Source organism: Comamonas fluminis (assembly GCF_019186805.1).
Taxonomy (GTDB): Bacteria; Pseudomonadota; Gammaproteobacteria; order Burkholderiales; family Burkholderiaceae_C; genus Comamonas; species Comamonas fluminis.
Window position 1 is genome coordinate 3,842,571 of record NZ_CP066783.1, and the last position, 55,888, is coordinate 3,898,458.

General features: G+C 58.7%; 59 protein-coding genes and 1 pseudogene (2 of these 60 only partly in view). 31 read left to right on the top strand and 29 right to left on the bottom strand.

Annotated features, from left to right (window positions below):
• The 3 genes from secB to JDW18_RS17755 form a co-directional block, all read right to left on the bottom strand.
• Positions 1-181, bottom strand: partial view of a protein-export chaperone SecB gene (gene secB / locus JDW18_RS17745; protein WP_003066740.1) — the start only. It extends 281 nt beyond the left edge of the window; 181 of the gene's 462 nt are visible here — the first part of the coding sequence; its start codon is at positions 179-181; its stop codon lies beyond the left edge, outside the window.
• A 195-nt stretch (positions 182-376) separates the two neighbouring features.
• On the bottom strand, positions 377-634 hold the full coding sequence (gene grxC, locus JDW18_RS17750; RefSeq protein ID WP_218240825.1) for a glutaredoxin 3: 258 nt from the start codon (positions 632-634) through the stop codon (positions 377-379).
• 74 nt (positions 635-708) lie between these two features.
• Complete coding sequence (locus tag JDW18_RS17755) at positions 709-1,116, bottom strand: rhodanese-like domain-containing protein (protein WP_218240827.1); 408 nt, start codon at positions 1,114-1,116, stop codon at positions 709-711.
• A 306-nt stretch (positions 1,117-1,422) separates the two neighbouring features.
• On the opposite strand from JDW18_RS17755, the gene gpmA reads away from it, so the two are divergent.
• The 4 genes from gpmA to JDW18_RS17775 all read left to right on the top strand — a co-directional run bounded on the left by gpmA (position 1,423) and on the right by JDW18_RS17775 (position 5,169).
• Positions 1,423-2,166, top strand: coding sequence for a 2,3-diphosphoglycerate-dependent phosphoglycerate mutase (gene gpmA, locus JDW18_RS17760; RefSeq protein ID WP_218240829.1), 744 nt, complete (start codon positions 1,423-1,425; stop codon positions 2,164-2,166).
• A gap of 165 nt (positions 2,167-2,331) precedes the next feature.
• The gene (locus JDW18_RS17765; protein ID WP_218240831.1) at positions 2,332-3,843 is read left to right on the top strand and encodes a S41 family peptidase; all 1,512 of its coding nucleotides are present in this window, start codon (positions 2,332-2,334) and stop codon (positions 3,841-3,843) included.
• Positions 3,844-3,910: 67 nt separating this feature from the next.
• Entirely contained in the window at positions 3,911-4,678 is a 768-nt protein-coding gene (locus JDW18_RS17770; RefSeq protein WP_218240833.1) for a HesA/MoeB/ThiF family protein, read from the top strand.
• A gap of 110 nt (positions 4,679-4,788) precedes the next feature.
• Complete coding sequence (locus JDW18_RS17775; protein ID WP_218240835.1) at positions 4,789-5,169, top strand: response regulator; 381 nt, start codon at positions 4,789-4,791, stop codon at positions 5,167-5,169.
• 54 nt (positions 5,170-5,223) lie between these two features.
• On the opposite strand, the gene JDW18_RS17780 is transcribed toward JDW18_RS17775, so the two are convergent.
• Positions 5,224-5,856 carry a response regulator gene (locus tag JDW18_RS17780; RefSeq protein ID WP_218240837.1) on the bottom strand — a complete coding sequence of 211 codons (633 nt, stop codon included), beginning with the start codon at positions 5,854-5,856 and terminating at the stop codon, positions 5,224-5,226.
• A 133-nt stretch (positions 5,857-5,989) separates the two neighbouring features.
• On the opposite strand from JDW18_RS17780, the gene JDW18_RS17785 reads away from it, so the two are divergent.
• The 5 genes from JDW18_RS17785 to JDW18_RS17805 all read left to right on the top strand — a co-directional run bounded on the left by JDW18_RS17785 (position 5,990) and on the right by JDW18_RS17805 (position 10,101).
• Positions 5,990-7,342, top strand: a complete 1,353-nt coding sequence (locus JDW18_RS17785) for a sensor histidine kinase (RefSeq protein WP_218240839.1) — start codon at positions 5,990-5,992, stop codon at positions 7,340-7,342.
• Positions 7,343-7,520: 178 nt separating this feature from the next.
• Positions 7,521-7,682, top strand: a complete 162-nt coding sequence (locus JDW18_RS17790; protein WP_218240842.1) for a DUF1328 domain-containing protein — start codon at positions 7,521-7,523, stop codon at positions 7,680-7,682.
• Between the two features lie 173 nt (positions 7,683-7,855).
• Entirely contained in the window at positions 7,856-8,380 is a 525-nt protein-coding gene (locus JDW18_RS17795) for a hypothetical protein (protein ID WP_218240844.1), read from the top strand.
• A gap of 73 nt (positions 8,381-8,453) precedes the next feature.
• Positions 8,454-8,774: a BON domain-containing protein gene (locus JDW18_RS17800; protein WP_218240846.1), complete on the top strand. Its 321-nt coding sequence runs from the start codon at positions 8,454-8,456 to the stop codon at positions 8,772-8,774.
• A 265-nt stretch (positions 8,775-9,039) separates the two neighbouring features.
• Positions 9,040-10,101 (top strand): zinc-binding metallopeptidase family protein, encoded by a 1,062-nt coding sequence (locus tag JDW18_RS17805; RefSeq protein WP_218240847.1) that lies wholly within the window; start codon positions 9,040-9,042, stop codon positions 10,099-10,101.
• Positions 10,102-10,108: 7 nt separating this feature from the next.
• Here the strand turns inward: JDW18_RS17805 and coaD are convergent, their stop codons facing one another.
• From coaD to JDW18_RS17825, 4 genes are all read right to left on the bottom strand, one after another.
• A complete protein-coding gene (gene coaD, locus JDW18_RS17810; protein ID WP_218240849.1) occupies positions 10,109-10,603 on the bottom strand; it encodes a pantetheine-phosphate adenylyltransferase in 495 nt (164 codons plus the stop codon).
• A gap of 163 nt (positions 10,604-10,766) precedes the next feature.
• On the bottom strand, positions 10,767-11,471 hold the full coding sequence (gene rsmD / locus JDW18_RS17815; RefSeq protein WP_218240852.1) for a 16S rRNA (guanine(966)-N(2))-methyltransferase RsmD: 705 nt from the start codon (positions 11,469-11,471) through the stop codon (positions 10,767-10,769).
• Entirely contained in the window at positions 11,468-12,820 is a 1,353-nt protein-coding gene (locus JDW18_RS17820) for a M16 family metallopeptidase (protein ID WP_218240854.1), read from the bottom strand. The genes rsmD and JDW18_RS17820 overlap by 4 nt, the downstream gene beginning before the upstream one ends.
• A gap of 17 nt (positions 12,821-12,837) precedes the next feature.
• Entirely contained in the window at positions 12,838-14,268 is a 1,431-nt protein-coding gene (locus JDW18_RS17825) for a M16 family metallopeptidase (protein WP_218243972.1), read from the bottom strand.
• A gap of 64 nt (positions 14,269-14,332) precedes the next feature.
• On the opposite strand from JDW18_RS17825, the gene ftsY reads away from it, so the two are divergent.
• Positions 14,333-15,496: a signal recognition particle-docking protein FtsY gene (gene ftsY / locus JDW18_RS17830; protein WP_218240856.1), complete on the top strand. Its 1,164-nt coding sequence runs from the start codon at positions 14,333-14,335 to the stop codon at positions 15,494-15,496.
• Positions 15,497-15,612: 116 nt separating this feature from the next.
• Here the strand turns inward: ftsY and cutA are convergent, their stop codons facing one another.
• From cutA to JDW18_RS17850, 4 genes are all read right to left on the bottom strand, one after another.
• Complete coding sequence (cutA, locus tag JDW18_RS17835) at positions 15,613-15,960, bottom strand: divalent-cation tolerance protein CutA (RefSeq protein WP_218240857.1); 348 nt, start codon at positions 15,958-15,960, stop codon at positions 15,613-15,615.
• Positions 15,961-16,292: 332 nt separating this feature from the next.
• Positions 16,293-17,297: a 2-dehydropantoate 2-reductase gene (locus tag JDW18_RS17840; protein ID WP_218240858.1), complete on the bottom strand. Its 1,005-nt coding sequence runs from the start codon at positions 17,295-17,297 to the stop codon at positions 16,293-16,295.
• A 1-nt stretch (position 17,298) separates the two neighbouring features.
• Positions 17,299-18,045, bottom strand: a complete 747-nt coding sequence (locus JDW18_RS17845; protein WP_218240859.1) for a class II aldolase/adducin family protein — start codon at positions 18,043-18,045, stop codon at positions 17,299-17,301.
• Positions 18,046-18,111: 66 nt separating this feature from the next.
• Positions 18,112-18,642: a MarR family winged helix-turn-helix transcriptional regulator gene (locus JDW18_RS17850; protein ID WP_218240860.1), complete on the bottom strand. Its 531-nt coding sequence runs from the start codon at positions 18,640-18,642 to the stop codon at positions 18,112-18,114.
• Between the two features lie 512 nt (positions 18,643-19,154).
• On the opposite strand from JDW18_RS17850, the gene JDW18_RS17855 reads away from it, so the two are divergent.
• Positions 19,155-19,367, top strand: a complete 213-nt coding sequence (locus tag JDW18_RS17855) for a hypothetical protein (RefSeq protein ID WP_218240861.1) — start codon at positions 19,155-19,157, stop codon at positions 19,365-19,367.
• Positions 19,368-19,436: 69 nt separating this feature from the next.
• Here JDW18_RS17855 and JDW18_RS17860 read toward each other — a convergent pair whose 3' ends face one another.
• The 3 genes from JDW18_RS17860 to JDW18_RS17870 form a co-directional block, all read right to left on the bottom strand.
• Positions 19,437-21,755, bottom strand: coding sequence for a xanthine dehydrogenase family protein molybdopterin-binding subunit (locus JDW18_RS17860; RefSeq protein ID WP_218240862.1), 2,319 nt, complete (start codon positions 21,753-21,755; stop codon positions 19,437-19,439).
• The gene (locus JDW18_RS17865; RefSeq protein WP_218240863.1) at positions 21,755-22,225 is read right to left on the bottom strand and encodes a (2Fe-2S)-binding protein; all 471 of its coding nucleotides are present in this window, start codon (positions 22,223-22,225) and stop codon (positions 21,755-21,757) included. The genes JDW18_RS17860 and JDW18_RS17865 overlap by 1 nt, the downstream gene beginning before the upstream one ends.
• Positions 22,226-22,386: 161 nt before the next feature.
• Positions 22,387-22,533, bottom strand: a complete 147-nt coding sequence (locus tag JDW18_RS17870; RefSeq protein ID WP_218240865.1) for a hypothetical protein — start codon at positions 22,531-22,533, stop codon at positions 22,387-22,389.
• A 286-nt stretch (positions 22,534-22,819) separates the two neighbouring features.
• Between JDW18_RS17870 and JDW18_RS17875 the strand changes: the two genes are divergently transcribed.
• Positions 22,820-24,058, top strand: a complete 1,239-nt coding sequence (locus JDW18_RS17875) for a DUF711 family protein (RefSeq protein ID WP_218240866.1) — start codon at positions 22,820-22,822, stop codon at positions 24,056-24,058.
• On the opposite strand, the gene JDW18_RS17880 is transcribed toward JDW18_RS17875, so the two are convergent.
• On the bottom strand, positions 24,059-24,700 hold the full coding sequence (locus JDW18_RS17880; RefSeq protein WP_218240867.1) for a DUF2625 domain-containing protein: 642 nt from the start codon (positions 24,698-24,700) through the stop codon (positions 24,059-24,061).
• Positions 24,701-25,347: 647 nt separating this feature from the next.
• Between JDW18_RS17880 and JDW18_RS17885 the strand changes: the two genes are divergently transcribed.
• The 8 genes and pseudogenes from JDW18_RS17885 to JDW18_RS17920 all read left to right on the top strand — a co-directional run bounded on the left by JDW18_RS17885 (position 25,348) and on the right by JDW18_RS17920 (position 33,525).
• The gene (locus JDW18_RS17885; protein WP_218240869.1) at positions 25,348-26,385 is read left to right on the top strand and encodes an aliphatic amidase; all 1,038 of its coding nucleotides are present in this window, start codon (positions 25,348-25,350) and stop codon (positions 26,383-26,385) included.
• 79 nt (positions 26,386-26,464) lie between these two features.
• Positions 26,465-26,947 (top strand): AmiS/UreI family transporter, encoded by a 483-nt coding sequence (locus tag JDW18_RS17890; protein WP_218240871.1) that lies wholly within the window; start codon positions 26,465-26,467, stop codon positions 26,945-26,947.
• A 5-nt stretch (positions 26,948-26,952) separates the two neighbouring features.
• Positions 26,953-27,795 carry a CbbQ/NirQ/NorQ/GpvN family protein gene (locus tag JDW18_RS17895; RefSeq protein ID WP_218240874.1) on the top strand — a complete coding sequence of 281 codons (843 nt, stop codon included), beginning with the start codon at positions 26,953-26,955 and terminating at the stop codon, positions 27,793-27,795.
• Between the two features lie 410 nt (positions 27,796-28,205).
• Positions 28,206-29,618 carry a nitric oxide reductase activation protein NorD gene (locus tag JDW18_RS17900; protein ID WP_246610051.1) on the top strand — a complete coding sequence of 471 codons (1,413 nt, stop codon included), beginning with the start codon at positions 28,206-28,208 and terminating at the stop codon, positions 29,616-29,618.
• 149 nt (positions 29,619-29,767) lie between these two features.
• Positions 29,768-30,913: a transporter substrate-binding domain-containing protein gene (locus JDW18_RS17905; RefSeq protein WP_218240875.1), complete on the top strand. Its 1,146-nt coding sequence runs from the start codon at positions 29,768-29,770 to the stop codon at positions 30,911-30,913.
• Between the two features lie 2 nt (positions 30,914-30,915).
• Positions 30,916-31,539, top strand: coding sequence for an ANTAR domain-containing response regulator (locus JDW18_RS17910; protein ID WP_246610053.1), 624 nt, complete (start codon positions 30,916-30,918; stop codon positions 31,537-31,539).
• A gap of 70 nt (positions 31,540-31,609) precedes the next feature.
• Positions 31,610-32,322 (top strand): annotated as a pseudogene (locus JDW18_RS17915) (transposase); the annotation flags it as partial.
• Between the two features lie 162 nt (positions 32,323-32,484).
• Positions 32,485-33,525 (top strand): IS481 family transposase, encoded by a 1,041-nt coding sequence (locus JDW18_RS17920; RefSeq protein ID WP_218240877.1) that lies wholly within the window; start codon positions 32,485-32,487, stop codon positions 33,523-33,525.
• A 40-nt stretch (positions 33,526-33,565) separates the two neighbouring features.
• Here the strand turns inward: JDW18_RS17920 and JDW18_RS17925 are convergent.
• Positions 33,566-34,293, bottom strand: a protein-coding gene (locus JDW18_RS17925) for an IS5 family transposase (protein ID WP_246610055.1) whose coding sequence is annotated in 2 segments (ribosomal slippage) — positions 33,566-33,960 and positions 33,960-34,293 — 729 coding nt in all. Because the reading frame shifts where the segments join, the coding sequence is not laid out codon by codon here.
• Positions 34,294-34,395: 102 nt separating this feature from the next.
• Between JDW18_RS17925 and JDW18_RS17930 the strand changes: the two genes are divergently transcribed.
• Positions 34,396-35,153 (top strand): IS5 family transposase gene (locus JDW18_RS17930; protein WP_218240878.1). Its coding sequence is split into 2 segments (ribosomal slippage): positions 34,396-34,711 and positions 34,711-35,153, totalling 759 coding nucleotides; the frame shifts between segments, so codons are not numbered across the junction.
• Positions 35,154-35,195: 42 nt separating this feature from the next.
• Here the strand turns inward: JDW18_RS17930 and JDW18_RS17935 are convergent.
• Both JDW18_RS17935 and JDW18_RS17940 read right to left on the bottom strand, forming a co-directional pair.
• Positions 35,196-35,891 carry a type 1 glutamine amidotransferase domain-containing protein gene (locus JDW18_RS17935; protein WP_218240879.1) on the bottom strand — a complete coding sequence of 232 codons (696 nt, stop codon included), beginning with the start codon at positions 35,889-35,891 and terminating at the stop codon, positions 35,196-35,198.
• The gene (locus JDW18_RS17940) at positions 35,888-36,814 is read right to left on the bottom strand and encodes an NAD-dependent epimerase/dehydratase family protein (protein ID WP_218240880.1); all 927 of its coding nucleotides are present in this window, start codon (positions 36,812-36,814) and stop codon (positions 35,888-35,890) included. The genes JDW18_RS17935 and JDW18_RS17940 overlap by 4 nt, the downstream gene beginning before the upstream one ends.
• A 970-nt stretch (positions 36,815-37,784) precedes the next feature.
• Here JDW18_RS17940 and rpoH point away from each other — a divergent pair.
• From rpoH to JDW18_RS17985, 9 genes are all read left to right on the top strand, one after another.
• Positions 37,785-38,729, top strand: a complete 945-nt coding sequence (rpoH, locus tag JDW18_RS17945; protein WP_218240881.1) for an RNA polymerase sigma factor RpoH — start codon at positions 37,785-37,787, stop codon at positions 38,727-38,729.
• 223 nt (positions 38,730-38,952) lie between these two features.
• Positions 38,953-39,879 carry a Bug family tripartite tricarboxylate transporter substrate binding protein gene (locus JDW18_RS17950; protein WP_425514813.1) on the top strand — a complete coding sequence of 309 codons (927 nt, stop codon included), beginning with the start codon at positions 38,953-38,955 and terminating at the stop codon, positions 39,877-39,879.
• 270 nt (positions 39,880-40,149) lie between these two features.
• On the top strand, positions 40,150-40,893 hold the full coding sequence (locus JDW18_RS17955) for a sterol desaturase family protein (protein WP_218240884.1): 744 nt from the start codon (positions 40,150-40,152) through the stop codon (positions 40,891-40,893).
• Complete coding sequence (locus JDW18_RS17960; protein WP_218240885.1) at positions 40,894-41,826, top strand: fatty acid desaturase; 933 nt, start codon at positions 40,894-40,896, stop codon at positions 41,824-41,826. It begins immediately after the preceding gene.
• Between the two features lie 19 nt (positions 41,827-41,845).
• The gene (locus JDW18_RS17965; protein WP_218240886.1) at positions 41,846-43,777 is read left to right on the top strand and encodes a beta-ketoacyl-ACP synthase III; all 1,932 of its coding nucleotides are present in this window, start codon (positions 41,846-41,848) and stop codon (positions 43,775-43,777) included.
• Positions 43,778-43,798: 21 nt separating this feature from the next.
• Positions 43,799-44,728 (top strand): DUF6999 family protein, encoded by a 930-nt coding sequence (locus JDW18_RS17970; RefSeq protein ID WP_218240887.1) that lies wholly within the window; start codon positions 43,799-43,801, stop codon positions 44,726-44,728.
• Positions 44,729-44,743: 15 nt separating this feature from the next.
• Positions 44,744-45,385, top strand: coding sequence for a DMP19 family protein (locus JDW18_RS17975; protein WP_218240888.1), 642 nt, complete (start codon positions 44,744-44,746; stop codon positions 45,383-45,385).
• Complete coding sequence (locus JDW18_RS17980; protein ID WP_218240889.1) at positions 45,382-45,960, top strand: immunity 22 family protein; 579 nt, start codon at positions 45,382-45,384, stop codon at positions 45,958-45,960. Before JDW18_RS17975 ends, JDW18_RS17980 begins: the two co-directional genes overlap by 4 nt.
• Positions 45,961-45,971: 11 nt before the next feature.
• Entirely contained in the window at positions 45,972-47,117 is a 1,146-nt protein-coding gene (locus JDW18_RS17985) for a hypothetical protein (protein WP_218240891.1), read from the top strand.
• A 21-nt stretch (positions 47,118-47,138) separates the two neighbouring features.
• Here the strand turns inward: JDW18_RS17985 and JDW18_RS17990 are convergent, their stop codons facing one another.
• The 5 genes from JDW18_RS17990 to JDW18_RS18010 form a co-directional block, all read right to left on the bottom strand.
• Positions 47,139-48,920: a putative bifunctional diguanylate cyclase/phosphodiesterase gene (locus JDW18_RS17990; protein ID WP_218240893.1), complete on the bottom strand. Its 1,782-nt coding sequence runs from the start codon at positions 48,918-48,920 to the stop codon at positions 47,139-47,141.
• Positions 48,921-49,140: 220 nt separating this feature from the next.
• On the bottom strand, positions 49,141-49,746 hold the full coding sequence (locus JDW18_RS17995) for an SCO family protein (RefSeq protein ID WP_218240895.1): 606 nt from the start codon (positions 49,744-49,746) through the stop codon (positions 49,141-49,143).
• Positions 49,747-49,752: 6 nt separating this feature from the next.
• Entirely contained in the window at positions 49,753-50,661 is a 909-nt protein-coding gene (cyoE, locus tag JDW18_RS18000) for a heme o synthase (RefSeq protein ID WP_218240896.1), read from the bottom strand.
• 92 nt (positions 50,662-50,753) lie between these two features.
• Entirely contained in the window at positions 50,754-51,506 is a 753-nt protein-coding gene (locus JDW18_RS18005; RefSeq protein WP_218240898.1) for a hypothetical protein, read from the bottom strand.
• On the bottom strand, positions 51,436-52,263 hold the full coding sequence (locus JDW18_RS18010) for an SURF1 family protein (RefSeq protein ID WP_218240900.1): 828 nt from the start codon (positions 52,261-52,263) through the stop codon (positions 51,436-51,438). The genes JDW18_RS18005 and JDW18_RS18010 overlap by 71 nt, the downstream gene beginning before the upstream one ends.
• Before the next feature lie 14 nt (positions 52,264-52,277).
• Between JDW18_RS18010 and JDW18_RS18015 the strand changes: the two genes are divergently transcribed.
• Positions 52,278-52,508, top strand: a complete 231-nt coding sequence (locus JDW18_RS18015) for a twin transmembrane helix small protein (protein ID WP_218240901.1) — start codon at positions 52,278-52,280, stop codon at positions 52,506-52,508.
• A gap of 121 nt (positions 52,509-52,629) precedes the next feature.
• Here JDW18_RS18015 and JDW18_RS18020 read toward each other — a convergent pair whose 3' ends face one another.
• The 5 genes from JDW18_RS18020 to ctaD all read right to left on the bottom strand — a co-directional run.
• Positions 52,630-53,511: a cytochrome c oxidase subunit 3 gene (locus JDW18_RS18020; protein ID WP_218240903.1), complete on the bottom strand. Its 882-nt coding sequence runs from the start codon at positions 53,509-53,511 to the stop codon at positions 52,630-52,632.
• Positions 53,512-53,600: 89 nt separating this feature from the next.
• Positions 53,601-53,798 (bottom strand): DUF2970 domain-containing protein, encoded by a 198-nt coding sequence (locus tag JDW18_RS18025; RefSeq protein ID WP_218240905.1) that lies wholly within the window; start codon positions 53,796-53,798, stop codon positions 53,601-53,603.
• On the bottom strand, positions 53,795-54,409 hold the full coding sequence (locus JDW18_RS18030; protein WP_218240907.1) for a cytochrome c oxidase assembly protein: 615 nt from the start codon (positions 54,407-54,409) through the stop codon (positions 53,795-53,797). The genes JDW18_RS18025 and JDW18_RS18030 overlap by 4 nt, the downstream gene beginning before the upstream one ends.
• A 36-nt stretch (positions 54,410-54,445) precedes the next feature.
• Entirely contained in the window at positions 54,446-54,556 is a 111-nt protein-coding gene (locus JDW18_RS18035) for a cytochrome oxidase small assembly protein (RefSeq protein WP_218240909.1), read from the bottom strand.
• Between the two features lie 12 nt (positions 54,557-54,568).
• Positions 54,569-55,888, bottom strand: the 3' portion of a protein-coding gene (ctaD, locus tag JDW18_RS18040; protein ID WP_218240911.1) for a cytochrome c oxidase subunit I. The gene runs 327 nt beyond the window's last position; only the last 1,320 of its 1,647 coding nucleotides appear in the window; the start codon falls outside the window, past its right edge — the gene reads right to left on this strand; it ends in the stop codon at positions 54,569-54,571.

The window sequence follows — 55,888 nt, forward strand, 5'->3', positions numbered from 1 at the left end:
CAGTCACGGCCACTTCGTACACGCCTTCAGCCACGGGAGTGGCTTCCACGCCCAACTGAATGTCCACGCTGGGCTGCTCTTGCTCCAGCAGGATGGCGGGAGAGTTGGGCTGCTCCAGGGACAGGTCCTTCAGGTAAACACGCTGAATCTGGAACACGGGGCTGTTGTCTTGTTCGGCCATGATGAACGAGGTCTTTCAGAAAAAATCTTGCGGAATACAAAAATGCCTGCGGCAAAGGAAGCTCTGGCTATCCTCACAGCAGGCATTTCCATGAAATAGCGCTTTGCATTATGCAGTGCCTGTCGGCCCGCATCGTCCTGCCACTCACATCCGGCGGGATTTGCCACTATTTCCTGTGCGGGGCACAGCCAGATGTCAGCCTTGCAGCATCGGCACCAGACCACCCTTGGCGTCCAGCGCCATCAGGTCATCGCAGCCGCCCACATGGGTTTCACCAATGAAAATCTGGGGCACCGTGCGGCGACCGGTGATCTGCATCATGTGATCGCGTGCAGCGAGGTCGGCATCAATACGCACTTCCTCGATCTGCTCCACGCCCTTGGATTTGAGAATCTGCTTGGCACGAGTGCAGTAGGGGCAGACGGCGGTGGTGTACATCTTTACGGCTTGCATGGGGCAACTTCCTTTGATCTCTGCGTCGGTGCAGGCATTTGCTGCACCGCTCAATACAAATAGCTGGGGTTCAATCAGGCTTTTTCAACAGGAAGGCCCGCATCACGCCAGGCCTTCATGCCGCCCGCCATGGCCTGAGCCTTTTCGTAGCCCAGCTTCTTGGCAGTGGCTTCAGCGCGAACAGCGCGTGCGCCCGATGCGCAGACCAGCACCACGGGCAGTTGCTTGTTCTTCACGGTCGTGGGCAGCTTTTCTTCCAGCTGGCTCAGTGGCACGTTCTTGGCGCCGTTGACATGGCCAGCAGCGAACTCTTCGGGTTCGCAGACATCGATCACCACAGCTTTTTCGCGGTTGATCAGATTCACGGCTGCCGCAGCCGACAGAGAGCCACCCGAGGCACCACGCAGGGCCGGCAGCATCAGCATCACACCCGACGCGACTGCAATCAGGATCAAATACCAGTTATCGATGATGAATTTCACGTCATTCCTTGGGATGGCAAACCTGTTGATTTTAGAGGCCTTGCCATATCCCGAATGCTGAGGCGGCAGACAACCCCGAACCAGCGCAGGCGCGGCCTCAGCATTGGCTTGCGTTTTGTCAGAAGTACGCGCTCTCCGAGGGCTTACGCACAATTCCTGCACGGGTCAGCAGAAATAGCGCCGAGCATGCTCAATTTCATAGCAAGCTTTCCTTGCCATTCGCCCGGACAAAGGCCAGCCCCTAGAATACGCACACTTTTGACTTCGCGTCATGACTGCTTTGCTACTTTGAGAAGATAAGAATCCATGTACAAGCTCGTTCTGATTCGCCACGGTGAATCCACCTGGAACCTTGAAAACCGCTTCACCGGCTGGACCGATGTGGATCTGACTGCCACTGGCGTCGAACAGGCCAAGAAGGCCGGTCAACTGCTCAAGGCAGAAGGCTATGACTTCGATGTGGCCTACACCAGCGTGCTCAAGCGCGCCATCCGCACCCTGTGGCATGTGCAGGACGAGATGGACCGCACCTGGCTGCCCGTGGTGCACAGCTGGCGCCTCAACGAACGCCATTACGGCGGTCTGCAAGGCCTGAACAAGGCCGATATGGCCAAGCAGTACGGTGAAGACCAGGTTCTGGTCTGGCGCCGCAGCTACGATGTGCCACCTCCCGTTCTGGAAGCGACCGACCCCCGCAGCGAGCGCGGCGATGTGCGCTATGCCAAGCTGCAGCCCGAGCAGATCCCTCTGACCGAGTGCCTCAAGGACACCGTCGCCCGCGTCGTGCCTTTCTGGGATGAATCCATCGCCCCTGCCATCAAGGCTGGCAAGCGCGTGGTGATCGCCGCCCACGGCAACTCCATCCGCGCCCTGATCAAGTATCTGGACAATATCGCTGACGATGCCATCGTGGGGGTGAACGTCCCCAACGGTATTCCTCTGGTCTATGAGCTGGACGCCAATCTGAAGCCCATCCGTCACTACTACCTGGGTGACGCAGAAGCCGCCGCCAAGGCTGCTGCTGCCGTGGCTTCTCAAGGCAAGGCCTGAAACCAGCTCTGCAGCCCCTGAACCGGGGCTGACACCAGCAGGGCTTGCTGGCGATCTTTTCTGCTCTGCACCGCAGAGATGCGCCGGCAAGCTCTTCAGGCCTATGAGGAACCTCGTAGGCCTTCTTTCGTCCAAGGTGTATATTGCGAAGGCTTAAGGGGTGCTATGGGTCAAAAAATCAAAATCGCAGGTTGGGTTTCTGTAGGCGTGCTCGCTGGCGCGCTGACCACCGTGTCGCTGCAGACACTGGCCCGCGGCGGCGTAACGCCTTTGCCGCTGGAAGAGATCCAGCAGCTGTCTGCTGTTTTCGGACTGATCAAAACCGACTATGTGGAGCCCGTCAGCGACAAAAAGCTGATCACGGACGCCATCTCGGGCATGGTTTCCAGCCTGGACCCGCATTCCCAGTACTTCGACAAGAAGAGTTACAAAGAATTCAAGGAAGGCACTTCCGGCAAATTCGTGGGTGTGGGCATTGAGATCACCATGGAAGATGGCCTGATCAAGATCGTCTCCCCCATCGAAGGCTCGCCTGCCTTCCGCGCTGGCCTCAAGACCGGCGACCTGATTACCAAGATTGACGACACCGCCGTCAAGGGTCTGACGCTCAACGACGCAGTCAAGCGCATGCGTGGCGAGCCCAACACCAAGGTGCGCCTGAACGTCCTGCGCAAGGATGAAAGCCGCAGCTTCCCCGTCACCATCACCCGTGAAGAAATCAAGACCCAGTCCGTCAAGGGCAAGGTCATCGAGCCCGGCTACGCCTGGATTCGCCTGAGCCAGTTCCAGGAACGCACGGTGGACGACTTTGTGCGCAAGGTCGAAGAAATCTACAAGCAGGACCCCAACCTCAAGGGCCTGGTGCTGGACCTGCGCAATGACCCTGGTGGTCTGCTGGACGCGGCTGTCGCCATCTCGGCAGCCTTCCTGCCGCCCGATGTGACCGTGGTTTCCACCAACGGCCAGTTGGCAGAAAGTAAGTCCAGCTACAAGGCTTCGCCCGAGTTCTATGCCCAGCGCAGCTCCGGCGACCCCTTGCAACGCCTGCCCTCCTCGCTGAAGAAGCTGCCATTGGTGGTGCTGGTCAACGAAGGCTCTGCCTCTGCCAGCGAAATCGTGGCAGGTGCACTGCAGGATCACAAGCGTGCCACCATCATGGGCAGCCAGTCCTTCGGCAAAGGTTCTGTGCAAACCGTGCGTCCTCTGGGCCCTGATACCGCCCTCAAGCTGACCACGGCTCGCTACTACACTCCAAGCGGCAAGTCGATTCAGGCCAAGGGCATTGTTCCTGACCTGATGGTCGATGAAACCGCAGAAGGCAATCTGTACGCAGCTCTGGGCATGCGCGAAGCCGATCTGGAAAAGCACCTGTCCAGCGGACAAGGCGCTGAAGTCAAGAATGAGGCGCTGGAAAAGGCCCGCGAAGAAGCTCGCAAGCGACTGGAAGAAGAAGCCAAGAAGCCTGCTTCCGAGCGTCGTCTGCCTGAGTTCGGCACCGACAAGGACTTCCAGCTGCAGCAGGCACTGAACCAGCTCAAGGGCCAGCCAGTGAAAATCAGCAAGACGCTGACAGAGCGCAAGTCTGAAGAAAAGCCTGGTGACGCAGCGGATAGCGACAAGAAATCCGACGACAAAAAGCCTGCGGACAAAAAACAACCCGAGAAGACCAAGCCATAAAAGGCCTGCTCTCATCCAATCAGCCGGGCTTGCCCGGCTTTTTTCTTGGAATTCTGAAAGCCACCCGATGAATGACGATCAACTGCTGCGCTATTCCCGCCACATCATGCTCGACGAGATCGGCATCGAAGGGCAAGAACGCATCCTGGCAGCGCGTGTGCTGATCATCGGCGCTGGTGGACTTGGCTCCCCTGCGGCGCTTTATCTGGGGTCTGCGGGGGTTGGCCACATGACGCTGATCGATCACGACACCGTGGACATGACCAATCTGCAACGCCAGATTGCCCATACCACTGAGCGTGTTGGCAGCCCCAAGGTCGAATCCATCCGCACCGCTGTTCACGCCATCAACCCGGAAGTTCAGATTCAATGCATTCAGGAACGCGCCACAGAGGCTTTGCTCGACCAGCATGTTCCTCTGGCCAGCGTTGTGCTGGACTGCACGGACAACTACCGCACGCGCCAGATGATCAATGCCGCCTGCGTTCACCATGGCGTGCCTCTGGTCGAAGGTGCGGCCATTCGACTTGACGGCCAGCTCATGGTCATTGACCCCCGTGAATCAGACGGTCCTTGCTATGCGTGCATTTTTCCGCCAGAAGCCGAATTTGAGGAAGTGCAATGCTCGACCATGGGAGTCTTCGCTCCCCTGGTTGGCCTGATAGGGACCCAGCAAGCTGCAGAGGCTCTCAAGCTCATTTCGGGTTTCGGCCAAAGCTCTGTCGGACGACTTCAAATGCTGGATATGCGCTCCATGGAGTGGAGTACCATGCACACGAAACGTAACTCTGACTGCCCTGTTTGCGGGGAAAACGCTAGGCCGTCGCAAAAATAGCAAAGCGCGCGAGCCGCCAGACGTCACCACACTCGAACAACGTGACAATACACGTTAAAGGGTTAACAATGTTGTGACAAACGTTACTGCCTGAACCTTTCGGAACTGCCGTGAAGCTGCGTACCTACTTTGTTGAAGACAACCCCACGATTCGGGAGAATCTCATTGCCACGCTGGCTGAGCTCGCCGATGTCGAACCCGTGGGCATTGCCGAGACCGAAGCCGAAGCAACACACTGGCTGACTCAGAATTCGCAAGCCTGGGACCTGGTGGTGGTCGATCTCTTTTTACGCCAGGGCAGCGGCCTGGGCGTTGTGAATGCACTGCAGTCGCGCTCATCCAACCAGAAGCTGCTGGTTCTGAGCAATTACGCCACCAATGATGTACGCGAGCGCTGCCAGCAATTGAAGGCAGATGCTATTTTTGATAAATCGAATGAAATTGATGCACTGATCGATTTCTGCATCGATCTCAATACCAGCAAGGTTTGAAATCAGCGTTGCCACAAAAAAGGCTTGGAATTCCAAGCCTTTTTTATTTGCAATTTAGTCGATCAATCGATTTTTCAGTGCGTAGTAAGTCAGATCGCTGTTAGAAGACAGACCCATCTTCTCCATCAGCCGGGTGCGGTAAGTGCTCACCGTCTTGACACTCAGCGACAGAGACTTGGCAATATCACCTGCGGTTTCGCCACGGGCCAGTTTGAGAAACACTTGAAACTCGCGCTCGGACAGTTGCTCGTGCGCAGGAACATCATCCTTGCGATTGAGTTGCTGCGCCAGCAAGTCTGCAACGGCGGGTGTCAGATAACGACGACCCAGAGCCACGGTACGAATGGCTTCCGCGATTTCCTGAGGATCGCATTCCTTATTCAGGTATCCGCTGGCACCCTGGCGAATCAAGTTGATTGCATAGTGCTCCTCAGGGTAACCACTGAGAATCAGGATGCCCATATCCGGGGCTTTGGCTCTGAGCATGGCCAGCGCATCGATACCGCTTTGGCCAGGCATGGACAGGTCCATCAGCAGAACATCAATTTCCTGTTCTCGAACCAGATCAATGGCCTCTCTACCATTGCCTGCCTCACCGACAACCCGCAAATCCACATGTTCGGAAAGGAACTGACGCAGCCCCGAACGCACAATTGCGTGGTCATCCACGATTCCTACTTTTATCATGCACACCTCGTTTTCAAGAATCTGCGCCCATCTCCCAAGCGCTATTTCCATGCCCCGAACTATATGATGTCGGTCATTGACAGAATCATTATGCAGAATAGCAGGTAATTTCTTTGTAGGTGAGGGGATGTAGATGCGCTGGACGAATATACGCAAAATTGCCGTCAGTCTTACGATTGCAATCATTGCGGCTGTGCTGATGGTCAGTATCAACGAGGCTGGCTACACACGTTCTATCCAGGCCCTCGACGTACTGACAAAACCCCAAAGCAATCGCGCAAAAATCAATGCGCTGATGCAGCAGATGCTGGATGCCGAAACCGGTTTGCGCGGGTATCTGCTGACCGGTGAAGAGCGTTATCTGACGCCTTACAACACCGCCTCAGAGGCCATCAACGGCACCATGGATGAGCTGCGGCGCATCTTCATCATGGACCCTGCTGCGCTGCTCACATTCACACCACTGGCCAGACAGGTCGAGCGCAAGATGAATGAGATGGACCTGAGCCTCAGGCTCTACAAGCAGGGCAACAATGAGGCTTGGCGCTTTGTCATGTTCACCGATGCAGGCATGGAGAACATGGATGCCATCCGCAATTACAGCAAGACGCTGCTGGAGAACATTGACCAGCAGGCCCGCTCCAATCTTTCGGATATTGAGCAGACCCTGAGCTTGTCGCGCATTGGCATCGCCACTGTGACAGCGCTGGGTATCCTCGGCTTTTTCATGTATTTGCGCCAGGCCAGCGCTCTGCAGCAGTCGCACCAGCGCGAGCAGGAAATTCAGCGCGAGGAACGCAACCGCCTGGAAGAAGTGGTCCGCGACCGCACGGCAACCCTGACTGAACTGGCTACACACTTGCAGCAAGTGCGAGAGGATGAGCGTGCCCACCTGGCACGCGAGCTGCACGATGAGCTGGGGTCTTTGCTTACTGCTGCCAAGCTGGATGTGGCCCGCCTCAAATCCAAGATCGACACCTCCGCCCCGGAGATTGCCGAACGCATCACCCATCTGGTTGCAACGCTCAACAGCGGCATTGCCCTGAAGCGGCGCATTATTGAAGACCTGCGCCCATCTTCCCTGTCCAACCTGGGCCTGACCACTGCGCTGGAAATTCTGACCCGCGAGTTCGGAGAGCGCAGCGGCATTGATGTGGAATCCAATCTTGAGCAGGTGGACCTGCCGGAATCGACACAGCTCACGGTCTACCGCGTGGTGCAGGAGTCTCTGACCAATATCGGCAAATATGCCAAGGCCGGGCATGTCATTGTGACGGTGCACAACTACCCCACATATGTGGCAGTGCAGATTCAAGATGATGGCCAAGGGTTTGAACTTGCCAGCATGCGCCCCAACTCCCATGGACTGGCAGGCATGAAGCATCGCGTAGAAGCGGCGGGGGGTCGATTGACTGTGGCATCTGAACCCAACAAAGGCACAACAATCTCCGCAGTCATTCCCCTGGCAACTGCAACAGCCTGGTAAGAAACGTCACTCCGCCGCTGTACTGGAAAACTCTCCTACAAAGCTCTCAGACAACAAAACGGCATTGCAAAGCCACCCACTGTCACCCCGGGCTTTGCAGCTTCTCTAAATTCAGGAGCAGTACCACACAGCACATTGCTGATGTGGTGTCTGTTCAATTGCTGAGAAGGAGAGCGCCATGCTGCACTACGCCATTGTCTTTTTGGTCATTGCACTGATCGCCGCCGTCTTTGGCTTCGGTGGCATTGCTTCAGGAGCCATGGGTATCGCGAAGATCCTGTTCTTTGTGTTCATCGTGTTTGCCGTGATCACATTTGTGATGAGCCTGATTAAAAAGTAGCTCTGAACCCGTTCAGAATCAGCACAGTCAGTAACCCTGACCCTTGCTGTCATGCATTGCGCAATCGAATGAGATTCGCCATCATCTGACTTCTGAGGTTTCTTACAGAAGCTGTTCCATTCATCACTGCTGTCGCCTAGTGCGACAGCGTGCTTTCAGGGAGTGCATAGCCAATGAGCCAACAAGACAAAAATACCAGTGCTGCTGTAGAGCAGATCAAGAGCGATGTGAAAAACGCAGCCGCAGATGTCGCCGACACTGCCAAAAACGCTGCCCACAAGGCTGCAGACATTGCGGAAAACGCCTTCGACTCCGCCAAGGGATCGGCGCACAAGCTGGCCGACACGGTCAAGGACGCCGCTGAAGATGTTGCCGACTCCGTCAAGCAAGGCAGCCGCAATGCACGTCGCACCGCATCCGAAGCGATTGATGAGTCAGGCCGCCACATGCGTTATGCCGGCGATGAAGATGACAGCATGTTCATCGACAACATTGCCAACCGTGCACAGGATCTGGCCGAGCGCAGCATCGACTTCTGGGCCGACAGCACCTATCGTGCACGCCGCCAGTTTCAGGCCACAGCAGATGCCACGACACGCTATGTGTCCGAACAGCCTGGCCGCTCTGTGCTGATCGCAGCCGCTACTGGCGCTGCACTGGCAACGGCCTTCTTCCTGGGCCGCTCGCGCAAGAAATAAGCAAGCTCATGGCGTGCGGGCAGGCATTGCCTGCATGCCATTTGATTTCAACTTTCTCTGAAGGAGACTTCTGATGTCCAAGTTCATCCGAGCCATTGCTTTTGCAGCTGTTTCCGCAACCACCATCCTGGCGGCAACCGGGTGCTCCGTCGCCCGCGATCAACAAAGCGTTGGCTCCTATGTCGATGACTCTGCCATCACGGCATCGGTCAAAGCCAAGATGGCTGAAGACAAGAGCGTTTCGGCAACGGCCATCAGCGTGGAAACACTCAAGGGGGTGGTCCAGCTGTCGGGTTTTGCCAAGTCAGAATCGGAAAAAGCCCGCGCTGCAGAAATCGCCCGCACCACGAAGAACGTGAGCGAAGTGCGCAACAGCATTGTGGTCAAGCCCTGATGCTGGCATGAGGCAGGCTGCACGAGCAGTGCCCTCCCCCACTCACCAAGAGCCGCTAACACTACCCAGCAAACCGAAGGTTTACGGTTGAGACGAGGCGCCGGGCCGCGCAGGCGAAGCCGCAGGCAGTACAAAAGTACGACAAGGCTAGGCGCCCCCGACGAAGCAACGACGTATCAAACGTTGTGTTAGCGGGTCTAAGAGGCCAGCTTCGCGCTGGCTTTTTTGTCACCACTATTGCAGCCATCACCGATAAAGTGCCGCCATGCAAGTGTTCAACTGTGAAGCCTGTGGCCACCTGATTTACTTTGAAAGCCTGCAGTGCGTGCATTGCGGCGCTGCTCAGGCATTCTTACCCGACCAGTTGCGGGTGGGCATTCTTCCAGACACAGACCCATCCGCCACGGGGCGTGTTTACCGCTATCGCCCCTGCGGGCACCGGCACGACATCAGCCTGTGCAACTTTGCCATCGAGGCTTCCGACCCGCACTCGCTCTGCGTTTCCTGCCGCCAGACAGAGTGGCTGCCCGATGACAGCGACCCTGCCAATCAATTGCGCTGGGCCAAAATCGAGATTGCCAAACGCAGGCTTTACTACACACTGGCCAAACTGGGCTTGCAGGGCCCGGAAGCACCGCAGGCGGCCCAGCCACGCTTTTCTCTGCTGGCGGATATTCCGGGGGCCGCCCCCGTCATGACGGGCCACGCCAGCGGCATGATTACCCTCAATGTGGTGGAAGCCGATGACGATGAGCGCGCCAAGCGGCGCCTGGCGCTGCATGAGCCCTATCGCACGCTGATAGGTCACCTGCGCCATGAGTCAGGCCACTTTTACTGGGATCAATTGATAGCAAACAGCGCTTGGCTGGAGCCGTTCAGAGCGCTTTTTGGCTATGAAGGCCAGGACTATGCCCATGCCCTGAGAAGCCATTACGACAAAGACCCTTTTGACACCACATGGCGCCAGAGCTTCATCAGCGCCTATGCCAACTCTCATGCCTGGGAGGACTGGGCTGAGACCTGGGCCCACTATCTGCACATGGTGGACCTGATGGAGACCGCCGCCAGCTACAGCACCCGCATCACCGTGCCCGATACCGATGGCATGGGGCCACAGCAGATTTGCAACCCGCTGGGGCAGCAGCCTGTGGACTTTGCCCTGATGCAGCAGCAATGGGTGCCGCTGACCCTGCTGCACAACAGCCTGAACCGCAGCCTGGGGCATGAGGATGCCTATCCGTTTGCCATTTCAGCCGCAGCCTGGAACAAGCTGCGCTTTGTGCATGAGCTCATACAGGACAGGCGCTCCAAAACCCCTGCCCCTTAAACCAGGCTCAACTGCTGCGGCCCACCTTGGCCAGCAGACGGCTGTGCACTGCCGGGGAAACAAACTTTTCCACATCGCCATTGAGCGAGGCGATCTCGCGCACAAAGGTGGAACTGATGAACTGGTAGCGGTCACTGGGGGTGAGGAAGACGGTTTCCACCTCGGGCATCAGCGTGCGGTTCATGCCCGCGAGCTGAAATTCGTAATCGAAGTCCGTCACCGCACGCAAGCCGCGCACCATGGCCTTGGCGCCGCGGGCCAGCACAAAGTGGGCCAGCAGCCCGTCAAAGCTCTCCACCTGCACCTGCGGATATTTGGAGCAAGCCTCGCGCACCATGGCGATGCGCTCATCCAGCGTGAACAGTGTCTTCTTGTGGTGCCCGGCAGCCACCGCCACGATCACCTTGCCAAACAGCTGCGAAGCCCGGCGCACCACATCCTCATGACCCATCGTGATGGGGTCGAAAGTTCCGGGGTACACGGCAATCAGATCCTGACTCATGACTATCTCTCTCCTGCGGGTCTTTGTAGTGGACAGCGCTGCTGCAGCGCATCAAGAAAAGGCATTATGCATTTGCCCTTTACGAAGATGAAATTTCCATGAAAAAGAGCTGCCAGCGCTTTATGAATAAGCGCTGGCAGCTCTTTTATCAATAGCAATCAGATTACTGTTTGCGCAGCAGGTGGGCGTGCACGGCTCCAGCCTTCAGGTAGCGGTGCAGCTCAAGCCCCATCTCGGCCAGGCGCTCCTCGCTCCAGGCTTCGGGCGCTTCCAGATAGATATAGCCACCGTCAGCCACCGCACCCATGGCGGCCTTCAAAGCAGGCTCGAACACTTCCAGCAGATCAAACGGAGGGTCCAGCAGCACCAGATCCTGCGCGGTCACCGTCTTCAGGCAGCTGAGCGCATCACCGCGCTGCACCTTGAGCATTCTGGCGTCCAGCTTTTGCTGCAGGCGCTGCAGCTGCTGCACCAGGGCGGCATCCTGCTCGTTCATGATGACGCTTGCAGCGCCACGCGATGCGGCCTCCAGCCCCAGAGCGCCCGTGCCAGCAAACGCGTCCAGCACCTTCCAGTTGGTCAGGTCCTGACCCAGCCAGTTGAACAGGGTTTCGCGCACGCGATCAGGCGTGGGGCGCAGGCCGGGCTTTTGCGCCACAGCCAGACGGGTGCGGCGCCACTGGCCGCCGATGATGCGAATCTCGCCCGAGCCTGCTGGCGCCGTTTTGGCCACAACCGCCGCTTTGGCACCGGGGCGGGCAGGCATGGTGGCGGCCAGCTCATGCGCCTTGCGCTCGCCCTCCTGAATCATTTTGTCCAGCGCCTTGCGGCCTGCCGGGGTGTGCAGCTTGATAGCACTGCGGCTCATTGTTTCGCTCCCAAAGTCACAGTCACCATGCGCTCAGGCTGCACCATGCGCTGCATGGCGTCCTTCACGTCCTTGGTGGTCAGAGCCTGAACGCGTTCGGTCCAGTGCTCCAGATAGTCGAGTGGCAAGCCGTTCCAGGCGATGTTGGCCACATTGCCCAGCAGCTTGCGGTTGCTGTCGATTCGCAGCGCAAAGCCGCCAATCAGGTTGTCCTTGGCCGCCTTGAGTTCTTTCTCGGTTGGGCCTTCGGCGATGAATTTTCGCAGCACTTCCTGAGAGACCTTCAAAGCCTCTGCCGCCTGATCGGGCCGGGTCTGCAGGCCGATCACAAAAGCGCCACGGTCAAGACCCGGCGAGAAGTCGCTGGAGACACCGTAGGTCAGGCCGCGCTTTTCGCGCACTTCTTCCATCAGGCGCGAGGTAAAGCCACCGCCACCCAGAATATGGTTGCCCAGCATCACGGCCAGAAAATCAGGGCTGTTGCGGGCAATACCGGGCTGGCCAATGATGACCTGCGCCTGGGCGGACTCGAACGGAATGCTCTCAACCTTGGCTTCCTTCAAATCCTGCACCTTGGCCACTTCGGGCAACGGTGCGCAATCGTTGCCATTGGCGGCCTGCAGCGGGCCCAGCAGTTGCTTGACCATGGCATCGGCCTGCTCGCGGCTGACGGCGCCCACCACGCTGACCTTGGCGCGGCAGGCCGCAATCAGCTTGCGGTGAAAGTCCTGCATGGCCGAGATATCGATTTTGGCCAGGCTGTCGCCCGTGGTCTGATAGCCGTAGGGCGAGCTGCCATAGACATCTTTGCGGAAAGCCTTGGAGGCCACGGTGCCTGGGCGGGTGTCGGCTTCCTTGATCGATGCGCTCCAGCGCTCACGGTCGCGCTGCCAGACGGCATCTGGCCAGCTGGGGGTAGCCAGCTGACGCGCAGCCAGCGCCACGGCTTTTTGCAGCAGATCAGGCTGAGTGAGCGAGCGCAGGCCATAGGTAAAGCTGTCACGGCCCGCATTGGCGCCGAAGCTGGCACCCAGATCGGCCCAGGCCTGGCCCAGACCGTTTTCGTCGAGTGCCGGAGTATCACCCGCAGCCTTGATGCCCTTGGAAGCCATCATGGCGACGGCGGCGCCCAGCCCGGCCTTGCCCTCAGGGTCGCGGCGGCTGCCTGCGTCAAAGTCCAGTTGCACATCCACCATGGGGATGCCGGGGCTTTGCACCAGCCAGACCTGCGCGCCGCTGGGCTGAGTCCAGTGCTCAATGGGCAGCAAGGCCCAGGCTGATTGCGTTAAAAATCCCAACCCAGCGCTTGCTACAAAAGCGCCAGCAGCTATCTTTTTCATAGTTTGCATTGTTTTCTCCGCTGCGCTTAATGCATGGAAGTACCGGTATCTGCCTTACCGGACATGGGGCGAGCCTTGCTGCCCTCTGGCAAAGGCTGTGGCACCAGCGTGCCCACCGTGAGCTGGTCATCGCCAAAATACTTGGCGGCCACGGCCTTGACGTCGTCCGAGGTGACTTTTTTCAGCTCGGCCAGCAGCTTGTCTTCCGCGTCCAGCGGCATCTCCTGAATCCAGTAATTGCCCAGGTTCTGCGCCTGGCCCATGACGGAATCGCGCTCATAGACGTTCGATGCCATCCACTGCGTCTTCACGCGCTCCAGCTCGTCGGCCTGCACGCCTTCCTGGGCGACTTTCTGAATCTGGGCACGCAGGGCGGCTTCCACATCGGCAACCGTCTTGCCCTTGGCCGGCACACCCGTCAGCATGAACAGGCTGGGGCCACGGCCCATGATGGAGGCCGAGCTGCCTGCACTGTCGGCCACGCGGCCATTGGTCTGGCCTTCGCCCTGCACCAGTGCACGCTCCAGACGTGCGCCGTCATAGCCATCCAGCACGGCAGACAGCACCAGCAGCGCCAGCGCATCCTTGTCGTCGGCCTGCAGCTTTTCCACATGGTTCAAGGTAGGCACGCGGTAGGCCATGGCGATAAAAGCCTGCTCTGCGGGCTGCTTGACCTCGATGCGGCGCACGCCGATCTGTTTGGGCTCGATCTGGGGCTTGCGATCAGGCACCGCCCGGGCGGGCACGCTGCCGTAGTATTTTTCGGCCCAGGCTCGCACCTGTGCCACGTTCACATCGCCCACCACGACCACGGCCGCATTGGCTGGCACATACCAGCGCTTGTGGAAGTTGCGCACATCGTCAGGCTTCATGGAGTCGAGATCACTCATCCAGCCCACCACGGGGTGGTGATAGGGCGAGGCCATATAGGTCGCTGCCATCAGTTGCTCCATCAGCACAGCACGGGGCTGGTCTTCGGTGCGCATGCGGCGCTCTTCCTTGATGACCTCGATTTCCTTTTTGAATTCGGAATCGGGCCACTGGTTGTTGGCAAAGCGGTCAGACTCCAGCTTCATCACATCTTCCAGACGGCTGGACGGAATCTGCTGGTAGTAGCCGGTGTAGTCACGCCAGGTGAAAGCGTTTTCCTGCCCGCCCAGTGCGGCCACGCGGCGCGAGAAGTCGCCGGGTTTGACGGTCTTGCTGCCTTTGAACATCATGTGTTCCAGCGCATGAGCCACGCCGGTGACGCCATTGATTTCGTCCATGGAGCCCACACGTACCCAGACCATATGCACCGCCGTGGGCGCGCGCCGGTCTGGCTGCACAATCAGCTGCATGCCGTTCTTCAGTGTGAACTGCTGCACGGCCGGCGCAGCTTGTGCAACTGCGGCAGGCACAGGTTGAGACGATGCGCCCGGTGCAGCCAAGGCTGCCCCAGCGCTCAAACAGGCCATTAAGCCCAGTACAGGGAGTGCGCGTACATGTTTCATAGAATGATGCGATTCTAAAAACCCGCCAATGTTCAGTTTTTTCAAGAAAAAGCCCAATCCACCCGATGTGGTGGACACCACGCCCGCAGCAGAGACAGCTGCGGAACCTGCTGCTGCTCAGCCCAAGCCAGCTCCACAGGATACGCCCACCGCGCCCGCCGAAAGTGGCGGCAGCTCCTGGTGGCTCAAGCCTTTTGGGGGCGCTTCGGCTGCCAAGCATACCGAAAGCGAGCCAGTCACTCAGGATTTTGTAGCAGCGCCCGAGCCCACCGCAAAGCCGCAGGCCGAAAATGCCCGCCAAAGCTGGATGGAGCGCCTCAAGACCGGGCTGCGCAAGACCGGCTCCAGCATTGCCACCGTCTTTACCGGCACGCAGATCAATGACGCGCTGTACGAGGAGCTGGAAGAAGCCCTGCTGATGGCAGATACCGGCGTCAAGGCCACCCAGCACCTGCTCGATGACCTCAAGCGCCGCGTCAAAGAAACCAAGACCACCGAGCCTGCCGCCGTCAAGGCGCTGCTGGCCGATGCGCTGGCTGATCTGCTCAAACCGCTGGAAAAGCCGCTGACGATTGGCGAGCACACGCCCACCGTCATCATGGTGGCGGGCGTCAACGGCGCGGGCAAGACCACGTCGATTGGCAAGCTGACCAAGCACCTGGCCGAAAGCGATCAAACCGTGCTGCTGGCCGCTGCCGACACCTTCCGCGCTGCTGCGCGGGAGCAACTGGGCGTATGGGCCAACCGCAATACGGTGGAAATCGTCAGCCAGGAAGGGGGCGACCCTGCGGCTGTGAGCTTTGATGCGGTCAGCGCAGGCAAGGCCCGCAAAAAAGATGTGGTGCTGGTGGATACCGCTGGTCGTCTGCCCACCCAGCTGCACCTGATGGAAGAGTTGAAGAAGATCAAGCGCGTGGTCAACAAGGCCGATGGCACGGCGCCGCACGAGGTGCTGCTGGTCATTGACGGCAATACCGGCCAGAACGCACTGGCCCAGGTACGCGCTTTTGATGATGCGCTGCAGCTGACCGGCCTGATCGTGACCAAGCTGGACGGCACGGCCAAGGGCGGCGTGCTGGCCGCGATTGCGCAGGAGCGCCCCATTCCCGTGTACTTCATCGGTGTGGGCGAGAAGATTGAAGATCTGGAAACCTTCAGCGCCAAGGAATTTGCCCAGGCGCTGCTGTCCTGAAGCACTATCGATTCAATAGCTGCCAGCGCTTGATAACTCTTGAAATCAAGCTAAAACAGCCATAAAACCCAATCAAGGAGCGCGCAAGGCGCTCCTTTTTTATTTAAACCCAATGCTCAGGCATGCACTTGCTGCTTGAGCCACTGGGCGTAATCGCCCAGACAGCGCTCGGTGCGCATGGTGATCTGCGGCACCTTATAGCCGTGCTGCTTGCGCAGCAGCTCCGTCAGGCGCGGCAAGGCATCGGGCAAGGTCTTGCAGACCAGCCGCCACTCAGGCGTGGCCTGCAGCACGCCATCCCATTCGTAATAGGAGGTAATGCTTTCGCTTTGCACGCAGGCCGCCACCTTGGCCGCTACCAGAGAGCGGGCCAGATCATCGGCCTGCGCCGCATCGGCCACGGTGGTGGTCACCACGCAAAGCGTGGCCCATTGGCTTTCCGGAGGAATGTTTTTGGACGTCATGGCGGCACAGTCTAGGGTCTGTTGAGAATTGAGCAAGGTCGCGAAGGATTCTGGCCACCTGCCAATCTAGGCGCGTGACGCCGTGCGGGTGCCCACCCGCACAAGAAGCGCAACGACGAGTGGCGGGCGGCCAGATTCCTTCCCTTCGGGTTGCAGCGACAGGAGGCCGTCTGCGTTGTTGCATGCCCTCGCAAGGCTTGAGCATTGCTTCGGCCATGCGCCTAGCATCCAGCCTCCTGTCGCTGCAACGCGATCCTCGCCTAAATCTCAACAGACCCTAGGCCAGTCGCGCCTGTGGCTTTGTAAAGCAGGCGCACGCCCGGATCAGGTTTTTACGCCGGATACAGGCCCAGTTGCTGCGCCCGCAGCCGGCTCAGGCCCAGCAGCGCGTCGGTATATGGCGTGGCAATGCCGCACATAGCACCCATCTCGCGCACCGCGCCCACCAGGGCGTCCAGCTCCACGGGCTTGCCCGCTTCCACATCCTGCAGCATGGAAGTCTTGAAGCTGCCCAGCTTGAGCGTGACCTGATGCCTGTCCTGCGGGCTGTCGGCAATCGGCAGGCCAATGCGGGCGCCGATTTCCTTGGCCTCCAGCATCACTGCGGTGATGAAGTTGCGCACCAGCTCGTCGCCCAGAATTTTGTCCGTGGTGGCCCCCGTGATGGCACTGACGGGGTTCATGGTCATATTGCCCCAGAGCTTGTACCAGACGTCGCGCTGGATGTTGGCGGAGGGTTTGACCTCCAGCCCGCCAGTGCGCAGCAAATCAGCCAGCGCCAGCAGCCGCGCTGTGCCAGCATCGCCAGGCAGGGCCATGGGCTCGCCCACGATGATGCTGTTGCCAAAGTGGCGGCGCACCACGCCAGGCGCATCCAGCGAGCAACTGGCATGCACCACCGAGCCAATGACCTGCGCGGTGGGAATGGCGCGGGCAATATCGCCCTGTGGGTCCACGGTCTTGAGCTGCAGGCCGCGCAGGCTGGCATCTACGCCACCGGCCAGAAACCACCAGGGCACGCCATTCATGGCCGTCAGCACCAGAGTCTCCGGGCCAATCAGCGGCGCAATCTGGCGGGCCACGTCGGGCATGGCCGGGGCTTTGACTGCGATCACCACCACATCCTGCACGCCCAGCGCTGCCGGGTCTTGCTGTGCATTGATGGCCACGGTTTCACGCTCGTCGCCATGCACCAGCGTCAGCCCGTTTTTCTGCAGCGTGGCCAGCGTCTGGCCACGCGCAACCGCGCTCAGCTCGCAACCGGCCTTGGCCAGCGCCACGCCCAGCCAGCCGCCAATGGCGCCTGCGCCGTAGATACATGCTTTTTTCAGAGTCATTTCACAAATCCAGATAGCTGCTGTCGATGCGGTTTACGCGCCGCACCAGATGGTCAAACACATCGCGGGGGCCGCCATGGTCGTCGTTGAAGGTCAGGGAATCAGTGTTGCAGCGTGCAGCCGTGGCCTCATCAATCATGCGCGGCGCACCCATGGAAAGGGTGGCCAGTTGCACATCGCAGGCGCGTTGCAGCGTCCACAGCACGGCAAAGGCCTGGGGCAGGCTGCTGCCCCAGCTCAGCAGGCCATGGTTGCGCAAAATTACGGCCTTGCGGCTGCCAATGCTTTGCAGCAGGCGCGGCCCTTCATCGGCATGAATGGTGATGCCTTCAAAGTCGTGATAGGCCACCATGCCGTGCAGTTGGGCGCTATAGAAATTGCTTTGGCTCAGCCCGCCCTCCAGACAGGCCACGCCCATGCCCGCCGTGGTGTGGGTGTGCATTACGCAGTGCGCGCCCTCCAGCCCATCGTGAATGGCAGCGTGCACCACAAAACCGGCGGGGTTCACCGGATGGGGCGAATCGCCCACTTTCTCGCCACGCACATTGATGCGCACCAGATTGGCTGCCGTGACTTCTTCGTAATGCAGGCCAAAGGGATTGATGAGGAACTGCTTTTCCCCGCCCGTCACGCTGTCCGGCAGGCGCACAGTGATGTGGTTGTAGATCAGCTCATCCCAGCCCAGCATGGCAAAGATGCGGTAGCAGGCTGCCAGCTCGCGGCGGGCAGCAATTTCGTCGGGGTGCATCAGTGAGGTCTCCGTTTTTCTATCAAAAAATGAGCATTCAGCGCTTGTTGCATCTTGGCTAGAGGGCTAATTCGTCGGAAATGCAGCCTTGCGCAGCTGCGGCGCCTGCGCATCAATGGCTTCGGCAGCCTGGGTCAGCTTGGTCATGATGGCGGCCAGCGCCTGGCGCTCCTGCTGCGTCAGCGCATTGAGCAGCGCCGCCTGAAACGGCCGGGCCTGCTGCAGCACGCGGTCAAAGTTGCTGTGCCCCTCCTCACTCAGGCTCAACAAATGGCGGCGTGCATGCAGCGGGTCGGCCCGGCGCAGCACCCAGCCCCGGTCTATCAGCGGCTGCAGGCTGCGGCTGATCTGGGCCTTGTCCATCAGGCTGATGCGTGCCAGCGCCCCCGCATGGGTTTCGCCATGCTGCTGCAGCAAGCCCATCAGCCGCCATTCCGTCAGGCCCACCGCTGTGACGGGCGCCACATAGTGCCGCGTGACCTGCGTCTGCAGCGCATTGGCCAGCGCCACCAGTTTGAAGGTCAGAAACTCGTCCAGCGGCAGGGTCTGGCTGCACACCGATTCATCGGCGGGCGGTGTTGGCACAGAGGGTTTCATGGGGCTCAGAACAAAGGGCGATTCGGAGGAGATCAGCGGACTGCATGGCCCAACTGGTTCACCTGTTTATCAATGCAACGAATCTTTGCCTATTGTTGACACATCAACATCGGTATCAACCCGAGGGACACTGTAGGGACTGTTGATTTTCGAGCGGGGACCGCGTTGCGGCGATAGGAGGCTGGATGCTAGGCGCAGGGCCGAAGCAAGGCTCAGGCCTTGCAAGGGACGGCAACAAGGCAGACGGCCTCCTATCGCCACAGCCTGAAGGGAAGGACTCTGGCCGCCAGCCACTCGTTGTTACGCTCCCGTTATGAGGGGACATCGGGTCCCTACCCGCACGGCGTCACGTGCCTAGATTGGCTGGTGGCCAGAATCCTTCGCGACCCCGATCAAATGTCAACAGACCCTAGCCGTTCACCGCTGACATCCCCACCCTGCCCCGCACCCGACAATGGCCTGCGCTCCATGGCGTCGATGCCGCCTTCAAGTCACTTTGCAAAGGAATGCACATGAGCTCCAACACCACTGTCGTCAACCTCACCGCCCAGATCACTGCCTTGAGCACCGCCTTGCGCATCGTGATCGATGCCAGCCCCAATGCCGCACAAGTGCGCGAGCAGCTCAGCACGGCTCTGGACAAGACCATTCATGACGCGCTGGAAGAAGGCGTCTGGGACAACGCCGATGGCGTGAAAACCATCAAGGCTGCGCTGCAGGGTTAAGACCTTCGCCACAGCGCCCACAAAAAAGCCCGCTGCATGCACAGCGGGCTTTTTGCATTCAGCGCTGAATCAACTGACCTGCCGAATCGGCAGTGCCCTCACCCGCTTGCCGGTGGCCGCAAAAATCGCATTGGCCAGCGCCGGGGCCACGGCTGGCAACGGTGGCTCGCCCACGCCGCCGGGCGGCACTTCCAGGCTGTCACCCACCAGATGGGTACGGATGACGCCCGGTTGCTGGGCATGGCGCAGCACTTCGTAGTCATGGAAGTTGCTTTGCTTGACGCGACCTTTTTCAAAGCTGATCTCGCTGCTCATGGCCAGGCTCAGGCCCATGATGACGCCGCCTTCCATCTGCGCACGAATGCGCTCGGGGTTGATCTGCGGGCCGCAGTCCAGCGCGGTATCGGCGGCAATCACTTTGACCTCGCCCTTGGCGTCCACAGCGACTTCCACCACCACGGCGGAATAGCTCATAAAGCTATAGCAGAAAGCCAGCCCCAGACCATGGCCTTTGGGCAGTTTGCGGCCCCATCGGGCGCCCTTGGTCGCCGCCTCGATCACGGCGCGCAAACGCCCTGTGTCATACGGGTACACCGTGGGGGATTCGCTGTAGTTCCAGCCGTCGCTCAAATCCTTTTCAGGGTTGAGCTGGCGTGCCGGTCCAATCAAATCCAGCGCGTACTGCCGGTGGTCTTTGCCCGCGTGGTGGGCCAGTTCCGCAATAAAGCACTGGGCCGCAAACGCGTGGGGAATGTTGTAGACCGAGCGGAACCAGCCAATGCGGGTGTGGGCCTCAACCTCGGCCGTTTCAATGCGCACATTGGGAATCTGGTAGGGCATGTTGATAGCACCCATGCCCATTTCCATGCCGCTCTGGCCCTTGGCACCTTCCTGAAACAGCGAGGCAATCGTGGGCGCTGCAGAGCGGTGCAACCAAGTGGCAGGCATGCCCTTGGCATCCAGCACAGCCTCCAGCCGGTCGGCGGCTACGGCGTGATAGAAGTCGTGCTGAATATCGTCATCCCGCGTCCACACCACCTTCACAGGCGTGCCGGGCATGGACTGGGCGATCAATGCAGCTTCCACCGCAAAGTCGGGCTTGGACTTGCGGCCAAACGCGCCCCCCAGCAGCAGCACATTCACCGTGACCTGCTCGGGCTTCATGCCCAGAAAGCCTGCCACCAGCTTTTTGCAGGTCTCGGGGTCTTGCACCGAGGTCCAGATATCGCAGCGGCTCTTGTCTGCCGCCACCAGCGCCGTGGCAACAGGTGGCTCCATAGACGCATGGGCCAGGTGCGGCACGTAGTAATCGGCGGCAATCACGGTCTTGTCACCCGCCGCTTTCATCGCAGCGTCCACATCGCCGTTTTTGCGCATCACCTTGCCGGGGCTGCTGGCGGCTTTTTCCAGCAGCTTGCGGTATTCCACCGAGTCATAGCTGGCGTGTGGGCCTTCGTCCCAGTCCAGCTCCAGCGCCTGACGGCCCTGCATGGCCGCCCAGGTATTGCTGGCCACCACGGCCACGCCGCCCAGTGGCTGAAAGGCTGGCGCGCCTTTGTAGCCAGGGATTTCCAGCACTTTTTTCACGCCCGCCACCTGCTGGGCTTTATCGCCCTTGAAGCTGCGCAGCTTGGCGCCCAGCACCGCCGGACGCGCCACCACGGCATAGACCATGCCGGGCATATGCTGGTCCATGCCATAGACGGCCTTGCCCTGGCCAATGGCAGCCAGGTCCACCGCAGGCGTCTTGCCTTTGCCGATATAACGGAAGTCCGCTTTTTTCTTCAGGCGCAACTGGTCGCCCTTGGGCACGGACTGCTTGGCCGCATCGGCTGCCAGTTCGCCAAAGCCCAGGCGCTTGCCGCTGGCGGTGTGAATCACCTCATGCTGCACAGCCTTGACCTGCTCCACAGGCACGCCCCAGCGCGCAGCAGCCGCAGCTTCCAGCATCTGGCGCGCAGCAGCGCCTACGCGGCGCATGGGCATCAGAAAGTGGCGCACGCTGCGCGAGCCGTCCACGTTCTGGTTGCCGTACCTGGCTTCGTCAGCCACGGCCTGTGTAATCGTCACGCGGTCCCAGCGAGCTTCCATCTCATCGGCCACGATCATGGGCAGGCTGGTGCGCACGCCAGTGCCCATCTCTGCGCGGTGGGCCACGATGGTGACCTGCCCGGTGGGCGCAATGCTGACAAAGACCAGCGGGTTGTCTACCGTGCCGCCGGGCATGGAATCTGCACCGTATTTTTTGGGCTCTTTGGCTGCGTCCTGGGCAAAGACCAGACCGCTGCTGCTCACGCCCAGCGTGAAGACCATTGCCACACTGCCTTGCAGCAGGCCACGGCGCGAGATTTCAGGAGATTGCTCCGGGGAAAGGATAGTGCTTTGCATCACTTGGCTCCTTGCAAACGCTGGGATGCCAGCTTCACCGCCGCATGAATGCGCGGATAGGTGCCGCAGCGGCAGATATTGCCGCTCATGGCTTCGTCAATCTGCTTGTCCGATGGCTTGGGCGTAGTCTTGAGCAAGCCCACCGCCGTCATGATCTGCCCGGCCTGACAGTAGCCGCACTGGGCCACGCCCAGTTCCACCCAGGCAGCCTGCACGGCCTTGCCTACGCGGTCGTTTTCCATGCCTTCAATGGTGGTGATGGCCTTGCCCTCCAGGGCCGATATGGGCGTGGTGCAGGAGCGAATGGGCTGGCCATCCATATGCACGGTGCAGGCACCGCACAAAGCCATGCCGCAACCAAACTTGGTGCCGCACATGCCGAGTTCATCGCGCAACACCCATAGCAAAGGCGTTTCCTGCGCCGCATCGGCCGTTCTTGGCTGGCCGTTGATCTTCAGATTCATCGTCATGTGGGGTTTCCTTGATTCGTGGCGGGTGCTTGAGCATACAAACTCCCAGCAGCATCTTGCAACCCAAGGAGACGCATTGCGGGCCAACCCTTAAATTTGGCACAAAAAAAGCTGCCATCGCTTATGGATAAAGCGCTAGCAGCTCTCAAATCAATAGTAATTCAATCGTGACCCAAGGCCACCAGACCATCAACGATGGCCGCGGTGGCCTCCCCGGTGGCCATGACCACCATGACCGTGCCCATGACCGTGACCATGCCCGCCGTAATAGCCACCACCACCGTGGCCGCCATAACCGCCGTGACCATGCATGACGTAGCAGCCCGACAACAACAAGGCAATGGCCGAAGCGCCCAGAATTTTCAACATTGCAAGCCTTTAAAAATCAAAAAAAGAGCCGCAGTCTAGGGGCGCAAACTCCCCCCAGCAAGCTTCATATGTAAATCTTGGTGTTTTAGGGCGCTTGCACACAGGCAGATTACGTAAGCAGCTATTCAAACAATAGCAACATCTACATGCCAGATTTACGCCTTACCAAGGCTTCGCATTCGCAATAGCTCACTTACGATAGGCAGCAATTTTTCATCCCACGCCATGCCCTCTACCGTTTTGCATCCTCTGGTTCGCGTTCGCACCGTTACTGCCTTTATTCAGCTGCCCAAAGACTCGGGCCAATGGCAGCAGACATTGGCGCAGGCCAAACGCCAGTGCGACCGCCTGGCCGACGCGCTGGAGCAAGAGGCGGGCTACGCCGTGCAGTCCATTCGCCTGGTCAGCAACCCCTTTGGCGAATATCTGGACACCCGCAGCGCCGAAAGCGCCCAGCAGGGGCTGGAGCGCATTACCGCCCTGCTGACAGCGCTGAATACCGGCGCACGCCGCATCCGCTTTGCGATTGGCGAGGCCCGCAGCCGCGCTGAAGTTGCGCTGCTGCCCGCGCTGATCGCCAGCTATGGCGACCTGTGCAATGCCTGCGTGAATGTGGAACTGGATGCCAATGGCTACCTGGAAGACGAGTTGCTGCAGGCCAGCGTGCAGGCCGTGCAGCAAATCGCCCTGTGCACACCGCGTGGCGAAGGCAATTTCAACTTCACCGTCAACTTCAACTGTGCCAGCGGCATTCCCTACTTCCCTGCGGGCTACCACCGGGGCGATCTGGACAACTGCCTGGTGCTGGGTCTGGAAACGCCAGACCTGCTGGTTAACGTGCTGCAAGCGCTGCAGCCCGAACGACAGTCCTTACCCCACCCCGCTTGGATGGCCCGTGCCGCACAGGCCCTGGGCGATGCGCTGAACACCCATGTTCAGCGCATCAGCGATTGCGTGGCCGCCACGGCGCTAGATGCGGGCTGGCGTGTCATCGGCATGGATACCTCGGCAGCACCCTCCAAGTCCTGCGCCTCCATGGTGCAGGTCTATCAGCTGCTTGGCGTGCCGTTTTTCGGCGCTTCCGGCACGGTGGAAGCATCGGCCCTGCTCACGCGCGTTTTCAAATCCGTGCAGCACATGCCCCAGATCGGCTTCAGCGGCCTGATGCTGGCTGTCACCGAAGATTCCGGTCTGGCCCAGGCCACGCAAGACGGCCAGTTCGACATTCGCGCCCTGCTCACCTACAGCAGCGTCTGCGGCATTGGCCTGGATACCGTGCCCGTGCCGGGCGACGCCAGCGCCAGCCAGATTGCCGCCGTCATGCGCGACACCGGCACCATGGCCTTCCGCCTGAAAAAGCCGCTGACCGTGCGCCTGTTCCCCGTGCCGGGCCTGAAAGCTGGCGATATCACCGCCTTTGTAAGCGCAGACCTGTGCAACTGCGCCGTGCTGGCCCTGCCTTGATCAACCCAGCAGCGCCTGCTGCTCGATATTGAAGGCGTAAATCTCACTCATGGGCAGCGGCCTGCGGTCGCTGGTTTCCACGCTGCCTTCCTGCGTCCACAGAAATGGGTAAAAACCAAAGCCCTGATCTGGCGCCAGCGCCTGCACATCCTGCTGCCAGCTGGCCCAGCGCATATATTCATAGAAATCGGTGATGCGATCACTCAGCGCCCACTGCACAAAGTCGGAGTAGCCGCACTGCAGCGGCGTCCACTGCAGCGACTCGGGGTCCAAGTAGTAAATATTGCCCATGTCTTCGCCCAGCGCTCCACCATTGATGGCAAAGAAGCCGCCCAGCGCGTCATCGGCCACCAGCAAAAAGCCCTGCGCCCGCCCCTGATTCCAGTCGCGCAGATTGCGCGGCAGCCGCTCATGACCCGAGCCCAGAATGCGCAGCCAGCCGTGGTCAATCAAAATGCCGCCCGTCTCATGCGCAATCGCCCCCATGGGCGAGCGTGTGGTCACCTGCAGGCTCAGCAACACCTCATCGGCTTGGTCAGAGGCTGGCAACAGCTCGGCGGGACGCTCGGCCTCCTCAATCCATTGCCTGACCAGGGGCATGGCGGGGTCATCCATAGAAATCAGCTCCTGCAAACTGCGCATGATGAACTTTCCGAGTTGAGGTGCGTCAAATGCTATGCCATCAGAAAGCATCTCCTTGGCAGCAACTGTCAGTCCCTGTAAAAATACGTTGCAGTGCAGCAATTACTGTCGATTCTCACTGAGTCTTGTACTCGCCTCCACAAAAAATCAACGGCTTAGCGCTGCGTGAAGAGGCTAGTTTTGTACCCACTTCTCACTGAGTTTTGTACTTTCCGGAATTTTTCTCACTCAGTTTTGTATTTTCCGAAGTCAGCTGCAGAAATCAGCGAATAGTCCTCGCAAACATATGTAAACGCCACATCTCAAATAGCACTACAGCCCATTGTCTGCAACCCGTAGATGTTCTATGAAGCCGTTGCCTCAATAGTTTTAAAAATGTCTCACGGCGAGCAGTCGCCGCGCAGATTTCACCGCAGATTTTCGACATCAGCTGCCAAAGTTGCCAGCGCAGATGTCCGGCAATAAAGCCCGAGCCGATTCATTCATGAGTCGCTCGGGCTTTTTTGTTGTCCGTTTTTCGCATTCCCGTTTTCGGACCGATATCTGGACCGCTGGCGGAGCTTTGCCGACGCTGCCCTGAAATCCTTGCGCTGTAACTGCCAGCCGGTAAGTCATACCTCATTACCTCGTCAACCAGGAGTACAGCCATGAGACACGGAGATATTTCCAGCAGCAACGATTGCGTAGGCGTAGCGGTAGTCAACTACAAAATGCCACGCCTGCATACCAAGGCCGAAGTGCTGGACAACTGTCGCAAGATCGCCGACATGCTGGTCGGCATGAAACAAGGCCTTCCAGGCATGGACCTCGTGATCTTTCCAGAATACTCCACGCACGGAATCATGTACGACTCCAAGGAGATGTACGAAACTGCGTCCGCTATCCCCGGCGAAGAAACCGCAATCTTCGCGGACGCCTGTCGCAAAGCCAATGTATGGGGCATCTTCTCGCTCACCGGAGAGCGCCACGAAGAGCACCCCAACAAGGCTCCATACAACACTCTGATTCTCATGAATAACCAAGGCGAGATTGTGCAGAAGTACCGCAAGATCATGCCTTGGGTGCCCATCGAAGGCTGGTATCCGGGCGATTGCACGTATGTAAGCGAAGGCCCCAAGGGCATGAAGATCAGTCTGATCATCTGCGACGATGGTAACTATCCAGAAATCTGGCGTGACTGTGCCATGCGCGGGGCCGAACTCATCGTGCGCTGCCAAGGCTATATGTACCCAGCCAAAGAGCAGCAAATTCTGGTTTCCAAGGCGATGGCCTTCATGAACAACACTTATGTCGCCGTAGCCAATGCGGCCGGCTTCGATGGTGTTTATTCCTACTTCGGTCACTCTGCCATTATTGGCTTCGATGGCCGCACGCTGGGCGAGACCGGCGAGGAGGAGATGGGCATCCAGTACGCCGAACTCTCCAAATCACTGATCCGTGATGCACGCAAGAACGGCCAGTCGCAGAACCACTTGTTCAAACTAGTACATCGCGGATACACAGGCACCATCAACTCCGGCGATGGCGACAAAGGCGTAGCCGCCTGCCCTTACAGCTTCTACTCGCAATGGGTCAACGACCCCGAAGGCACGCGCGAGATGGTCGAGTCATTCACACGAACGACCGTGGGTACACCAGAGTGCCCAATTGAAGGCATTCCACACGAAGCACCCAAGCACCGCTAAAGCATTCATACCTGCTGGCATGGCATCCCTCGGCCCTGCGGGCTGCCATGCCCTCCGACTCTTTACTTGGAGATAGAACATGCTAGGTATCGCATTGTTTTTTATTGGTGCCGTGCTGATCGTTAACGGCGTCGGCCTCAGTGGTCGCATAGAAGCTCGTGACTCCGCCCCCTTCAATCTACTAGTGGGCTTGTTAGCTTTATTTATCAACGCCATTGGCATTCTGCGCGCTGGTGCCGATCCGGACTTTTTTGGCGCTGCAGGTGGTCTGCTGTTTGCTTTCACCTACCTGTATTTGGCAGTGGTGCAGTGGTGGGGCCTCAAAGGCGTTGGCCTTGGCTGGTATTGCCTGTTTGTGGCAATCAGTGCTCTAGCGTTTGCATCGACGGCCGGGGACATCCGCGTTATCACCATGTGGTTGATTTGGGCAAGCCTGTGGTTCTTCTTTTTTCTGGCGCTTGGACTAGGTAAGCAACTGCGCTTTCTTGCGGGCTATACGGTACTGGTCGGTATTGCGACTTGCTGGGTGCCGGGCCTGATGATGTTAATGGGGAAATGGTGAACAAAATGAACGCAAATATTCCTCTGCAGGCCACTGCAGACAACGACCCTCTGGCTGATTACCGCTTGAACAAAGAGCCGTTTTACCGCCCCTCTCACAATGAGATCGAGCTCTACGAACAGGCCTATCGGCACCGCATGCCATTAATCCTTAAAGGCCCTACAGGTTGCGGAAAAACCCGATTTGTTGAGCGTATGGCGTGGGCGCTAAAACGCCCGCTCATCACACTGGCCTGCAACGAAGATATGACAGCCTCGGATCTCGTGGGTCGTTATCTGCTCGATGCCAATGGCACCGCATGGCACGACGGACCTTTGACCATGGCAGTGCGTTATGGAGGCATTTGCTATCTGGACGAAGTTGTAGAAGCACGACAGGACACTACCGTCGTCATCCATCCATTGACCGATGCACGCCGCGTACTACCTCTCGACAAGAAAGGTGAGGTTGTGCACGCACATCCTGATTTCCAGCTCGTTGTCTCCTACAACCCAGGCTACCAAAGCAGCGCAAAAGACATGAAGCCCTCCACGCGCCAACGCTTTGCCGCTCTGGAGTTTGACTACCCTGATGCGGCTACTGAAGCCGATATCGTCTCGCACGAAACAGGTATTGAGCGAGCCCAAGCCGAGCGACTGGTAGCGCTGGCGCACAGCACTCGCGAACTCAAGAACCGGGGCCTCGACGAAGGGGCATCCACCCGCATGCTCATCTATGCAGGCTTGCTCATGCGCGACGGAGTCACGCCAGCGGCCAGTTGCGACATGACGATCACGCTGGCTTTGACAGATGACCCCGACACCACACATGCGCTGAAAAAACTTGTTCAAGCACAGTTCGGCAGTTGAAAGGCTAAAAGGCACAATCCATGCCCCCATCTACCGCCCTTAACTCCAGTGACATCGGCTCTTCCCCTTGGATCGACAAAGACGACGCCCACACCTTCGAGCGATTGGCTATGTTGGCCTCGGGCTTGGCACTAACTCGGGTGCAAGTCCAGCCATTGCAAACGGCCAGCACACCAATAGCGGCCGGAGGGCCTTTTAATGGCGCGACGGTCAAACCAGCCTCTGCGCTACGGGCCATCTTGTTGCCGCCGACGGACACCACTTCAGGCGGTGCAGCCCGACTGCTGTTACCGCAGCTACCAGACCTAAGCCAGACTGAGCGTACACATCAGCACACAGCAATGGTTGCCCACGCTGCCGCGCACCTACTATATTCACCAACTCGCCAACCCAGCCAGGCCTTGAAGCCCATGGGCATGACCGTCGTCTCGGCCATAGAAGATGCCCGAATCGAACGCTTGCTGCTGCGCGACTACCCTGGCGCTTACCACTGGCTCAGCGAGCAAGTCGCAGCAGAGCCTGATGCAAAAAACCTGAGCTTTCTCGCCTTCATGGCACGGCTCGACCGCATCTTGCTCTTGCCAGCAAGCCAAAGTGGCAATCACTGGATCAACAAGGCACATGAGCTCTTTGAAAGGACAATACAAGCTCACGGTCTCGAAGATTACAGCGCTTTCCGTGCGATATCTTCCATCTTGGCCAACGACCTTGGCCAGATGCGTGTTCGCATGGATCCGCAGCACTATGCGGCTCCCACGCTCTACCGCGATGACAACAGCTATCTCTGGGAGCATCCCGAATCCGACGACAACAGCGATGAAGCTTTGTTACTAACTCAGACAAGTGCGCGGCCGCAGCAGGCACAATCAAGTCGAGAGCAAGAATCCCCAGAGCAGCCTCAACGCCCCCAGGCCGAAGACTTTGAAATCGCCCGCTTCCACTACCCAGAATGGGACCATCGAAGCGAGCATATGAAGCCAGACTGGTGCACGGTAATCGAGAAATATCCAGCCTGGCAAGGCCTAAGCGAAGTCAATCACTCGCGCCTTCCCAGCAGCACTCGTCTCGAAAACTTGGCCCTACCCAGCGCCCGCCAACTTGACCGCCGCAACCGACTGCGCCGGCAATGGGAAGGTGAAGATGTAGACCTCAACGCAGCTATTGAAGTACAGGTCGATATGCGCCTGAATCTGAGACCTGACCCTCGTCTTTTCATGCGCGCAGGCAAAGGCCCTCGACCCACTAGCATGCTGGTTTTGCTCGACATCTCCGAATCGGTCAACGACATTAGCTCACATGGTCAATGCTTGCTGGATCTAGAAAAGCAAGCGGCTCAGATACTGGCCCAATCCAACACGCGTAACACTGGACGCTTGGCCATTCATGCGTTTTCATCCAACACCCGCGCCGAAATTAACTACTATCGCTTGCTTGATTTTGGTCAGCCGCACACCACCACTACCACGGCCATGATCCAGGCTTTACGTGGACGTTTTTCCACTCGTCTGGGGGCGGCCTTACGCCACTCCAGCGGTCTACTGCGTAGCGAACCCGAAGGCCAGCGCACGCTGCTCGTTGTGACTGATGGTGCACCGTCTGATGTCGATGTGCACGACAAAAAATATCTAATAGAAGACGCGCGCCACGCCGTTCAGGAAGCCAAACGAGCCGGTATTCGCGTTTGCTGTTTGGCCGTCGATGCACAAGCCGACACCTATGTCCGCCATATCTTTGGCTGGCGCGATTACGGTATCGCCGACGACACCCGACAACTGCTACCAAGGCTGACGAATATGAGCGCTCGCTTAGCCGCAGGACGTTAAAACGTCGGACAGAAAATTACAACCCTTGCCTCACCCACGCCTCCACATACGTCGCGTGCGCTAAGCTAGGTTCCGCCCACTAGCATCTTGGGATTACTCCGTAGCCGATCCTCAGCAATCACTGTTGAAGCATAAACCAGAGAACAACCTTGTCCTACACCGACCCCTTGCGCATAGGTATTCTTTTCTCGGAAACCGGTACTACCTCGACCATTGGTCGCTCGCAGTTGAAAGGCAGCTTGCTAGCCATTGATGAGATCAATGCCGCCGGCGGCGTGCTCGGACGCGAGCTGATCGCTGTACGCCAAGACCCAGCTTCCAACCCAGCACGCTACGCACAACTGGCCGAGCAACTGATCGTCCAGGACAAGGTCAACACCGTCTTCGGCTGCTATATGTCAAGCAGCCGCAAGGCCGTGCTGCCCGTAGTGGAAAAATGGAACAAATTGCTGTTCTACCCCACCCTCTACGAAGGCTTCGAGTTCTCGGCCAACATCATCTACACCGGTGCAGCCCCGAACCAGAACAGCGTACAGCTGGCTGATTTCATGACCAGCAGCTTTGGCGCGCGCGCCTACCTCATTGGTTCAGACTACATCTACCCCTATGAATCCAATCGCATCATGCGCGAGTTGGTACTACAACATCCCGAAGGGGAAATTCTGGGTGAACGCTATCTGCCACTATCGGCAACCGAGCACGACTATCGGGCCGTTATGGAAGATGTGCGCCAGAAAAGCCCTGACTTCATCTTCTCCACCGTGGTCGGAGACTCCACCTCCCAGCTCTACCGAGCCTATGCTGACGCAGGCTTCAATCCCAAAGAGATGCCCATTTGCAGCCTTACCACCTCAGAGGCTGAAATCGGGCAAATGGGCTTTGAAGTTGCGGCAGGCCACATCACTTCGGCACCGTACTTCCAGTCAATCCAAACCGAAGCCAACCAGCGCTGCCTAGCCCACCTCAAGCGCCTGTTTGGCGACGACTGCCGCCCAAATCTATGCTGGGAAGCCTCGTACTTCCAAGTACACATGTTTGCCAACGCTTTCCGTCGCTCGGGCAGCGACACTATTAGCGAGTTACTACCGCACCTGCTGGGCAGTGAGTTCGATGCACCTCAGGGGTGCGTTCGAATCGACCCCGGAAACCACCACACTTGGGTATACCCACGCATAGGTCGCGCCAATGCGCAAGGTGAGTTCACCATACTGCGCGAAGCCAAACGCGCTGTCTCGCCCGACCCTTACCTGGTTACCCACTCGCTCGGCGACTGGACAGCCAAACAGGAGGTCTGAGCGTGAACCGCCAACAACCGCGCGCCACCTCACCGCACCTCAAAGAGCTGCGTCAACTCAAAATCACGCTGATGCACCCCGATGATGCCGACGGTCTGTTGCTGGCACAGCAACTTCAGCGTATCGGCTGTCAGGTTCGCAGCGTATGGCCACCTGTACAACACCTGCCAGAAGACACCGATATCGTCCTACTGGCCGTGCGCCCCGACTTCCTGCACCTTCCCATGAGCTGGGCCCACAGCGAACAAGCACCGGCCTTGGTGGCCGTAGTGAATTACGAGAACCCCACCATCGTTTCTACAGTTCTGGACCTCAAGGCCCAGGCTGTCTTGCCGTCGCCTATTCGGTCCTTCGGTCTGCTTTCAACTTTGGTAGTTGCACGTCAGAACCATAAAGAAAGCCGCCAGATTCATCTTCATGTACACAAGCTGCAAAACAAGCTGCTTGGCCAGCGTCGAGTGACTGATGCCAAAGCCATTCTCATCGCAACCCACCGGGTCAGTGAAGAACGGGCCTACGAAATGCTGCGCGAGCAGGCTATGAACAAACGCATCTCGATTGAAGACATTGCCCAAACCATCATCAGCGCAAGTGAATTACTGGGAATGAAAGGGCCGCGCGAGTAAGAGCGCAAGGTAATCCCCCCGTAAATCCTGAGCCCTGAGAAGTAGAGACTCTCACAGGAGAATCTCTACCATGAAGAAATCACGTTTCACCGACAGCCAGATCATTGATGCGCTCAAGCGAGCAGAAGCCGGTCTGACGGTTCCAGAGCTCTGCCGGGAACTCGGCATCAGCTCGGCAACGTTCTACAAGTGGCGAGCCAAGTTCGGCGGCATGGATGCCTCGCTCATGGCCCGCATGAAAGAGCTGGAGCAAGAGAACCAGCGACTTCGCAAGATGTACGTCGAGGAGAAACTCAAGGCTGAGATCGTCTCGGAGGCTCTCGCAAAAAAGTGGTGAAGCCATCTCGCCGACGCGAGATGGCTCTTCAAGCAGTGCAGCAGCACGGCGTGTCGATCAAGGTGGCCTGCCAGGCGTTTCAGATCAGCCAAGCCTGCTATCGATACGTGGCTCGCCGCAGCATTGAGGACGATGAGATCGCCCAGTGGCTGCTGCGCCTAACGGACAACAAACGCAATTGGGGCTTTGGCCTTTGCTTCCTGTACCTGCGCAATGTGCGAGGCTTCCGATGGAATCACAAGCGTGTTTACCGTGTCTACCGAGAGCTGGAACTGAACCTTCGTATCAAGCCCCGCAAACGGTTGGTGCGAGAAAAACCTGAACCACTGACGGTGCCGGAAACCTGCAACGAAGTCTGGTCGATGGACTTCATGCACGACCAACTTGAGGGCGGGCGCAGCATCCGGCTGCTCAATGTCATCGATGACTTCAACCGCGAGGCGCTAGGGCCCGTCATCAAATCAACCAGATGACAGCTGCAGCCAGATGAATTGTAGAAGTTCAGACTTGATCTGACAGTGGGCCTTGCCAACAGGTGAGGTTTCCCGTTTTGATAAGGGTACGAATCTTTATCAATCCGGGCGCAAAGCGCCCAACGGAGAAACCTCATGAACAGTTTCAACCAAACCATCATCCGGCACAAGGTCGGCCTGCTCAATCTGGCCAGTGAGCTGGGCAACATCTCCAAGGCATGCAAAGTCATGGGCGTCTCCCGTGACACTTTCTATCGCTATCAGCATGCCCACGAAGAAGGTGGCGTAGAGGCCCTGATCCAGATATCTCGGCGCAAGCCCAATCCCAAGAACCGGGTTGATGACGCCGTCGAAACGGCCGTCATTGCCTATGCCCCGGAGCAGCCAGCGCATGGACAGTTACGTGCAAGTAATGAACTACGCCAGCGGGGCATCTTTGTGTCTCCATCCGGTGTGCGCTCCATCTGGATGCGTCATCAACTGGCCAGCTTCAAACAGCGTCTGTCCAACCTGGAGGCTGAGGTCGCCAAGACTGGCGCCGTACTCACTGAATCCCAGGTGACAGCCTTGGAAAGAAAGCGGGAAGATGACCTGGCCTGCGGAGAAATCGAAACCGCTCATCCCGGTTATCTTGGTAGCCAAGACACCTTCTATGTGGGCACGATCAAGGGCGTCGGGCGCATCTACCAGCAAACTTTCGTAGATACCTATTCCAAGTGGGCTGCCGCCAAGTTGTACACCACCAAGACGCCGATCACGGGAGCTGACTTGCTCAATGACCGCGTCCTGCCGTTCCTGGCAGAGCAAGGCATGGGGTTGCTGCGAATCTTGACAGACAGGGGCACAGAGTATTGCGGCAAGGCCGAAACGCACGACTACCAGCTATATCTGGCAATCAACGACATTGAGCACACTAGGACCAAGGTGCGTCACCCGCAAACCAATGGCATCTGTGAGCGGTTCCACAAAACGATCCTGCAAGAGTTCTACCAGGTGGCGTTCAGGCGCAAGATCTATCGATCCATTGACGAGCTGCAGATGGATCTGGACGACTGGATCAATTACTACAACGGCCAGCGTACGCATCAAGGCAAGATGTGCTGTGGCAGGACACCGATGCAAACGCTGATTGATGCAAAGGAGGTCTGGGACGAGAAGGTAAAAGCACTCAATTAATCTGACAGCCGTACCGACCGAAACGGGAGCAACTGTCAGATCAGATCGGAACTTCTACAGCAGCGGCCGTCTTGTCATACCTCGTCGCGATGCACCGATACTGTTTTAACCGGGCAAAGAAGTTCTCAATCAGATGACGCTCTTTGTATATGTGCCGGTCGTGCTCTCTACTTTCTTTGCGACCGTGGCGACTTGGAATGACAGCTTGCTTGCCCTTCTCTAACAGGGGTGCAATTACCCGGTCCTGAGCGTCATAGGCTTTGTCTGCGAGCACAGCATTAGCCTGAATGTCTTTCAAAAGCACATCTGCGCCTTCCAAGTCTGAGGCTTGACCGGGAGTCAAATGAAAGCCAGTTGGGTTGCCCTGCGCATCAACCGTCGCGTGGATCTTGGTACTCAAGCCTCCCCGGCTACGTCCGATGGCATGCTTTTGAATCCCCCTTTTGCGCCAGCGCTGTGCTGATGGGCACGCACGATGGTTGCATCGATCATGGTGTATTCGTTGTCAGCTTGGGCACTGATCGTTTCAAACACACGCTGCCAAATACCAGAACGGCTCCAGCGCATATGCCGTGTATGAATGATACGGAAATCACCAAAGCGCTCAGGCAGATCCCGCCATGCAATGCCAGAGCGATAGCGGTAAAGCACTGCATCTACAAAAAGGCGGTTGTTTTTACCAGGAGCACCGACGTGTCCAGCCCTGCCGGGCAGAAGGTCTTTGATGCAATCCCACTGTGTATCTGTCAAGGCGTATCTACGAGTCACGCTATCAATAACGAAGCAACTATCGAATTCGATGACACGCCCTAGGGCGTGTTCACATTAATAGTTGACTGCTCATGCAGGCGCTGACAATCCAGCGCCTGCATGTACATCTCTCGCTCTCAATTCAAGCGCATCCGCCATCTGTTACCTAAGCCCCGTGGCAGTCGTCGTATCAGCCACTATCGCTTGCTCAATGCGCTGGCTTACATGGCCAGTAACGGCTGTAAATGGCGCGCACTGCCAACTCGATTTGGCCCATGGCATACGATTTACATGCGTCTGTACCGATGGGCGCACAGCGGCGTCCTGGTGGAAGTACTTGCACATTTACAGCAGGACCGACTTAGCCAGTGGTGTGTCCAAGCGTTGAGTCTGGATTCAACCATCGTCAAAGTCCACCCTGATGGCTGCGGGGCTCGCAAAAAAACGGTCCACAAGCCATAGGCAGGAGCCGGGGTGGCTGGAGCAGCAAGATTCACATGGTGGCCGCCAGTTGTCGAGATGCTTTGGTATGGAGCCTGACAGCAGGCCAAGCCGGTGATGGCCCCGAAGGCCGTCACCTCATTGAAGTCATTGGCGTCCAAGACGCACCTGTGTATCTGCTGATGGACAGCGCCTACGGCGGCGGTGACTTGCGAGCTGAGGCACTGGAGCGCAACTTGATACCTGTCGTCCCTGCGCACCCACTGCGCAAACACCCTTGGCAATTGGACAAACGACGATACCGCCAGCGCAATGAGATCGAGCGCTTGTTCCGGCGGATCAAGGCTTACCGGCGCATCTTCACGCGCTATGACAAGCTCGATGTTGTGTACGCGACCTTTATCTCAATGGCTTTGATTTGCGAACACCTGAGGTAATGTGAACACGCCCTAGGCCTTCGGTACTTTTGAAGCGCGTCTCTAACGCTTTCCCAAGGTCTGTACTACCTGCTTGGCAGTCGCTTTGGCCGACCCCGGATTTTGTCCGGTGATGAGGCGGCCATCCGCCACCACATACGAGGTAAATGGCAGCAGAGCTTTTTGATAGTGAGCACCGCGCGCCTTCATTTCTTTCTCTGCGTTATAGGGCATGGACTGTGCCACTCCAGCCAGAATTTCTTCTGCCCACGAAAAACCCGTGACCTGTTTGTCTGCAACCAGCAAAGAGCCATCGCTCAGCCGTGTATTGAGCAGGCCGCAGTAGCCATGGCAGACCGATGCAACGATGCGACCTTGCTCCCAGATGCTGCAAGTGATTCGCTGCAACCCGACACTGCTGGGAAAATCCCACATCACCGCGTGCCCTCCAGTGAAGTAGATGGCATCGAAATCGCTCGCCAGGATATCGGCAGGTGCCGCAGTGTTAGCCAGCAAGGCCATGCGCTCTGGGTCATTGAGCCAGGCTTTGGCCGATGCATCGAAGAGCGGCCATTTGAGGGCGCGCGGCTCTAGCGGTACGGCGCCGCCTAGTTGGCTAACCAATTGCTGCAGGTAGCCTTGCGCAGCAAACACATCCCAGGCATGGGTCAGCTCCGACAACCATAGCCCTGTGGCGTGCGAAGAGTCGTCGTAATGCGCGACATTGGTGACGACGTGCAAGATGCGTGGCGTGCTCATGAAGACTCCTGAGCGATTTGCTTCATGCCCTGTGCGTAGCTGGTGACAGCAAAGCTGGGAAAGCGGCGCTTGAACTTGGACGAATCAAACACATTGTCGTGTGCGTAGCGTGGAAGCAGCTCACGAAGTTCGCGTACGGGTTTGGAGACCCATCCAGCAACAACCATCGCCCAGTGGCTTAGCACTTTGTAGTGCGGCTCAACCCCAAAGGTGGTAGCTGCTAATTTCACAAAAGCCTGATAGGTCAGCCGCTCATCCCAGCAAGGCAAATGCCAGGTCTGACCATACGCATCTTCTGCATTGCCAATGGCGGCCATGGCTCGGCTTGCATCGGGCGTCCAAATCAGGGTACGTAGCTTGTCCTCACGCACCGGAATTTTGGCCTTGTGGCCCGCTTTGAGCGGGTCAATTACCAAGGTATTGGTGATACTTTGAGTGTTTCCGGGGCCATAAAACTCAGGTGCGCGGGCAATGGCGACGGGGATATCGCCGCGTTGCATCTCCGCGAGCACTATCTCCGCCATCAAAGCACGCACATGCCCCTTGCGCCCCACAGGGGCAAAATTCGTGTCTTCGGTCTGCCGCTGCGCGCTTTGCGGGTACATGTAGGTGTTGTCAAAGTAGACGAATTTGGCACCTGCTTCCCGCGTGGCATCGAGTGCATTGCGTAGCATGGTAGGAAATTGTCTTTCCCATAACTCGGTGTCTGGTGGCAGACCTGCAGTGAAATACACGACTTCGCTGCCGCGTACTGCATCCAGGGTTTGCACGGCATTCATCAGGTCAGCAGAGACCAATTCATCGCTATTGTTTACCTTACGTGGATTGCGACTTACCAGGCGCAGATTCTGCATGTAGTTACGCTTTAATTCACGCGCTAGTTCCACCGCGATTTGGCCATTGGCCCCTAATATGGCTTGCATATCTTCCCTTGCAGCATCTGATGTGATGAGAGGATACGGAGCTTAAGATTCAAGTTGAGTTGAAGGTCAAGCGATAAGACTAATTTCAGGCCGAAAACAAACTCACTGGTTTTCTACAGTATTTGGCGTCCCCATCGTGGCGACGGGCCTAAGCACTTTTGCTTGCTTTGGTGCATTAATGAGCGGCCGATTTGCGCAAAAGCGAAGATCAGCTTTGGGTCGACACGAGCCTGCCAGGGCACGCTGAAGCGGTCCTTCGAGCCAGTGCGTGGCAAACCGCGCAATCGAGCGGCCGGTCCCGAGGGTGAAGCGGCCGTTCTGGACAAGCAGCCTTCAACGGCTGGTGTTAGCCATTGCTGCCGCTCAAGCACCGAACCGTGAATGGCTCAGATCAGCCTAAAGCAGTTGGCCAGGAAGTGACTGAGATCTAGCAGGTTACGCGCGACCACCATTGTTGCGAACACTTGGGCAATCACTTGCTCACAACGGGTCAGCAGCAGGCTAGGCCCGCCCAAAAGCCCATCAGATACCCCATAGCAGCATGCCCAGCAGAACTCGCATGCTGAGCCAGAGTCGCACAATTTGCTTTCGAGTATGGATATCCAGCTCCTGAGATAGTCAGCTTGAGCCTGGCACAGCCGCGTCACCACGAAGGCAACAATGGGGAGTACGGACAAAACAACTTCACACATTAAGAATTTCCGGTTTTTTTGAGAAATTTGCCTAAAAAATAAGCCGATTTAAACCTTTCAAGCATGCGAAATTTATAAAATATTTAATAAAATCATATAGTTACATAAAGTTTGCGATTTATCAGCAGTACAAAACTCAGTGAGAAAAGTACAAAACTGAGTGAGAACCGACAACAATCCCCTCTGTGAAGCACCTACAAAAACCCGGGGAACTTTGTCTTTAGCACTCTCTCTAACAGAGTGCTAACATGAAGATCATGGAAGAAAGGAAACCTGCAATGAAAACTGCCTCCGGCTCCATTGCTACAGCCTTGGCACCCACGAACCCTTGGGCTCTGGTGCCACCGCTGGGCAACCTGGATGCCTATATCTCGGCTGCAAACCGTCTGCCAATGCTCACCCAAGAGGAAGAGCAGGAGTACGCACGCAAGCTCAAAGAACACAATGATCTGGACGCCGCCGGGCGTCTGGTGATGTCTCACCTGCGTCTGGTGGTGTCTATCTCCCGCCAGTACCTGGGCTATGGCCTGCCTCACGGCGACCTGATTCAGGAAGGCAATGTCGGCCTGATGAAGGCTGTCAAACGCTTCGACCCCGACCAAGGCGTGCGTCTGGTGAGCTACGCCATGCACTGGATCAAGGCTGAGATCCACGAATACATTCTGAAGAACTGGCGCATGGTCAAGGTCGCTACGACCAAGGCTCAGCGCAAGCTGTTCTTCAATCTGCGCTCGATGAAGCATGACATGAAGTCCGATGCCGCCATGGCAGACGGCGATGCTGTCATGCGCGAAACACTGACCGCAGGTGAGATTGACGCCATGGCGGCCAAGCTCAACGTCAAGCGCGAAGAAGTCATCGAGATGGAAGCCCGCCTGTCGGGTGGCGATGTGCTGCTGGACCCCTCGCCCAGCGATGACGGTGAGCAGGCCTATGGCCCCATCGCCTATCTGGCCGATGCCAACCACGAACCCACGGCCATGATCGAGTCGCGTCAGCGCGACCATCTGGCGACGGATGGTCTGTCCATGGCTCTGGAAGGTCTGGATGACCGCAGTCGCCGCATCGTGGAAGAGCGCTGGCTCAAGGTCAACGACGATGGTTCGGGCGGCATGACGCTGCACGAGTTGGCTGCCGAGTACGGCGTGAGCGCCGAGCGCATTCGCCAGATCGAAGTGGCCGCCATGAAAAAGATGAAAAAAGCGCTAGCCGAGTTTGCGTAAACGCCAACTTGCGCACCAGCGACTTAAAAGGCTGAAATGCTGAACCTCAAACCCGGATAATTTCCGGGTTTTTTATTTTCTGGCGCTGATGTGGCTCGCACTGGCGCTGATCCCCATACCGATAAGATTCAAGAGACCTGTCATGCCTATTTACAGCGCCCTCACTTCCCTCAAACTCAAAAATCTGTCCCGCCGCAGTCTTGTTGCAGCCGGCGCCGCCCTGATGGCTGCATCGATAGCCCCTGCAGCCATGGCGGCTGACAACTGGCCCGACAAGCCCCTGCACCTGATCGTGGGATTTCCCGCTGGCTCCTCGCCTGATCTGACGGCCCGTGCGCTGGCCGAGCCCCTGGAAAAGAAACTGGGCCAGACCATCATTGTGGAAAACCGCGTGGGTGCTGGCGGCAATATCGCTGGCGAATATGTGGCCAAGGCCGATGGCTACACCTTCAGCGTGATGATCAACGGCAATATGACCATCGCCAAGATGCTCAACCCCGCCGTGCGCTATGACCCTATCAAGGACTTGCAGCCCGTGAGCCTGATTGGCGTGGCCCCGCTGGTGCTGGTGGCACCCGCTTCGGCGCCGCAAGGCAAGGCTTTTATGGATGCCGCCATCAAGGCGGGTGACAAGTGGAGCTATGGCTCGCCCGGCGTGGGCACTGTGGGCCACCTGGGCATGGAACTGCTCAAGAACCGCTCGGCCATCAAGCCCGTGCATGTGCCCTATACCGGCTATCCGCAGGTTTTCAACGGCATTCAGGGCGGCGACCTGCAACTTTCCATGCTGCCCCCCGCTCTGGCCATGGCCCAGATTCAGGCCGGCAAGCTGCACGGCATTGGCGTGACCTCTGCGGCCCGCAGCCCGCTGGCCCCTGGCCTGCCCAGCCTCAAGGACCTGGGCATCCAGAACTTTGACCTGGAAATCTGGAACGCCGTAGCAGCGCCCAAGTCCATGCCCAAGGCCCATGTGGACAAGCTGGCTGCTGCCGTGAGCGAAATCGTGCGCACACCCGAGATGCGCCAGAAGCTGTCCATGCAAGGCTGGCAAGCCGTGGGCAGCTCGCCCGAAGGTCTGCGCAACCGCATCCAGCAGGATGTGAAGGCGCTGGGCACCATTATTCGTGAGCAGCACATCAAGGCGCAGTAACTGACGCCCCCTGAGCCGCTTTGCGGCTTCCCCCTCTCTCGATGCGTTGCATCGGGAGGGGGACGACAGCTTCGCTGCGCGGCGGCGCTTGCTCGCTGTCTATCCGATGGGGCATGCTCCTTTTGGCTGCTGCAGCCTCCCTTGAGCCCCTTTGGGTATCAGCTGGTGCTACTGCGGCGTCCGCTATCATGCGCCCGACTGGCATGCGTTTACGCTATGCCTTTCGGGCGCATTGCTTTGTCTGGCTGCGTCAATGTTTACGGAGCCTTCATGGACGCTGGAACCTGGTTTACTCAGCTCAACGCCTGGCAGGTCATGGCATTGGGTCTGGTCTTTTTTGGCGGTATCTATGTGCTGGGCGCGCTGGCCATGCTGGGGCTGACGCGCACCCTGGCCGCTGCAGGCATTGGCAAGCCGCTGGATACGCGCCCGCTCAAGCCCGACCAGTTGCAGCGTGAGTGGCGCCAGTCCTTTCATTCGATTCTGGTGTTCGGTCTGGGCATGATCGTGCCCTGGGGCTTTTTGCAGCTGGGCTGGGCCCACCTCACGCCCAATGCCAGCGCGGGCCGTATCGCGCTGGAAATCATCGCCCTGCTGATCTGGAACGATGTGCACTTCTGGATCAACCACCGCCTGCTGCATACGCGCCGTCTAGTGCGCTATCACGGCGACCATCACCGCTCCGTAGTCACCACGCCCTGGTCCACCTACAGCTTTCACCCCATTGAGGCGCTGATGCTGGGCAACATCATCCTGCTGCCCATGGTGGTGCATGACTTTTACTTCTGGTCGCTGGCCTCCGTGCCGGTGCTGAGCCTGATGCTCAACCTGATTGGGCACTCCAACTGGGACTTTTTCCCCAAGGTTTCAGACACCCACCCGCTGGCTGCCAGCCGTCGCCACCATTTGCACCATGCACGCCCTGCGGGCAACTATGGCTTTGCGCTGGCCTTTATGGACCAGATCATGGGCACCAAGGTCAAGACCTCCTCCACGCAGCCCTCCAGCCACTGAATGAGCAAGCACCCGAGTCAGCGCTTCTTGCCCACGCTGCGCCATTGGCGCGACTGGCAATCGGTGTTCTATATGGTGATCCTGCCGCTTATCGTCTGGTGGCAGTGGACGCATGGCTTCAGCTTCATTTTGTATAGCATTGAGCTGTTTCTGACACTAGGCGTGGGCGTGATTCACCACAACCACACCCATGTTCGCATGTGGTGGGGCCGCTGGACCAATCGCGCCACCGACTACTGGCTGACGCTGCTGCAGGGCCATCCCACTTTTGTGTTCTGGCCCGCCCATGTGGCCAATCATCACCGCTTTCGCCACGGCCCGCGCGACATCGCACGCACCTACCGGCCTGAGTTTGGCGGCGATACCAACCACCTCTGGGGCTATCTGATTCACCCGGTTCAGGCGGGCTTGAAGCTCTATCCGCTGTTCTTTCGCTGGCTGAACAACCTGCGCATTCACTGGCCCGGCGCCTTTCGCTACTGCATGGGGCAGTACGCGCTGTGGCTGGGTAGCTGGGGCTTTTTTCTGTGGCTGGACTGGCAAAAAGCGCTGATCTTCATCATCGTGCCGCAACTGCACGGCCTGCACTGGCTGCTGGCCACCAACTACCTGCAGCACGCCCATGCCGATGGCCGGCCGCTGACCAGAGCGCAACGCAATACCCCGGGTATCGAGTTGAACTACGCCCGCAACTTCGAGGGGCTGGTCAACCCGCTTCTTTTTAATATTGGCCTGCACACCGCGCACCATGAGTGCCCGCATGCGCACTGGTCCGAGCTGACAAACTTGCATGCTCAGACCTATCGCCAGCGAGTCACTCCCGCCCTCAATGAAGGCGGACTGCTGCCTTATATGGGGCGCGTGTTTGTATTGGGTCTGGTCTGGCCCGCGGCAAGAACCCAGCCGCAGATGCCGCCAGATGCTGTGAAATAGAAATTACTCCTGAGAACATATGCCTGTTGCCTATTCAAACGTCTATCTGCAATCCGCTGGCATGTTTCTGCCCGGCGCTCCCGTGGACAACGCTGGTATGGATGCATATGTCGCGCCGCTGAATCGCATCTCCGAGCGCATCAAGCGCCGCATCCTGGCCGAGAACGGCATCCAGACACGCCACTACGCCATTGACGGCGAAGGCCAGACCGTCTTCAGCAATACGCAGATGGCCAAGGGTGCTATCGAAGACACGCTGGCGCAGGCGGGCAAGACGCTGGCCGACATTGGCTATCTGTCCAGCGGCTCGTCGGGTGGTGATTCGCTCATGCCCGGCTTTGCCAGCATGATTCAGGGCGAGATGGCCGCGCCGCCCATGGAGACACTGTCTGTGCACGGCGTCTGCGCCGCCAGCGTGGGCGCCATGCAGGCCGCCGCCATGGCGGTGGAAAGCGGCGCACATGCACTGGCCCTGTCTGTGGCCAGCGAAATGCCTTCGCGCCTTTTCAAGCGCTCGCGCTTTGCCACGCAGGGTTATGACACCGACTTTGATGCGCACTTCCTGCGCTGGATGCTGTCTGACGGCGCAGGCGCCGTGCTGCTGGGCGGCCCCAAGGCCTTGCCACAGGCCAACGGCCTGCGCCTGAAACTGAAGTGGACGCACCAGCGCAGCTTTGCGGGCGACTACCCGGTCTGCATGCAACTGGGCCTGACGGCAGACCGCAGCAAAAGCCATCTGGACTTCCCCGCCTGGGCCGATGCCGAAGCCGCAGGTGCGCTGTCGCTGCGCCAGGACATTCGCCTGCTGCCGCATCTTTTTGACGTCTGCATTCACGAATACGCCGACCTGGCCCACAAAGGCTGGGTGCCCGAGCGCGGCATTGACCACTTTCTGTGCCACTACTCGTCGGAGCGCTTCATCCCCGTGGTGGACGATCTGCTGAACAAGGCGCAGCTTGCCATCCCGCGTGATCGCTGGTGGAGCAATCTGGCCTGGCGCGGCAACACAGGCGCTGCGTCCATCTTCATCATGCTGTCGGAGTTCCTGCAAAAAGAAGGTCAACGCCTTAAAGCGGGTGACACCGTGCTGTGCTTTATCCCCGAATCGGGCCGCTTTACCGCTGGCTATATGCTATGGAAAGTAGAGCTAGATACCCCTGTAAAACCTAGACTTGAGGCACATTTCCCTCAAAAAACGGCGACTCACGACTCCATCGCCAACGATGCGCTGCCCGATGTCTCCACCATCGCCGCACCGCACGACCCGGCCACTGCGCCCCAGCAGCTGGCACCGCTACTGACTGAGCTGGCCAGCATCTGGCAGGACTACCGCTCACGCGTATGGCGCACACCGCTGCTGCACCGCATTCGCACGCGCCAGTTGCAAACCGGCGACTATGTACGCTGGATGAGCCACTGGATTCCCCAGGTACGCGAAGGCAGCCTGTGGATGCGCGAAGGCGCGGCATCGCTGACGGGCGACTACGCGCAACTGGCCAGCCTGATTGACCTGCATGCAGGCGAAGAGCAAAACGACTTCAAAATCCTGCACAGCGACTATCTGAAGGCGGGCGGCACCGAGACCGATATCAGCAAACTGCGCCGCAACCCCGGTGGAGAGGCACTGAACGCCTATCTGCATGGCCTGGCAGCCACACCCAACCCCATTGGCCTGCTGGGCGCCATCTACATCATTGAAGGCACGGGCCAGCGCATTGTGCCCAGCCTGCTGCCGCTGCTGCGTGCCGCCCTGCCCTTGCCGCCTGATGCCTTCCGCTTTCTGGAATACCACGGCGCCAATGATGAAAACCACCTGGAGCGCTGGCTGATGGCCGTACAAATGGCCCTGGCACTGGACAGCGAAGGCACAGCCCAGCAAGCCATACTGCAGACGGCACGCAACACGGCGGCCATGTATCTGATGCAGTTCCAGCATGTGCTGGCCGAATAAAAAAGAGGGATGGAACGCGGGATGAAAGACGATTTCAAGGACCAAGTCTGGGACGAGCGCGACCCCAGCCCCTGGCTGGCCCTCTACCTGGACCAGAGCACGCCCCTGCCCGACGAGGTAAAAGCCGCCTGGCTGCGCGACTGCAGCAGCGGCTCGCGCCAGTACTTTCTGCCCGCCATGCGGCCACTGGCGCGGCTGTCGATGATTCTGATTCAGGCGCTGAAGATCTTTTTGCCAAGGCGCTGGGCTCACTCCATTTTCTTGCACAGGCTGCTGGCCTTTGGCATGAAGCGCTTTCTCTCGCCCGAGGCCAACTGGCTCATCATGCGGCACTTTCATCTGGGCTCGCAGGTGCTGCAGTTTGTCGCCGCCAACTCTCCCACCAAGGTCAGCACCTCCCCACTGTTCCCACAGGAAATTGACGACGTGAAGGACGAGCTATTTCTCAAGCACGACCTCAACCTCTTTAACTTTGTGATTCGCCTGAACAAGGCGCTGCGCGAAAACAATCAGGAACTGGTTCCCGTGCCAGAGCCCGATTTTTCGATGATTCACGAGCCAGACCTGAAGCTGGAAGACATGCCCCATGGCCGCTTCAACGTCATCGACCTGCAAAGCGCCATTGAGCTGTACACGCCCATCTACCAGTTGCTGCTGACCGACAACGACTTCTGGCGCGCCAGCAACTCGCTGCAGCTCGATGAGACGCTGGCGATCTACTGCGCCAAGATTCTGGCCTCGCCCGAGCATCTGGTCATGCTCAACAACAAGCACCCCATGGTGCCACTGTCCACCCTATACGCGGCTTACCGCCTTGTGCTGCATGGGCTGTCTACCGAGATGCTGCACGCACTGCTGACCCGCATGGCCAGTGGCGAGCACCCTATCCCCGCACGCGAGCTGGCCAAGATGCACAAGGCCGCCGAAGTGGTGATGGACCAGCAAAACTGAGAGAGGCAGCCCTGTATGAGCGAGACCGACAAACGCATCACCGGCATTCGCTTTGATGAACAAAACCTCTGGCTAACACTGGCCGATGGCCGCAGCTTCAGCGAGCCCATCAAGCGCCATATCCGCCTGGAAAAAGCCACGCCAGAGCAGCGCCTGCAATGGGAGTTGACGGATGATGACCATGGTCTCAATTGGCCCGCGTTGTGGAAGCCTTCAGACACCGGCATGGTCAGCGTCTGGGATATCGAGCAAGACCTGCTCTACAACCAGGCCCTGGGTGCCCTGCAGGCGGTGAAGTGGGATACCACGCTCATCACGCCCGCGCAGCATGAACTGGTCGCCCTGTGGCGCATGGAAGCCGATATCAACAACGGCGGCTTCATGCAGTTTCTGTGCAACTGGGGCGTACCCAATCTTGAGATGGCACTGCAAGCCCTGCAAAAGCTGGGGGCCATGCAGACCCATGAATGCCTGCAGCAGATGTTTGCCGTCATCGCGCGTTTTGAAGACTCGCCAGACGTCACCAGCCTGGATGAGTTGCCCGCCCTGCTGACCAAGGCCGAGAACGACAGGCTACAAGAACTGGATGAAGCCTTCTGGGACTACCCCAACCGCCTGCCCAAACTGGTGGTATTGCATTACGGACCAGCGGTATGAGCCATTCTAAAAATCACTCGCTGGAGTTTCGCAAGGCCCTGGTTCATGAAGCCGTGCATCGTACACCCACTGGCGGGTTCCCCGAACTGGAGCGACGCCATCAACTGCTACCCGGCACCTTGTTTGACTGGGTCAAGGAACTGGGACCCAAACCACCGCCTGCGCCGTTTTCGGCCCTGCACTTCTGGATTGGCAATACGCCACTTGATGAAGCCAGCTTTGGCCGTTACTTCGCGCATGCCGAAAATTACTGGAGTCTGGAGCCCGAAGACCTGGAAGACTCGCCCGAGAACCTGACGGGCTGCGGCTTTTGCCAAGACATTCAAAGCCGCTATCTGTACGACGAAGATCTGCTGCTGGTGATCTGGCTGCCAGCGCCAGTCCCTGTGGAAGAAATCGTGGGTCACAGCACTCTGGAGAGCGACGAATCACTGGCCCAGATCGTGCAGACCTGTGCAATGCGCGGTATCCACCAGGCCAATGCCATGTTTGTCTACGCCGACCCGACTCAGTCCATTCCTGAACCCGGCAAGCTCTACAACGGCCTGCCCTATATCGGACTGTTTGACGACTGAAACTGCCTGCTGTGAACCCCTTCTTTGACCCGATCCTGCAGCAGTTTCCCGACTGCCATATTGACCACAAGGACGCCGCCAGCGTGCACATCACCAGTCCATGTGTCGATGGCGTCATGGCGGTCGAGATCATGGTTCACCATCAGGCCTCGGGCGGTTTCTCGGCCACCCGCTATGAAGATGGCATGGTGCTGCAAGCGGGGGATCTTGCCCATGCATGGGTCACGCTGCGCGATGCGCGGCAGCAGTTTCTGCACCACGAAGTGATCTGCACCCCAGATCGCCTGCTGCAACTGCTCGCCGAATGGCGCGCAAAGCCCGAGCCTGCACCCAGCGTCATTGAGGTCACCCCCATCCAAGCGGCTGAGGTCACCACCTGGGATTCAGGCATTCAGCCGGTCATCCATCACACCATCGACCTCAGCCTGCTGAACGGCCTGCCTGACCCCTCTGCGGCTGCCGCACAGCTGCAGGAAGACCTGGCAAAGCTTGCCCCTGTGCGAGCTGTGCAGTCCTGGCCCCGCGATGAGCGCGGGCGGCTGGCAGCCCGCACCACCATCATTCTGGCCAGCTATGGCCCTGCCAGCCGCAAGCGGCAGCCCTGCTTGCTGATGCGATCGAATATGCAGTCGCAAATGCCAGGCTGGCAGCTGCTGCTGTCGCAGGAATTTCTCGGCAACCAGCGCCATCAGTGGAGTGATGCGCCGTGGCTATGGACCTCAAAATCCGCCCCAGCCCTTAGCAAACAAGCGCAATCAGCTATCAAACTGATATCAGAAGGCAAGATCAGCGAAGCCTGTGATCTTTGCGATGTGCAGTTGGGTGACAACTTGCGAAAGCTGGCTGCCGGAATGCGCTGGCAGCGGTTTGAGCCCGTTCCACAAGCCTGGGCTGATGAACTGCGTGCCGCTTTGCTGCAACTGGCTCCCTGGCGACTGGCTGCGGGCCTGCAGCGCATTCAGCAGCAGCTGAGCCAGAGCAGCCGCAAACCACCAAAGCCCGGAAGCTGGCAGCGCAAGCTGTTCTGGTTTTCGGGCCAGCGCCAGCAAGTGCGCTGGGGTCTGGGGGCCGGGCTGGATGCCCAAGGCAGACCTTGGCTAGACTTGATTGCCACGGCTTCCAATGAGCATCTGCCGGAGCCTGACCGGAAGCAGTAGCCCCCGTTCTTGCGCTGTGTTTTACGCCGCAGCCAGCCAACTCTGAATTTGCTCGGCAGGCATGGCCTGCGAGTGCAGCCAGCCCTGAAAAAACTCGCAGCCCACATCGCGCAGCAGCTGCAGCTGATCTGGCTGCTCCACACCTTCGGCGACGACCTCCAGATCCAGCGCATGCACCATTTGCACAATGCCGCCCATCAGCCGGTCACGGCTGGGTGAGGGAAAGAGAAACTCGCGCCCCAGCTTGACGCGCTGCAGCGGCAGGTATTGCAGATAGGCCAGCGATGAGTGCCCGGTGCCAAAGTCGTCCAGCGCAATCGTCACGCCCAGCTGGGCCAGATCCTCCAGCACTTGCCGTCCCTGATCGGGGTTAATCATGGCCTGCGATTCGGTCACTTCCAGCTCCAGCCACTGCGGTGGCACCTGGTGTTTTTGCAAACAGCTTCTGACCTGATCGACCAGATTCACCTGCCGCAGCTGATAGGCCGAGAGATTGACCGCCACGCGCAGCGGCGTGCCGCACTTGAGCCAGATATCAATCTGCTTGCACGCTGCATCCAGCACATAGTTGCCCAGCGCCACAATCTGGCCCGAAGCTTCAGCCACCGGAATAAAGCGCGCAGGGCTGACATTGCCCAGCACCGGGTCATGCCAGCGCAGCAAGGCCTCTACGCCCACCACTCTGGCACTTTTCACATCTACCTGAGGCTGGTAGTGCAGTTGCAGGCCGCCGTAGCTCAGCGCCATGCGCAGCCGCTCTGCCAGCAGCACGCGCTCAGCCATTTCCTTGCCCATGCGTGCTTCAAAAAACACGGCGTGCCCCCGACCCTGCGCCTTGGCGCTGTACATGGCCATGTCGGCAAAGCGCATGAGGTCATCGCCTGTCTGTGCATTGTCGGGATATAGCGCAATGCCGATGCTGGTGCCGAAGTCCAGCGCCAGCCCGTCGTGCTTGAAGGGCATGGCAAACGCAGAAAGTATCTGATCTGCCCAGAAGCGTGCACGCTCTGCATGCTCACCCGCCAGCAGCACCACAAATTCATCGCCCCCCAGCCGCGCCAGAATGCCTTCGCTGCGCAGTTGTGATTTCAGGCGTCTGGACACTTCCCGCAGCAGTTGATCGCCCGCCGCATGACCGTAACCGTCATTGATGGCCTTGAAGTTATCCAGATCAAGCTGCAGCACGGCCAGCGAATCCCCCGTGGCCTGCGCAATCTTGAGCTGCTCCTGCAGCTCCTGCGTGAAATGCCAGCGGTTATTCAGCCCAGTCAGGGTGTCGCGTGAGGCCTGAAATTTCAGGCGCTGCTGCATCTGATTGATTTCCGTCACATCGCGCACAAAGGCTACGGCCATGCCGCTGCGCTCATTGCCAAAGTGCCCCAGCGCAATATCCACCGGCACGCGGCTGCCCTGCTTGCGCTGCAGCCACAGCGCGCCACCCAGGCCCATGGGGCGACGCGATGGCCCGGAAAAGTAGCTGCGCAGATAGTGCGCATGTGTGGCGCGCAAATCGTCGGTCAGCAAGATGTCCAGACTCTGGCCTTCCAGCTCGCTGCGCTCGTACCCTGAAATGGCCAGCATGGCTGCATTCGCTGCCACGATGCAGCCGTCATGCCCCACCAGCAAGATGCCGTCTGGCGCAGCATCCAGCGCATCGCGCTCACGCGAGGTAAGCCAGGAACGGGGTTTCAGACTTTCGCCCTTGTCCCAGGCTGAAAGCGCCTGCGTCAGCCGGGTCTGGCATTCAACCAGTTCTGCAGTGGAAACAGATTCGGTCAGGGAAGAAAAAGGGCACTGGGCCATATGCGCACTCCTAGCAGCACTGTGGCGTTGTGCGTGCGCTGCACCTCTCATGCAGCACATCAAAGACCAGTTGCCGAACTTCAGCGCCGACTTTCTGACCCCACCCAGTGTCTCAAGGCGCCCACTATGCGCAGTGCAACACGCCCACTGTTTGCGCTATATCAAACACAGGAATGCAGCAAGGGGTAGTACTAGCTTGCGACCACTCGCTAACCGACGCTCAGCCCAGCAGTGCTTTCACGTCCTGCGCTAGCAGCTGCGGGCCAGCGCCATAGCGTTCATAGACGCGCAAACGCCCTTGTGTATCAAACAGATAGGTGCCTGCGGAGTGGTCCAGCGTGTAAGTACCTTCGGTCTTGCCCGGCACTTTCTTGAAGAAGATCTTGAAGTCCTTGGCCACGGCAGCCAGCTCTTCAGGCGTGCCGGTCAGGCCCACAAAGCTTTCGTCGAAATTGGCCAGATAGGCTTTGAGCACTTGCGGCGTATCGCGCTCAGGGTCCAGCGAGATGAAGACAGGCTGCAGCTTGCTGCCATCCGCCCCCAGCGCCTGCTTGACCTCCACAAACTCCTGCAGCGTGGTGGGGCAGACATCAGGGCACTGGGTATAGCCAAAGAACACGGCAACCACTTTGCCGGAAAAGTCCTTGAGGCTGCGCTGCTGGCCATTCACATCCTTGAGCGGGATGTCCTTGGCGTAGTCAGCCCCCGTCACATCCACGCCCTGAAACTTGGGCTTGCTTTCGTCCTTGCAGGCAGTCAATACAAAGGGGGCCGTACCGGCCAGAGTCACTGCGCCCAGAATGCGCAGCACAGCTCGTTTATCCATGATCAATCAGACGAGGTAGTGGTCCACCAGCAGCGCAGCGAATAGCAGGCTCAGGTGGATCAGAGAAAAACGGAAGGTTTTGCGTGCCAGCGCATCCGAGTAGCTGCGCAGCAGTGCCCAACCATAACCGCAAAAGCCCAACCCCAGAACCACTGCGGCAAAGAGGTAGAAGTAGCCGCTCATGCCCACCACAAACGGCAGCAGGCAGGTGGCAAACAACACCACGGTGTAGAGAAACACCTGCAGCCGCGTGAAAGCATTGCCATGGGTGACGGGCAGCATGGGCAGGCCGGAGCGACGGTAATCCTCCACCCGGTACAGGGCCAGCGCCCAGAAGTGCGGCGGCGTCCAGACAAAGATGATGAGAAACAGCAGCCAGGCCTCATGCCCGACATGGCCCGTCATGGCTGCCCAGCCCAGCACCGGCGGCATAGCCCCCGATGCGCCGCCAATCACGATGTTCTGTGGCGTCAGCGGCTTGAGAATCAGGGTGTAGATCACCGCATAGCCAATGAAGGTGGCCAGCGTCAGCCACATCGTCAGCGCATTCACGGTCAGCAGCAGGATGACCGAGCCTGCCGCACAAAGCAGTGCCGAGAACACCAGCGCCTGCCGGTTGGACAATTCGCCCCGTGCCGTGGGCCGCCATGCTGTGCGCTTCATGCGCGCATCAATACCGCGCTCTACCAGACAGTTGAAGGCCGCTGCAGCCGCTGCCACCAGCCAGATGCCAGCGCTGGCCATCAGCATCAGCGACCAGTCCTTCCAGCCAGGAACACCTGGCACGGCCAGCACCATGCCGATGAAGGCACAGAACACAATGAGCTGCACCACGCGGGGCTTGGTCAGCGCGTAGTACTGCGACCAGCGCGATGACTGAACCGCCGTGGTTTGAGAAGCGGTTTGCGCATTCATGAGATCTGCCTGCATATCACCCTCTCTTTGCTGACTATGAATTTGCTAGCTGTCTGCGCTTGCTGATAAATGGCTTCAGCACTATTTCACTGTTATTTCGCAGTGGCCTCACCACGCCCGGCCTCATCCCATGAAGAAGAGGCGCGCAGCAGCCGCTCCAGATCACGCTTGGCCTTGCCTGCGGATGCCTTGTCCAGACTGGCGGGAAAGCGCAGCATCCAGTGCCCTTGCGGGTCCACCAGATACAGGTGCTCATCCAGCGCATGACCAGCCTCTGGCTTGAGCCAGTTGCTGATGGCAGCAGTTGGCAGGCGCAGCGCTGTGGCCTGATTCAAGGCTGGACGAATGCTGTCGGGTACAGGCTGCTCATCGTTAACCAGCCAGACCCAGTCCAGCCGGTCTTTCTCGCGCCCCAGCGTCTCACGCAACTGGCGCTGCAGATAGAGGTGATCCTGGCAACGCTGCTCGCAAGCGGCATGGCTGGTGCTAATCAGCAGCCACTGCCCTTTGAGGCTTTGCAGACTTACGCTGCGCCCGTCCAGCGTCTGCGCCTGCACATCAGGCAGACTGGGCTGGTCTGCAATCAGCTCGCCAAAGCTGCGCTGCTGTGTGGGCCGCAGCACGTAATAGGTGAAGTAAGAAGCCACCACGGGCGCCGCGCACACCAGCAGCACCGCCAGCATCTTCCAGCGGCCACTGCGCGTGCGCTCCTGGCGCACATGGCTTTGTGTGGGGTCTGGCTGGCTGTGCACCGAAAAGCTCAGCGGCTCATCGTCATGACTGGACGGCTGCTTTGCCAGCGCGGTGCGGGAGGTAAAAGCGTCGGACGAGTTGAAACCAGACATAGAGCAGCACCACCAATACACTGAGTCCGAACCACTGAAACGCATAGCCATAGTGCTTTTCCACACCGGCATTAATCTGCGGCCAGTCGCGCAGCAGGCCTTCACCTTCTGTGGCTGGCCCGGTCTGCACCAGGCTCAGCCCCAGCAGCGGCAAGCCGCTTTGCTGCGCCCACTGGGCTATGTCTGCATTCTGTCGGATGCGCGACTTTTGCCCATCAGGGTCTGCCCCGGAATTACCGCCTGATTCCAGCTCCATGAGTTTGGAGGGAGGCGCTTCCAGCCGCCCTTCAATGCTGACAATGCCGCTGGCCGTCTGTACAGGCGGCAGCGCCATGCGGTCCTGAAAATTGCGCGGCACCCAGCCACGCTGAACGACGATGACTTTGCCCTCGTTCGGCGCCAGCAAACGCAGTGGTGTGAGCACATAAAAACCCACCTTGCCCTGCATCTGCCGGTTGTCCAGATAAATGGTCTGATCGGTCAGCCACTGGCCTTGCAGCTGGGCGGGGCGGTGCAGCAAATGTTGCCGCAGCACGGCGCTGATGCTTTCCGTGACCGGCGGCACCTGCGCTGCAAGCTCGGCGTTATGCCAGGGCGCCAGCGCCTGCTGGCGGGCAATGGCGTCAAAAATTTCCTGCTTCTGCGCCGCACGCCCCAACTGCCAGAAGCCCAGCGACGCGGTGATGGCCACACAGACCAGCGCTGCCAGAGTGATCAGTACAAACCGCCAGAGGTCTGGAATTCGAGAAGAGCGCACCAGATAATCCGTTCATGAAATTCGTGATCATTCTCGCCTTTCTGGCGATTCTTGCGAGCCTGGGCAGCGCCCTGTTCTTCATGATGCGCAAGCCCGATGGCGCGGATGACGACGGTCAGCGCAGCAAAAAAATGTTCCGCGCTTTAGCCGTGCGCGTGGCGCTGTCGGTGGTGCTGTTCATCTGTGTTCTGCTGGCTGCCAAGATGGGTTATATCCAGCCCACAGGCTGGCAGCCGGGTCAGTAGTTTGGTCGCTGCACGCTCTCAAAAACAAAGCGCCTTGCACTTGTTCATTCTGGACTTCAGCATCAATAAGTACTGAAGTCCTTGAATAACAAGCGCAAGGCGCTTTCGATTTGATAGTGGCTTACATCCAGTACACCAGGATGTAGAGGAAGACCCAGACCACGTCCACAAAGTGCCAGTACCAGGCAGCGCCCTCAAAGCCGAAATGGTGCTTGTCGGTGAAGTCGCCCTTCATCAGACGAATGGTGATGAAGAACAGCATCAGCATGCCCACCAGAACGTGAAAGCCGTGAAAGCCGGTCAGCATGTAGAAGGTGGAGCCAAACACGCCCGAATTCAGCTTGAGGTTGTATTCGGTGTAGAGGTGGTGGTACTCATAGCCCTGCACAAACAGGAAGATGACGCCCAGAGCCACCGTCATCCACATGAAGCTGATGCAGCGTGCACGGTTGTTGGCCTGCAGCGCGTGGTGGGCGATGGTCAGCGTGACGCCCGATGTCAGCAGCAGCGCCGTGTTGATAGTGGGCAGCCAGAAGGGACCCACGGTCTTGAACGGCTCCACAATGCCTGCGGGTGATGCTGTTGCACCGGGGCTGACACTGGGCCACACTGCCTGAAAGTTGGGCCACAGCACCTCGTTGGCCAGACTGCCCAGCGCGGGAACCGAGTGCGCGCGCGCCCACCACAATGCGGTGAAGAATGCGCCGAAGAGCATGACTTCCGAGAAGATGAACCAGCTCATGCTCCAGCGGTAGGACAGGTCAATCTTGCGGCTGTTGAGCCCGGCCTCGCTTTCCCGTGCCGCATCGCGGAACCAGACGAACAGAATCGACAGCCACCAGACCATGCCAAAGAACAGGGAATACATGCCCCATTCATGGCCGTTGATCCAGGTGCCCGCACCGAGAATCATGAAGAACAGTCCGATGGCCGCCATAACAGGATGGCTGGATTCGGCTGGCACATAGTAGTAAGGGGTTGCGCCCTGAGGGGTTGCACTCATCACTCGGCTCCTGACACTGTTGATCGTTGTTTTGACCGACGCTCCACTATCGCTTGCACTTCACTCGCTGCACCTGTCTTCAGCCAAGGCTATACGACAAGATTGACGACCCATATCAATGCTAATACCAAGGCAAAAATTGCCACCAGCCCCACACCAATCACATGCAGAGGAGTGATGCGGGCAAAGTCCTGCTCGTACTCCTTGCCCTTTCTCACGCCCAGCATGGCCCAGCAAACGGCCACGATGGTTCGCCACAGCGTGGGCTTTTTTTCCACCGGCGTCATGAGGCCTCACCCAGCTTCACCACAGGGGCTGCCGCGGTTGCGGATGCGCCCTTGGCCTTTCCATCCACTTCAAAAAATGTGTAGGAAAGCGTGATGGTCTTGACGTCTTTGGAGATGCGCGGGTCGATATAGAAAACCACCGGCCACTCGCGTTTTTCACCGGGCTCCAGCGTGTATTGCGAAAAGCAGAAGCATTCAAGCTTGTTGAAAAACGCCGTGGCCTGGCGCGGCGCATAACTGGGAATGGCCTGAGCCGCCATGCGCCTGTTCTGCACGTTCTGAAATTCGTACATCACTGTCGCCATCTCACCGGGGTGCACCTGCATGGAGCGCACTGCAGGTTTGAAATCCCACAGGCTGCGCACATTGGAATCAAACTCCACCGTGATGGTGCGGCTGGTATCCACCTGCGAATTGGCCGGCAGCTTTGCACTCTTGCCCGCTGTGCCGCCACCGGGCACTTGGCGTTCAGACAAGGACAGGATGTTGATGCCCGTGGCCTCGCAAATCTGCTGGTACAGCGGCACCAGCAGATAGCCGAACGCAAACATACCCAGCGCCACTGCCGTCAGCTTGCCGACCATCTTGACGTTCTCGCGGGCGATGCTCACATGCCTCTCCTGTCTTCCTTTTCAATGGCCTGCTGCTCAGTGCAGCCAGGCCATCTTCAGCACAAATCCCACCAGAAACACCAGTGCGGTAGAGGCCAGAATCAGCCCCAGTCGCACATTGGCTTTGCGTTGCTCTTGCGTTGTCATTCAGGCCTCCGATCAGCCAATCACGCGGGTAGCGGTTTCATCCAGCTTGGGCGGATTTTCAAAGGTGTGGAATGGCGCGGGCGATGGCACTTCCCACTCCAGACCTTCTGCGGCTTCCCAGGGCTTTTGCGGTGCTTTCTCACCACGGCCACGCATGGCGGGCCACACGACAAAGAGGAAGAAGTACACCTGCATCAGACCAAAGCCAAAGCCGCCGATGGACGCCACCATGTTGAAGTCGGCGAACTGCATGGGGTAGTCGGCATAACGGCGTGGCATGCCTGCCAGACCCAGGAAGTGCATGGGGAAGAAGGTGACGTTGAAGAAGATCAGCGAACCCCAGAAGTGGATACGGCCACGGGTTTCCGAATACATCACGCCGGTCCACTTGGGTGCCCAGTAGTAGTAACCGGCAAACATGGAAAACAGCGAGCCAGCCACCAGCACATAGTGGAAGTGCGCCACCACGTAATAGGTGTCCTGCAGCTGAATGTCGATGGGCGCCATGGACAGAATCAGGCCCGTAAAGCCACCCATGGTGAACACGAAGATGAAGCCCACAGCAAACAGCATGGGGGTTTCAAACGTCATGGAGCCGCGCCACATGGTGGCTGTCCAGTTGAACACCTTCACCGCCGTTGGCACCGAGATCAGCATGGTCGCGTACATGAAGAACAGCTGACCCGTGACCGGCATGCCGGTGGTGAACATGTGGTGCGCCCACACGATGAAAGACAGGATGGCAATGGCCGCCACGGCATAGACCATGGAGGTGTAGCCAAACAGCTTCTTGCGGCTGAAGGCAGGCACGATCTGGCTGACGATGCCGAAGGCCGGCAAGATCATGATGTACACCTCGGGGTGACCGAAGAACCAGAAGATGTGCTGGTACATCACCGGGTCACCGCCGCCTGCGGGGTTAAAGAAGCTGGTGCCGAAGTGGCGGTCTGTCAGCGTCATGGTGATGGCACCTGCCAGCACGGGCATCACGGCAATCAGCAGGTAAGCGGTGATGAGCCAGGTCCAAGCGAACATGGGCATCTTCATCAGCGTCATGCCGGGCGCGCGCATGTTCAAGATGGTCACGATGATGTTGATCGCACCCATGATGGAGCTGGCGCCCATGACGTGCATGGCAAAGATGCTGGTGTCCATGGAGGGGCCCATCTGCAGCGTCAGCGGCGCATACAGCGTCCAGCCGGCAGCGGGGGCGCCGCCGGGCATGAAGAACGAGCCCACCAGCATGATGCCCGCAGGAATCAGGAGCCAGAAGCTGAAGTTGTTCATGCGCGCAAACGCCATGTCCGAGGCACCGATCTGCAGCGGCAGCAT

Excerpts from the sequence above, each read along its gene's own strand:
- JDW18_RS17820 (WP_218240854.1), bottom strand. The coding sequence starts at position 12,820 with ATGCAAACTATGAAAAAGATAGCTGCTGGCGCTTTTGTAGCAAGCGCT.
- JDW18_RS17855 (WP_218240861.1), top strand. The coding sequence starts at position 19,155 with ATGAGCTCCAACACCACTGTCGTCAACCTCACCGCCCAGATCACTGCC.
- JDW18_RS17865 (WP_218240863.1), bottom strand. The coding sequence starts at position 22,225 with ATGACGATGAATCTGAAGATCAACGGCCAGCCAAGAACGGCCGATGCG.
- JDW18_RS17960 (WP_218240885.1), top strand. The coding sequence starts at position 40,894 with ATGAGCAAGCACCCGAGTCAGCGCTTCTTGCCCACGCTGCGCCATTGG.
- JDW18_RS17940 (WP_218240880.1), bottom strand. The coding sequence starts at position 36,814 with ATGCAAGCCATATTAGGGGCCAATGGCCAAATCGCGGTGGAACTAGCG.
- JDW18_RS17765 (WP_218240831.1), top strand. The coding sequence starts at position 2,332 with ATGGGTCAAAAAATCAAAATCGCAGGTTGGGTTTCTGTAGGCGTGCTC.
- coaD (WP_218240849.1), bottom strand. The coding sequence starts at position 10,603 with ATGAGTCAGGATCTGATTGCCGTGTACCCCGGAACTTTCGACCCCATC.
- JDW18_RS17780 (WP_218240837.1), bottom strand. The coding sequence starts at position 5,856 with ATGATAAAAGTAGGAATCGTGGATGACCACGCAATTGTGCGTTCGGGG.
- JDW18_RS17900 (WP_246610051.1), top strand. The coding sequence starts at position 28,206 with ATGGGCATGACCGTCGTCTCGGCCATAGAAGATGCCCGAATCGAACGC.
- ftsY (WP_218240856.1), top strand. The coding sequence starts at position 14,333 with ATGTTCAGTTTTTTCAAGAAAAAGCCCAATCCACCCGATGTGGTGGAC.
- JDW18_RS17880 (WP_218240867.1), bottom strand. The coding sequence starts at position 24,700 with ATGCGCAGTTTGCAGGAGCTGATTTCTATGGATGACCCCGCCATGCCC.
- JDW18_RS17795 (WP_218240844.1), top strand. The coding sequence starts at position 7,856 with ATGAGCCAACAAGACAAAAATACCAGTGCTGCTGTAGAGCAGATCAAG.
- JDW18_RS17860 (WP_218240862.1), bottom strand. The coding sequence starts at position 21,755 with ATGCAAAGCACTATCCTTTCCCCGGAGCAATCTCCTGAAATCTCGCGC.
- JDW18_RS17885 (WP_218240869.1), top strand. The coding sequence starts at position 25,348 with ATGAGACACGGAGATATTTCCAGCAGCAACGATTGCGTAGGCGTAGCG.
- JDW18_RS18035 (WP_218240909.1), bottom strand. The coding sequence starts at position 54,556 with ATGACAACGCAAGAGCAACGCAAAGCCAATGTGCGACTGGGGCTGATT.
- JDW18_RS17995 (WP_218240895.1), bottom strand. The coding sequence starts at position 49,746 with ATGGATAAACGAGCTGTGCTGCGCATTCTGGGCGCAGTGACTCTGGCC.
- JDW18_RS17935 (WP_218240879.1), bottom strand. The coding sequence starts at position 35,891 with ATGAGCACGCCACGCATCTTGCACGTCGTCACCAATGTCGCGCATTAC.
- JDW18_RS17840 (WP_218240858.1), bottom strand. The coding sequence starts at position 17,297 with ATGACTCTGAAAAAAGCATGTATCTACGGCGCAGGCGCCATTGGCGGC.
- rpoH (WP_218240881.1), top strand. The coding sequence starts at position 37,785 with ATGAAAACTGCCTCCGGCTCCATTGCTACAGCCTTGGCACCCACGAAC.
- cyoE (WP_218240896.1), bottom strand. The coding sequence starts at position 50,661 with ATGAATGCGCAAACCGCTTCTCAAACCACGGCGGTTCAGTCATCGCGC.
- JDW18_RS17965 (WP_218240886.1), top strand. The coding sequence starts at position 41,846 with ATGCCTGTTGCCTATTCAAACGTCTATCTGCAATCCGCTGGCATGTTT.
- cutA (WP_218240857.1), bottom strand. The coding sequence starts at position 15,960 with ATGACGTCCAAAAACATTCCTCCGGAAAGCCAATGGGCCACGCTTTGC.
- JDW18_RS18025 (WP_218240905.1), bottom strand. The coding sequence starts at position 53,798 with ATGACGCCGGTGGAAAAAAAGCCCACGCTGTGGCGAACCATCGTGGCC.
- JDW18_RS17845 (WP_218240859.1), bottom strand. The coding sequence starts at position 18,045 with ATGCACCCCGACGAAATTGCTGCCCGCCGCGAGCTGGCAGCCTGCTAC.
- JDW18_RS17870 (WP_218240865.1), bottom strand. The coding sequence starts at position 22,533 with ATGGTCACGGCGGTTATGGCGGCCACGGTGGTGGTGGCTATTACGGCG.
- JDW18_RS17875 (WP_218240866.1), top strand. The coding sequence starts at position 22,820 with ATGCCCTCTACCGTTTTGCATCCTCTGGTTCGCGTTCGCACCGTTACT.
- JDW18_RS17785 (WP_218240839.1), top strand. The coding sequence starts at position 5,990 with ATGCGCTGGACGAATATACGCAAAATTGCCGTCAGTCTTACGATTGCA.
- JDW18_RS17790 (WP_218240842.1), top strand. The coding sequence starts at position 7,521 with ATGCTGCACTACGCCATTGTCTTTTTGGTCATTGCACTGATCGCCGCC.
- JDW18_RS18015 (WP_218240901.1), top strand. The coding sequence starts at position 52,278 with ATGAAATTCGTGATCATTCTCGCCTTTCTGGCGATTCTTGCGAGCCTG.
- JDW18_RS17970 (WP_218240887.1), top strand. The coding sequence starts at position 43,799 with ATGAAAGACGATTTCAAGGACCAAGTCTGGGACGAGCGCGACCCCAGC.
- JDW18_RS17980 (WP_218240889.1), top strand. The coding sequence starts at position 45,382 with ATGAGCCATTCTAAAAATCACTCGCTGGAGTTTCGCAAGGCCCTGGTT.
- JDW18_RS17800 (WP_218240846.1), top strand. The coding sequence starts at position 8,454 with ATGTCCAAGTTCATCCGAGCCATTGCTTTTGCAGCTGTTTCCGCAACC.
- grxC (WP_218240825.1), bottom strand. The coding sequence starts at position 634 with ATGCAAGCCGTAAAGATGTACACCACCGCCGTCTGCCCCTACTGCACT.
- JDW18_RS17950 (WP_425514813.1), top strand. The coding sequence starts at position 38,953 with ATGGCTGCATCGATAGCCCCTGCAGCCATGGCGGCTGACAACTGGCCC.
- rsmD (WP_218240852.1), bottom strand. The coding sequence starts at position 11,471 with ATGAGCCGCAGTGCTATCAAGCTGCACACCCCGGCAGGCCGCAAGGCG.
- JDW18_RS17805 (WP_218240847.1), top strand. The coding sequence starts at position 9,040 with ATGCAAGTGTTCAACTGTGAAGCCTGTGGCCACCTGATTTACTTTGAA.
- JDW18_RS17890 (WP_218240871.1), top strand. The coding sequence starts at position 26,465 with ATGCTAGGTATCGCATTGTTTTTTATTGGTGCCGTGCTGATCGTTAAC.
- JDW18_RS17920 (WP_218240877.1), top strand. The coding sequence starts at position 32,485 with ATGAACAGTTTCAACCAAACCATCATCCGGCACAAGGTCGGCCTGCTC.
- JDW18_RS17825 (WP_218243972.1), bottom strand. The coding sequence starts at position 14,268 with ATGGCCTGTTTGAGCGCTGGGGCAGCCTTGGCTGCACCGGGCGCATCG.
- JDW18_RS17895 (WP_218240874.1), top strand. The coding sequence starts at position 26,953 with ATGAACGCAAATATTCCTCTGCAGGCCACTGCAGACAACGACCCTCTG.
- JDW18_RS17975 (WP_218240888.1), top strand. The coding sequence starts at position 44,744 with ATGAGCGAGACCGACAAACGCATCACCGGCATTCGCTTTGATGAACAA.
- JDW18_RS17990 (WP_218240893.1), bottom strand. The coding sequence starts at position 48,920 with ATGGCCCAGTGCCCTTTTTCTTCCCTGACCGAATCTGTTTCCACTGCA.
- JDW18_RS17850 (WP_218240860.1), bottom strand. The coding sequence starts at position 18,642 with ATGAAACCCTCTGTGCCAACACCGCCCGCCGATGAATCGGTGTGCAGC.
- JDW18_RS17770 (WP_218240833.1), top strand. The coding sequence starts at position 3,911 with ATGAATGACGATCAACTGCTGCGCTATTCCCGCCACATCATGCTCGAC.
- JDW18_RS17955 (WP_218240884.1), top strand. The coding sequence starts at position 40,150 with ATGGACGCTGGAACCTGGTTTACTCAGCTCAACGCCTGGCAGGTCATG.
- JDW18_RS18020 (WP_218240903.1), bottom strand. The coding sequence starts at position 53,511 with ATGAGTGCAACCCCTCAGGGCGCAACCCCTTACTACTATGTGCCAGCC.
- JDW18_RS18005 (WP_218240898.1), bottom strand. The coding sequence starts at position 51,506 with ATGTCTGGTTTCAACTCGTCCGACGCTTTTACCTCCCGCACCGCGCTG.
- gpmA (WP_218240829.1), top strand. The coding sequence starts at position 1,423 with ATGTACAAGCTCGTTCTGATTCGCCACGGTGAATCCACCTGGAACCTT.